The organism is Novosphingobium sp. CF614 (genome assembly GCF_900113255.1).
In the GTDB taxonomy this organism is placed as follows: domain Bacteria; phylum Pseudomonadota; class Alphaproteobacteria; order Sphingomonadales; family Sphingomonadaceae; genus Novosphingobium.
The window spans coordinates 334,443-392,113 of record NZ_FOOR01000001.1; the positions used below are offsets into that span (position 1 = coordinate 334,443).

49 protein-coding genes (2 of these 49 cut by a window edge) are annotated in these 57,671 nt (G+C 68.2%); 26 read left to right on the forward strand and 23 right to left on the reverse strand.

Features of this window, described 5'->3' with window-relative positions; translation table 11 throughout:
• The 16 genes from BM052_RS19305 to BM052_RS01705 form a co-directional block, all read left to right on the forward strand.
• Positions 1-453, forward strand: the 3' portion of a protein-coding gene (locus tag BM052_RS19305) for a hypothetical protein (protein ID WP_143084717.1). Its footprint begins 396 nt before the window's first position; the window shows 453 of its 849 coding nt (coding positions 397-849); its start codon lies off the left edge, out of view; it ends in the stop codon at positions 451-453.
• Entirely contained in the window at positions 450-1,754 is a 1,305-nt protein-coding gene (locus BM052_RS19310; RefSeq protein WP_143084718.1) for a Pvc16 family protein, read from the forward strand. Before BM052_RS19305 ends, BM052_RS19310 begins: the two co-directional genes overlap by 4 nt.
• A complete protein-coding gene (locus BM052_RS01640; RefSeq protein WP_091142433.1) occupies positions 1,751-3,688 on the forward strand; it encodes an AAA family ATPase in 1,938 nt (645 codons plus the stop codon). The genes BM052_RS19310 and BM052_RS01640 overlap by 4 nt, the downstream gene beginning before the upstream one ends.
• On the forward strand, positions 3,685-3,918 hold the full coding sequence (locus BM052_RS01645; protein WP_091142436.1) for a hypothetical protein: 234 nt from the start codon (positions 3,685-3,687) through the stop codon (positions 3,916-3,918). Before BM052_RS01640 ends, BM052_RS01645 begins: the two co-directional genes overlap by 4 nt.
• Positions 3,915-11,348 (forward strand): eCIS core domain-containing protein, encoded by a 7,434-nt coding sequence (locus tag BM052_RS01650; protein WP_091142438.1) that lies wholly within the window; start codon positions 3,915-3,917, stop codon positions 11,346-11,348. Before BM052_RS01645 ends, BM052_RS01650 begins: the two co-directional genes overlap by 4 nt.
• The gene (locus BM052_RS01655) at positions 11,345-12,781 is read left to right on the forward strand and encodes an eCIS core domain-containing protein (RefSeq protein WP_091142440.1); all 1,437 of its coding nucleotides are present in this window, start codon (positions 11,345-11,347) and stop codon (positions 12,779-12,781) included. Before BM052_RS01650 ends, BM052_RS01655 begins: the two co-directional genes overlap by 4 nt.
• A 107-nt stretch (positions 12,782-12,888) precedes the next feature.
• Positions 12,889-13,545 carry a hypothetical protein gene (locus BM052_RS01660; RefSeq protein ID WP_091142443.1) on the forward strand — a complete coding sequence of 219 codons (657 nt, stop codon included), beginning with the start codon at positions 12,889-12,891 and terminating at the stop codon, positions 13,543-13,545.
• Positions 13,542-13,910, forward strand: coding sequence for a hypothetical protein (locus BM052_RS01665; protein WP_218151498.1), 369 nt, complete (start codon positions 13,542-13,544; stop codon positions 13,908-13,910). Before BM052_RS01660 ends, BM052_RS01665 begins: the two co-directional genes overlap by 4 nt.
• Entirely contained in the window at positions 13,903-15,084 is a 1,182-nt protein-coding gene (locus tag BM052_RS01670) for a hypothetical protein (RefSeq protein WP_091142445.1), read from the forward strand. Before BM052_RS01665 ends, BM052_RS01670 begins: the two co-directional genes overlap by 8 nt.
• Positions 15,081-15,596, forward strand: a complete 516-nt coding sequence (locus BM052_RS01675) for a phage baseplate assembly protein V (RefSeq protein WP_177198267.1) — start codon at positions 15,081-15,083, stop codon at positions 15,594-15,596. Before BM052_RS01670 ends, BM052_RS01675 begins: the two co-directional genes overlap by 4 nt.
• On the forward strand, positions 15,596-15,940 hold the full coding sequence (locus tag BM052_RS01680) for a hypothetical protein (RefSeq protein ID WP_091142447.1): 345 nt from the start codon (positions 15,596-15,598) through the stop codon (positions 15,938-15,940). The genes BM052_RS01675 and BM052_RS01680 overlap by 1 nt, the downstream gene beginning before the upstream one ends.
• Positions 15,937-16,299: a GPW/gp25 family protein gene (locus BM052_RS01685; RefSeq protein ID WP_091142449.1), complete on the forward strand. Its 363-nt coding sequence runs from the start codon at positions 15,937-15,939 to the stop codon at positions 16,297-16,299. Before BM052_RS01680 ends, BM052_RS01685 begins: the two co-directional genes overlap by 4 nt.
• On the forward strand, positions 16,296-18,713 hold the full coding sequence (locus BM052_RS01690) for a putative baseplate assembly protein (RefSeq protein ID WP_091142451.1): 2,418 nt from the start codon (positions 16,296-16,298) through the stop codon (positions 18,711-18,713). Before BM052_RS01685 ends, BM052_RS01690 begins: the two co-directional genes overlap by 4 nt.
• Positions 18,710-21,445: a baseplate J/gp47 family protein gene (locus tag BM052_RS01695; RefSeq protein ID WP_091142453.1), complete on the forward strand. Its 2,736-nt coding sequence runs from the start codon at positions 18,710-18,712 to the stop codon at positions 21,443-21,445. Before BM052_RS01690 ends, BM052_RS01695 begins: the two co-directional genes overlap by 4 nt.
• 5 nt (positions 21,446-21,450) lie before the next feature.
• Positions 21,451-23,628 (forward strand): hypothetical protein, encoded by a 2,178-nt coding sequence (locus tag BM052_RS19780; protein ID WP_177198268.1) that lies wholly within the window; start codon positions 21,451-21,453, stop codon positions 23,626-23,628.
• 19 nt (positions 23,629-23,647) lie between these two features.
• Entirely contained in the window at positions 23,648-27,145 is a 3,498-nt protein-coding gene (locus BM052_RS01705; RefSeq protein ID WP_091142459.1) for a DUF6519 domain-containing protein, read from the forward strand.
• 198 nt (positions 27,146-27,343) lie between these two features.
• Here BM052_RS01705 and BM052_RS20180 read toward each other — a convergent pair whose 3' ends face one another.
• Positions 27,344-27,433, reverse strand: coding sequence for a PEP-CTERM sorting domain-containing protein (locus BM052_RS20180; protein WP_143084719.1), 90 nt, complete (start codon positions 27,431-27,433; stop codon positions 27,344-27,346).
• A 4-nt stretch (positions 27,434-27,437) separates the two neighbouring features.
• On the opposite strand from BM052_RS20180, the gene BM052_RS20185 reads away from it, so the two are divergent.
• A complete protein-coding gene (locus tag BM052_RS20185; RefSeq protein WP_255405883.1) occupies positions 27,438-27,998 on the forward strand; it encodes a hypothetical protein in 561 nt (186 codons plus the stop codon).
• Positions 27,999-28,052: 54 nt separating this feature from the next.
• Positions 28,053-28,190 carry a hypothetical protein gene (locus BM052_RS20190; RefSeq protein ID WP_255405884.1) on the forward strand — a complete coding sequence of 46 codons (138 nt, stop codon included), beginning with the start codon at positions 28,053-28,055 and terminating at the stop codon, positions 28,188-28,190.
• 309 nt (positions 28,191-28,499) lie between these two features.
• Here BM052_RS20190 and ruvB read toward each other — a convergent pair whose 3' ends face one another.
• Both ruvB and ruvA read right to left on the reverse strand, forming a co-directional pair.
• Positions 28,500-29,543: a Holliday junction branch migration DNA helicase RuvB gene (gene ruvB, locus BM052_RS01715; RefSeq protein WP_091142462.1), complete on the reverse strand. Its 1,044-nt coding sequence runs from the start codon at positions 29,541-29,543 to the stop codon at positions 28,500-28,502.
• A gap of 76 nt (positions 29,544-29,619) precedes the next feature.
• Positions 29,620-30,219 carry a Holliday junction branch migration protein RuvA gene (ruvA, locus tag BM052_RS01720; protein WP_091142463.1) on the reverse strand — a complete coding sequence of 200 codons (600 nt, stop codon included), beginning with the start codon at positions 30,217-30,219 and terminating at the stop codon, positions 29,620-29,622.
• Between the two features lie 104 nt (positions 30,220-30,323).
• Between ruvA and BM052_RS01725 the strand changes: the two genes are divergently transcribed.
• Positions 30,324-31,832, forward strand: coding sequence for a hypothetical protein (locus BM052_RS01725; RefSeq protein ID WP_091142466.1), 1,509 nt, complete (start codon positions 30,324-30,326; stop codon positions 31,830-31,832).
• Positions 31,833-31,859: 27 nt separating this feature from the next.
• Here BM052_RS01725 and ruvC read toward each other — a convergent pair whose 3' ends face one another.
• From ruvC to BM052_RS01750, 5 genes are all read right to left on the reverse strand, one after another.
• On the reverse strand, positions 31,860-32,336 hold the full coding sequence (ruvC, locus tag BM052_RS01730) for a crossover junction endodeoxyribonuclease RuvC (RefSeq protein WP_091142468.1): 477 nt from the start codon (positions 32,334-32,336) through the stop codon (positions 31,860-31,862).
• 148 nt (positions 32,337-32,484) lie between these two features.
• A complete protein-coding gene (locus BM052_RS01735) occupies positions 32,485-33,228 on the reverse strand; it encodes a YebC/PmpR family DNA-binding transcriptional regulator (protein ID WP_091142471.1) in 744 nt (247 codons plus the stop codon).
• Between the two features lie 60 nt (positions 33,229-33,288).
• Positions 33,289-33,756 (reverse strand): arsinothricin resistance N-acetyltransferase ArsN1 family B, encoded by a 468-nt coding sequence (locus BM052_RS01740; protein ID WP_255405885.1) that lies wholly within the window; start codon positions 33,754-33,756, stop codon positions 33,289-33,291.
• 69 nt (positions 33,757-33,825) lie between these two features.
• Positions 33,826-34,062 (reverse strand): DUF2312 domain-containing protein, encoded by a 237-nt coding sequence (locus tag BM052_RS01745; protein WP_091142477.1) that lies wholly within the window; start codon positions 34,060-34,062, stop codon positions 33,826-33,828.
• 187 nt (positions 34,063-34,249) lie between these two features.
• The gene (locus BM052_RS01750) at positions 34,250-34,477 is read right to left on the reverse strand and encodes a DUF2171 domain-containing protein (protein ID WP_091142479.1); all 228 of its coding nucleotides are present in this window, start codon (positions 34,475-34,477) and stop codon (positions 34,250-34,252) included.
• Positions 34,478-34,695: 218 nt separating this feature from the next.
• On the opposite strand from BM052_RS01750, the gene BM052_RS01755 reads away from it, so the two are divergent.
• Positions 34,696-35,079, forward strand: a complete 384-nt coding sequence (locus tag BM052_RS01755; protein ID WP_091142480.1) for a PepSY domain-containing protein — start codon at positions 34,696-34,698, stop codon at positions 35,077-35,079.
• A 286-nt stretch (positions 35,080-35,365) separates the two neighbouring features.
• Positions 35,366-36,427, forward strand: coding sequence for a ribonucleotide-diphosphate reductase subunit beta (locus BM052_RS01760; RefSeq protein WP_091142483.1), 1,062 nt, complete (start codon positions 35,366-35,368; stop codon positions 36,425-36,427).
• A gap of 117 nt (positions 36,428-36,544) precedes the next feature.
• Here the strand turns inward: BM052_RS01760 and BM052_RS01765 are convergent, their stop codons facing one another.
• The 4 genes from BM052_RS01765 to BM052_RS01780 all read right to left on the reverse strand — a co-directional run bounded on the left by BM052_RS01765 (position 36,545) and on the right by BM052_RS01780 (position 41,049).
• The gene (locus BM052_RS01765) at positions 36,545-37,696 is read right to left on the reverse strand and encodes an AAA family ATPase (protein ID WP_091142485.1); all 1,152 of its coding nucleotides are present in this window, start codon (positions 37,694-37,696) and stop codon (positions 36,545-36,547) included.
• A gap of 539 nt (positions 37,697-38,235) precedes the next feature.
• The gene (locus BM052_RS01770) at positions 38,236-38,508 is read right to left on the reverse strand and encodes a ribosomal protein L7/L12 (RefSeq protein WP_091142488.1); all 273 of its coding nucleotides are present in this window, start codon (positions 38,506-38,508) and stop codon (positions 38,236-38,238) included.
• Positions 38,509-39,251: 743 nt separating this feature from the next.
• Positions 39,252-39,629: a DUF4870 family protein gene (locus tag BM052_RS01775; protein ID WP_091142490.1), complete on the reverse strand. Its 378-nt coding sequence runs from the start codon at positions 39,627-39,629 to the stop codon at positions 39,252-39,254.
• Between the two features lie 94 nt (positions 39,630-39,723).
• Positions 39,724-41,049, reverse strand: a complete 1,326-nt coding sequence (locus BM052_RS01780) for a NupC/NupG family nucleoside CNT transporter (protein ID WP_091142492.1) — start codon at positions 41,047-41,049, stop codon at positions 39,724-39,726.
• A 102-nt stretch (positions 41,050-41,151) separates the two neighbouring features.
• Here BM052_RS01780 and BM052_RS01785 point away from each other — a divergent pair, with 102 nt between their 5' ends.
• Positions 41,152-41,832, forward strand: coding sequence for a queuosine precursor transporter (locus tag BM052_RS01785; RefSeq protein WP_091143029.1), 681 nt, complete (start codon positions 41,152-41,154; stop codon positions 41,830-41,832).
• Here BM052_RS01785 and BM052_RS01790 read toward each other — a convergent pair.
• Positions 41,829-42,716: a dienelactone hydrolase family protein gene (locus BM052_RS01790; RefSeq protein ID WP_091142494.1), complete on the reverse strand. Its 888-nt coding sequence runs from the start codon at positions 42,714-42,716 to the stop codon at positions 41,829-41,831. The genes BM052_RS01785 and BM052_RS01790 overlap by 4 nt on opposite strands.
• 95 nt (positions 42,717-42,811) lie before the next feature.
• On the opposite strand from BM052_RS01790, the gene BM052_RS01795 reads away from it, so the two are divergent.
• The gene (locus BM052_RS01795) at positions 42,812-43,267 is read left to right on the forward strand and encodes a protein tyrosine phosphatase family protein (protein WP_091142496.1); all 456 of its coding nucleotides are present in this window, start codon (positions 42,812-42,814) and stop codon (positions 43,265-43,267) included.
• Between the two features lie 25 nt (positions 43,268-43,292).
• Here the strand turns inward: BM052_RS01795 and BM052_RS01800 are convergent, their stop codons facing one another.
• From BM052_RS01800 to BM052_RS01815, 4 genes are all read right to left on the reverse strand, one after another.
• Positions 43,293-44,489 carry a GGDEF domain-containing protein gene (locus BM052_RS01800; protein ID WP_091142497.1) on the reverse strand — a complete coding sequence of 399 codons (1,197 nt, stop codon included), beginning with the start codon at positions 44,487-44,489 and terminating at the stop codon, positions 43,293-43,295.
• Between the two features lie 270 nt (positions 44,490-44,759).
• Positions 44,760-45,761, reverse strand: a complete 1,002-nt coding sequence (locus BM052_RS01805; protein ID WP_255405887.1) for a GGDEF domain-containing protein — start codon at positions 45,759-45,761, stop codon at positions 44,760-44,762.
• Between the two features lie 316 nt (positions 45,762-46,077).
• The gene (gene purU / locus BM052_RS01810) at positions 46,078-46,932 is read right to left on the reverse strand and encodes a formyltetrahydrofolate deformylase (RefSeq protein WP_091142500.1); all 855 of its coding nucleotides are present in this window, start codon (positions 46,930-46,932) and stop codon (positions 46,078-46,080) included.
• Positions 46,933-46,954: 22 nt separating this feature from the next.
• The gene (locus BM052_RS01815; RefSeq protein ID WP_091142503.1) at positions 46,955-47,980 is read right to left on the reverse strand and encodes an NAD(P)H-dependent flavin oxidoreductase; all 1,026 of its coding nucleotides are present in this window, start codon (positions 47,978-47,980) and stop codon (positions 46,955-46,957) included.
• Positions 47,981-48,254: 274 nt separating this feature from the next.
• On the opposite strand from BM052_RS01815, the gene katG reads away from it, so the two are divergent.
• The 3 genes from katG to BM052_RS01830 all read left to right on the forward strand — a co-directional run bounded on the left by katG (position 48,255) and on the right by BM052_RS01830 (position 53,374).
• A complete protein-coding gene (katG, locus tag BM052_RS01820) occupies positions 48,255-50,444 on the forward strand; it encodes a catalase/peroxidase HPI (protein ID WP_091142505.1) in 2,190 nt (729 codons plus the stop codon).
• A 149-nt stretch (positions 50,445-50,593) separates the two neighbouring features.
• Positions 50,594-51,892, forward strand: coding sequence for an acetyl-CoA hydrolase/transferase family protein (locus BM052_RS01825; RefSeq protein WP_091142507.1), 1,299 nt, complete (start codon positions 50,594-50,596; stop codon positions 51,890-51,892).
• A 156-nt stretch (positions 51,893-52,048) separates the two neighbouring features.
• Complete coding sequence (locus BM052_RS01830) at positions 52,049-53,374, forward strand: GGDEF domain-containing response regulator (RefSeq protein ID WP_091142510.1); 1,326 nt, start codon at positions 52,049-52,051, stop codon at positions 53,372-53,374.
• Between the two features lie 81 nt (positions 53,375-53,455).
• On the opposite strand, the gene BM052_RS01835 is transcribed toward BM052_RS01830, so the two are convergent.
• The 6 genes from BM052_RS01835 to BM052_RS01860 form a co-directional block, all read right to left on the reverse strand.
• Positions 53,456-54,352, reverse strand: a complete 897-nt coding sequence (locus BM052_RS01835; RefSeq protein ID WP_091142512.1) for an amidohydrolase family protein — start codon at positions 54,350-54,352, stop codon at positions 53,456-53,458.
• Positions 54,353-54,382: 30 nt separating this feature from the next.
• Complete coding sequence (locus BM052_RS01840; RefSeq protein WP_177198270.1) at positions 54,383-55,180, reverse strand: SDR family NAD(P)-dependent oxidoreductase; 798 nt, start codon at positions 55,178-55,180, stop codon at positions 54,383-54,385.
• A gap of 80 nt (positions 55,181-55,260) precedes the next feature.
• Positions 55,261-55,590, reverse strand: coding sequence for a Rieske 2Fe-2S domain-containing protein (locus BM052_RS01845; protein WP_091142516.1), 330 nt, complete (start codon positions 55,588-55,590; stop codon positions 55,261-55,263).
• 150 nt (positions 55,591-55,740) lie between these two features.
• A complete protein-coding gene (locus BM052_RS01850) occupies positions 55,741-56,340 on the reverse strand; it encodes a TetR family transcriptional regulator (RefSeq protein ID WP_091142519.1) in 600 nt (199 codons plus the stop codon).
• A 196-nt stretch (positions 56,341-56,536) separates the two neighbouring features.
• Positions 56,537-57,277 (reverse strand): SDR family NAD(P)-dependent oxidoreductase, encoded by a 741-nt coding sequence (locus BM052_RS01855; RefSeq protein ID WP_091142520.1) that lies wholly within the window; start codon positions 57,275-57,277, stop codon positions 56,537-56,539.
• A 21-nt stretch (positions 57,278-57,298) separates the two neighbouring features.
• On the reverse strand, positions 57,299-57,671 hold the final stretch of the coding sequence (locus BM052_RS01860; protein WP_143084720.1) for an SDR family NAD(P)-dependent oxidoreductase. It continues 470 nt past the right edge of the window; the window shows 373 of its 843 coding nt (coding positions 471-843); its start codon lies off the right edge, out of view; the stop codon is at positions 57,299-57,301.

Sequence of the window (57,671 nt, forward strand, 5' to 3'; positions counted from 1 at the left end):
GAACCATCCGCCCCCGCCGCGATACCCGCCGCGCCGCCAGTACCCGCCCCTTCGCGCGAAGCTTCCGCGAGGCCAGCCGCCATGCCGGAGCACCGGGAACCGGTCCGCTCCAGGGACCTGGAAACCCGCACCGTGATCCGCGAGGCCGCCACCGCCAGGGGCGAACAGGACGTATCGCCGCAACGGCCCCCCGCGGTGCCGCCGCCCTCCGCACCCATGGCGACAGCCCGGTCCACGCCGGCATCCCTGCCCCCGCCCGCCACTGCCGCCACGCCTCGCCGCCCCGCGCCGACGGCGCGCGGCGAACCGCCGGTCGTGGTGCGGATCGAGCGGATCGACATCCACGCCGCTCCGCCCGCGCCCTCCCCCGAGCGTCGCCGGCCCGCGCCCGCCGCACCCGCCGCGCCGGGCCCCTCGCTCGCCGAATTCCTCGCCGCCGGGGATCGCCGATGAGCACGCCTTATGCCCTTGCCGCCGTCACCATGGTGCTGCGCCAGCAGATCGTCGAGGGCCTCGCGCTCGACAAGGTAGGCGACGCGGTCGGCACCATCGGGGTCAGCGCCGGCCCGCCCGACCAGGTGGTCAAGCCGAACCAGGCCGAACCGACCCGGGTCAATATCTATCTCCACCAGGTCACCCCCAACGCGGCCTGGCGCAACGTGGGCCTGCCCACCCGCGACAGCCGGGGCGACGTGATCTCGGCACCGCCGCTGGCGCTGACGCTGCACTACCTCGTCACCACGTTCGCCGCCGACATGTATGTCGCCGAAGTGCTGCTGGGGCACACGCTGCGCATTCTCCACGAGAACGCCGTGCTCACCCGCGAGGCGGTGCGCCGCGCACTGGTGCCGCCCAGCGCCAGCGCGCTCAACTCGGCGATCGAGGCTTCGGGGCTGGCCGACCAGATCGAGCTTATCAAGCTCACGCCCACGGCCATCGCGCTGGAAGACATGTCGCGCATCTGGTCGGCGTTCCAGGCGCACTACCGCACCACCGTCGCCTACGAGGCGACCGTGGTGCTGATCGATCCGCGCGCCAAGGCCCGGCCCGCGCTGCCCGCCGCTGCCCGCGCCGTCTTCGGCGAGACTTTGGCGCTGCCCGAGATCGCGCGCACGGGCGCCCCGGACGATCCGCAAGCGCCAGTGACCACCGAGGACATGCTGGCGGTGACGGGCGCGCGGCTGCTGGCAAGCGCGAATACGGTGGTGCGCATCGGCGATACCGACCGCGCGCCGGCGCCGGATTCCCGGCCCGACGAACTGCGCGTGGACCTTGCCGCCGCGCCGCGCCCGCGCGCCGGTGTGCAGAGCGTCACGGTCATCCACCCGCGCCAGATGGGCGAACCGGCGACCGCGCACGAAGGCGTGTTCTCCAACGCCGCCGCCCTGATCCTGCGTCCGGCGGTGACCGGCGTGGTGATCGCCAACAGCGCCACGCGCACGGTGGACGGCGTCGACTATGCCGACGGCACGCTGACCATCGATGCCGCCCGTGCGATCGGCCGCGACCAGCGCGTCGAAGTCCTGCTCAACGAACGCGGCGCCCCGGCCTCGCGCCCGCCGCGCGGCTATGTGATCGCGGCGCCCGCGGCCAATGGATTCGCCGCCGGTGTCGACGAGGCCTTGCAAGTCGCGGTGCCCTATGCCGCCGTGGCGCGCGGCGACTACCTCGTGCGGCTGCGCGTCGATGGCGCCGACAGCCTGCTGACGGTGGGCGGCGACGGCCGCTATGCCGCGCCGCTGGTGACGATATGACCGCCGATACCCAGCCGCTCGCCCGCGAGATGGCGGTGATCGAGGCCCGGCTCGCGCTCGCGGCGGCGCTGAGCGGATCCGAGGACGACATCGCTCAGGCCGATGCCCTGCTGGAGGCGGCGCTGGCGGGGCTGGGCGCCGGCGGCCCCGCGCGCCGGCTGGCCGAGCGACTGGGCCTGGGCGCTTTCGAGCGGGACTGTCTGCTGCTTGCCGCCGGCCCCCATCTCAACCCCCGCGTGGCGCCCCTGTGCGCCCGTTTCTCCGGAGACCCGCAAGGCCGCGTGACCGCCGCCGTCGCCATGGCCGCGCTGCCCGGCGCGCAGTGGTCGGCGCTGCGCCCCGACGCGCCCCTGCGCGCGCTGCGCTGCCTGCGCCTGGCCGATCCCGACCGCCCAACCTTGTCCGAGCTGCTCATAGACGAGCGCATGCTGCTCGCGCTCCTGGGCGAGGACGCGATGGACGAGCGGCTCGCGCCGCTGGTGCAGCCCGTCGGCGCCTCCGGGACCTTGCCCGATACCGGCCGCCAGGCGGTGACCCGGCTGGTCGAGCGCTGGTGGGCGGTGCGCGCGGGCGAGCAGGCTCCGGTGCTCCAGATCCGCCATGGCGAGGGCGAAGGCGCCGACGCGCGGATGATCGCCGCCGCCATCGCCGAGCGGCTGGGACGCCGACTCCATGCGCTGAGCCCCGCCAACCTGCCGCCAACGTCCGCCGAGCGCCATGGCTTTGCCGCGCTGTGGCGGCGCGAACAGCTGCTGGGCGGGCTCGCCCTGCTGATCGAGCTGCCCGACGATCCCTCTCCCGACCAGCTCGCCATGACCGCCGACATGGCCGACCGGCTCGACGACCTCGTGGTGGTCACCGGCCAGGGCGCCCTGCCCTGCCGCCGCGCGCTGGTCGGCGAAACGCTGGCCCGGCCCGACGTGCAGGAGCGCCACGCGCTGTGGGCCCAGGGCCTGGGCCGCGAAGCCACCGCCAGGCTCAACGGCGCGACCGAGGCGCTGGCCCGGCAGTTCGAACTCGGCGCCACCGCGATCGGCCGCCTGAGCGCGCTGGCGCGGGGAATGGAGCCGGACATCGCCAAGGACCTCCTCAACCGCGAGGCCCGCGCGCATGCGCAGTCGCGCATCGCCGCGATCGCCGATGTGATCCATCCGGCGGCGAGCTGGGACGACCTGGTCCTCCCCCCGGATCTCAAGGCGGTGCTCAAGGGCATCGCCGCGCAAGTCCGCCACCGCGCGCAAGTGCATGACGACTGGGGCTTCGCCGCGCGCGGTTCGCGCGGGCTGGGCATCGCCGCGCTGTTCGCGGGACCGAGCGGCACCGGCAAGACCATGGCCGCCGAAGTGATCGCCGGAGATCTCCGCACCGATCTCGTCCGCGTCGACCTGGCCGGGGTGGTCAGCAAATACATCGGCGAGACCGAGAAGAACCTCTCGCGCGTGTTCGCCGCCGCCGAGGGCAGCGGCGCGGTGCTGCTGTTCGACGAGGCCGACGCGCTGTTCGGCAAGCGCAGCGAAGTCTCCAGCGCGCATGACCGCTACGCCAATATCGAGGTGAGCTATCTGCTTCAGCGGATGGAGAGCTACACCGGCCTTGCCATCCTCACCACCAACCAGCGCGAATCGCTCGACGGGGCGTTCTTCCGGCGGCTGCGCTTCGTGCTGGGTTTCCCGTTCCCCGATGCCCCGCTGCGCCGCGCGGTCTGGGAACGCGCCTTCCCCGCGCAGACCGAAACGCAGGGGCTCGACCTGGAGCAGCTGTCGCGGCTCAACGTCGCGCCCGGCAATATCCGCGGCATCGCCATCAATGCCGCCTTCCTGGCCGCCGCCCAGGCGCAGCCCGTCACCATGCGCCACGTGCATGAGGCCGCCGTGCTCGAATGCCGCAAGCTGGAACGCCCGGTGACCGCCGCCGAGCTGGGAGGCTGGCTGTGAGCCGGGTGCGCATCGAAGTGGGCGAACTGGTGTTCCACGGGCTGGACCGCGACGCGGCGCAGGCGGCCGGCGCGGCCTTTTCGGCCGAACTCGAACGGCTGGTGACGCAGCGCGGCATCGGCCGTCCCGCGCCCGCGCCGCGTCTCAGCGCCCGGCCGGGCCCCGCCGATCTCGGCCGGGCAGCGGCGGCCCGGGTCCATGCCAGGATCGCCCGGGGAGCCAGCGTGTGAGCGAGCGCGCGCCCGACATCGTGCCGGAGGCACGGCACGAAGCGGCCCGCACCGCCGTTTCCGGGCTTGCGCCCGCGCTCGGCCTGGCGCCCGAGCATGTCGACCTCAGGCTCGATCGCGAGGGCGACCGCCTGCTTGCCGATGCCGGCGCGCGCGGGGCGGCGCGCGGCAATGTCGTGTGGTTGCGCGACTTCGATCCGCGGGCGAGCGCCAGCCGGCTGACGCTGGCGCACGAGCTGGTCCATGTTGCCCAGGCGCGCCTTCCTTCCGATCGACCGCACTCACGGCGCGCGGCCGAACGCGAGGCGGAGCGGCTGGCCGAGGCGCTGGTGGCGGGCGGCATGGTCCCGCTGCCCCGCGCGGCGGTGGGCGATGCGCTCCACTTCGACGGCGAGGACCCGCCCCGACAACGCTCGCTCGACGATCTGGTACGCGAAAGCTACCGCGATGAATGCGACGACATGGACCGGCTACTGGAGGACGAGGAACCTTCCAGCGGCAATGTGACGCGCGTGCTGGAAATCCTCGCCCCGCTCCAGTTCGAGACCGCCGCCGCGCTGGCGGGATGCCTCGCGGCGCCGCGCCTCGCCGCACTCGCCAACGGGCTTGGCGAGGACCATGCGCTCGGCAACCGGCGCGAAGTCCTGGCCGCCGCCAGCAATTTCACCGCCGCGATGCTGGCCGCCAACCGCAACGGGCTGCGCATCTTCGAGCACATGCGGATCGATCTCGTCTCGTTCACGCCGGCCGAGCAGCATGCCGCCGTCACCACCCTGCGCGCCATGCCCGAGGAAGACCTGGCCCGGCTGGATGCCAGCGACAACGGCCCCGCTTTCCGCACCCTGCGCACGTCCCCCTTGCCCGAATACGACCGCGACGAGGCCCAGGCGCGCGCCGCCCGGATCGAGGCGCGGCGGCGCGGGGTGGGCATCGACCTCAGCCGGCTGGAAGACGACCTGCACCAGGCGCTGTCCGCCGCGCTGGCGCGGATCGATCGCGCCCATGCCCAGCGCGCGCTGGAAATGCTCGCCGAGAATCCGGCGCTGGCAGTGCCGGACCCGCGCTTCAGCGGCGCGCCCGCGCCGGGCCGCGACGATCCGCTGCCCGCCCTGCCCGAGGCGAGCCTGCAGAACGTCATCGCCCGGCTCGACAATGATGGGCTGGTCGCACGCTGGATCGGCGCGCTCGAACCCGAGGACCGCGCGGGCGATGCCGCCGTGGCACGCGGCTTCGCCGCGCTGGTGCGCGCGCGCCGGCCGGACCGCAATATCGCCCGCCTGCGCCAATTGTTCAGCACCGGGTTCTGGGACTGGGCGGTGCGCGACTGGGAAGCGCGGCTCGGCTGGGACATCCTGCGCAACATGCCGCCCGCCGAGCAGGTGCGCTTCCAGACGCTCGACGACGGCCGGCTCTACTTGCGCCTGATCGAGGAACTGCCCGACGACTTGCGCGGCGAGGCGGGCATGGCCGGGCTGATCCTGGTGCGCGGAGAGGATGGTTCGCTGACCGACCTCACCGGCAGCGCCGCCGCCCTGCTGCGCGAGCAGGAAGACCTGATCCGAGCCTTCCGCGCCTTCGACGGCAGCCACGAGCAGGCTTACGAGCTGTTCGTCCGTCTCGTCGCGCTGGGCGCGCCCGCGCCGGCTTCCACCACCGAGACGGCGCGGACGGGCACGGCGGGCGGCAGCGCTCCGGGCAGCACCGCGCGTCCGGCGCCATCGATCACGGTGCTCCAGGCGGTGGTCCACCGGCTGGACGTGCTGGGGCTGATCGGACGGTTGTTCGAAGGGCTGTCCGACGGGGTCAAGCAGGACCGGCGCTATTGGAACGACATCGCGCTGGTGCTGGGCGCGCGCGATCCGGTGTTCAGCCGCGCGGACTTGCGCCGCCTGCTGCACGTCAGCAGCTTCCTGTGGATCTTCACCATCGATTCGGTGAGCTTCGAGGAAGCGCTGTTCGCCTTCCACGTCCTGCGCGTGCTGCCCCCCGACCAGCGCCACGCCTTCGAGCTGGAGGACGGCGGCTCCTACGCCGGGCGGCTGGCGGGCTCGCTCTCGCAGTCGATGATGCAGGAAGCCGGGCTGAGCTTCGCCTTCACCCGGCCGGACGAGCGCGGCGAGACTCCGCTGCGCCGCCAGCTCGCCGATCCCGCCGCCTGGTCGGGCGAGAACCCGCAGGACCTTGCGCTGATGATCCAGATGGACATCGCGGCGGGCGATTTCGACTGGGTGTTCGAGCAATCCCGCCGCCAGCGCGCCTGGACGGTCGAAGCGCTGGGCACGCTGGTCGATCGCTTCGCGCTCTACGATCCGCGCGTCGGCCGCACGTTCCCGCGCCCGCATACCGTCAGTGCCGCCCGCGCCAGCATGAGCTATCTCGGCATGCTGTTCGGCACCGGGGCCTACGAGCTGGAAATGTATACGCGCCCCGTCCAGGGCGTCGATCCTTTCACCGGCGAGCCGACCACCTATGCCGAGACCACCGGCGTGCGCATGACGGTGGATCTCGAACAGCTCGAACGCAACGCCGGCGCCCCGCTCTCGGCCGGCATGGTGCTGGCGCGCACTCCGGGCGAGCGTACCTCGATCGGCATGGACAATCGTGAGACGGCGCTTGGCCAGCCCAATGTCATCGACATCGAGCTGAACGAGCCGGCCGGGTTCATGCGGGTGCGCGCAAGCCGTATCAACCTTGCCCGCTTCGCCTCGGTCTCGACCGGCTCCACCCTGCGCACCGGCCCGATCTCGGTCAGCGATCTCGACTTCGAGCTGACTTTCATGCCCGAGGACATGCGCAGCCCGCGCGGCGGGCGCTTCCACATGAACAGCGCCTCCATCGACGAGATCGTCTATACCGGCGCCGGCCAGGCGGACGTGACCGGCCTGCGCCACCTGGGCATCGACGGGGTGGACGCCAGCGCCACGTTCCAGACCGCGCCGCTGCCCGATTCCCCGGTGCTGGGGCATGTCTTCGGGCTGCTCTGGGACCTGGTGCTCAACCGCGACCAGCTGACCGACAGCGTGCGGCACCGTTCCTCGCTCGGCAATGCGACGATCAAGGTGGGGCGGATCGACGCGCAAGGCCTCAGGATGGGCGACATCCGCCTGGCCAGCCTTTCGGTGCAGGGCATCACCGTGGCCGCCGCCGGCAATCGCGCGGCGCACCTTCGCGCGCAGATCTTCGTGCTCGACAGCCGCATCGAGCGCGCCCGCCGCGATGCGCCGGACAGCGTGGCAGACCTGCTTGCCGAACAGCAGCAGCTGCGCACGCGGCTGCGCGAGCTGGAGCCGCTGGAGACCGAGCTGCTGCTGCTGATGGGCAAGGTCCAAACCGGACAGAGACTGACCGAGACGGAGCAGCGGCGGCTCGACCAGCTGCAAAGCGAAACCGGCGTCGGCGCGGCGGGCGGGCTGGCGGTGTACATCGCCTCGTTCTCGATCGACGAGCTGGACGGGCCAGTCCGGCTCGGCCATGCCTCGCTCACCAATATCCACGGCGGCGGCGAGAGCGCGGCGCTCGCCTTCCAGCAGCTCACCAGCGCCGAGGCGATCCGCCGCTTCGTCACCGCCGGCACCCCGGCCCGCTCGCGCTTCGGCGCCGGCATGGCCGACCAGGGGATGAGCTTCACCGCCGACGACTTCTCCCTGCGCGACCTGTCGCTGCCGGCGACGATCCCGACGCTGGCCGAGATCGAGGATCGGCTGCGCGCCGCGCCGCCGCCGCCGCTCGCCGAACGCAACCACCTCCAGACCCTGCTGCCGCTGGTGCGGCGTTACGAGAGCCTGCGGGCGCTCTCGCTCGACACTTCCATCCACGGCGCCGCCGCCCGCTCGCCGCAGGACCAGCGCGAGCTGCTGGAAGTTTCCCGCCAGCTTGGCGAGATCCTGGACATCCGCGTGCGCGAGGTCACCGTCACGCATCCGATCGTCTCGATCGGCGAGAACGAGGGCATGGTCAGCGCCGGGGCGATCGCCGGGCGGATCGAGGCACGCGGCATCCGCGCCGGGGGCTACACCATCGATTCGATCGACGCGCTGCATCCCAGCGGCGCGCTGGTGCTGACCGCCGACAGCGTGGGCGACGTCACCGGCAGCCAGGTGGGCGAGCAGTTCCATGCCCGCATCGCCGCCACCGAGCTGACCATCCGCGGCATCCACGGCCCCGGCATCGCCGACCGCGAGGGCCAGTCGCTGACGCTATCGGGCATCCACGCGTATCTGCGCATGGATACCGACGGGCTGCATATCGAGGGCCTGGCGGTGCGCCAGCTCGACATCCAGGCGCTGGAATACAACAACGGCACCCACCACTTGTGGTCCACCAACCCGAGCAGCGCGCTGGACATCACCGCCGACATCCTGATCCGCCGCCGGGAAGACGGCGCGGCCGGCTTCGGCGGGCTGGACTATCGCAACATCCATATCGAGACGTTCCGCATCGGCCGCGTCGAAGGCGCCGGGCTGGGCTACGAGCGGCTGGAAGGCGGCACCCGCAAGTTCGTGGTGGAGATCGAATCGGGCGCGCTCCTGGGCATCGCGCTCAGCAACTTCGACATCGACATGCGCAGCGCCGAAACGCAGATCAGCGGCGGCGTCAGCATCGACGGGTTCGACCAGACGCGGTTCCGCTTCGCCATGCGCGACATGCTGGAGGCCCACGGGCAGCTCGACCGCGCCGTCACCAGCACCCCGGGCGTGCGCGTCGGCATGGCGACCGACGGCACCCAGACCATCGACCTGGACGCGCTGGTCGCCACCGATACCGACGTAACCTATCACGGCGCCGGCGGCAGCGGCGGCGGCCTGCACATCACCCGGGGCGACCTGTCCGGCCAGATCGTGATGCAGGGCAACGACATCCGGCTGAACAGTCTGAGGCTCGAATCGATCGAGTTCAGCCGCATCAACTGGCGCACCGCAGGCGGCACCACGATCCGTGCCGACGGGCCCACCACCGCGACCGGCGTGCGCTTTTCGGGGCGCTATTCGACCCTTGACGACACCCGCAGCGAATTCGCCATCGACAGCCTCCACGTCGATCGCATCACCGCCGCCCACATCGTCGTCGACGCCGGATCGCTGCACCTGGAGCTGCCCGAGCCGCGCCCCGGCGGCGGCTATGCGCCGGGCGACGCGGCGACGCTGACCGGCATCGACATCTCCAACCTGCTGATCGGCATGGACGGCGGCGCCACCCGCATCGGCCCGACACCCGGCAATGCCCGCGCGCATGGATCGATCGCCACCACGTCCGCCAACTTCCTGGCCCAGTACACGACGCAGCTGCGCGCCTCGGGCATGCTGCAGGCCGGCCAGATCGACTTCTGGTTCGATCCCGGCAACGTCATCGAGGCGCGCGCCACCGGCCTTTCGGGCGCCGGGGTGGTCCGCTACGGCAGCGGCGCGCTGCCCGGCACCGGCGCGCGCGACACCAGCGTGGAGACCGGCTTCGGCTTCAGCGGGCTGGACAGCGGGCTGATCCGCTATGCCGGCAACGTCGTGTCGATCGGCGCGAACGGCGGCGCGCCGCTGCACATGGACCGGCTGACGCTGTCGCAGCTCGAACTCGCCGGCCCGTCGATGGAGATTTACGCCCCCGACACCAGCGACATCACCGCCACCAACATCGGCGCCCGGATGGAAGTCCACCTCCATCCCGACGCGGCGGCGGCGGCGGCCGCCGGCACGCCTTACGAACGCATCGTCATCAACGAACTGACCGTGGGCAACCTCGCCGCCTCCGGCATGCGCATCCACCTCAAGAACCTGGACTTGTGGCTGGACCTGCCGATGGACGAGGTGTTCAACGTCGGGCCGATCCTGGTCGGCGGGCCCGCCGATCCCGTCACCAACGAACCGCTGACGATCGAGCCCGGCGCCAGCGGCACCGCGATCACCGGCCGGGTACGCGCCGAGGCGCTGCGCGGCGACCGGCTGCAAGCGCAACTGGTGGGCACGCTCAACGCGCGGATGAACTTCGCCGCCGATGCGCTGGAGGCGAACTTCGCCGGCAACGGCCCGATGTCCGTCGACCTGCTGAACTGGTCGGCAACCCAGATCTCCGGCTATGTCATGGGCGATCCCGACCAGCGCATCCGCCTGCGCGCCGGCCCGGGCGGCACCCGCCACGACCTGGGCGGCGATACGGCCGGCATCGGCGCCGACCGGCTGAGCTACAACGAGGCCGACGGCGGGCACGTCTTCGTCAGCGGCCTCAACGCGCGCGGCATGCGCTATGACGACGATGCCGCCGGCATCCACCTCGACATCCGCCGCATCGACGCGCCCGACGTCGCCGTCGACCTGGGCGGGACCAACGGCGGGCGGCGCATCATCGAGATTCCCTCGGCCACGATCACCGACGCGTGGTTCCGGATGGATCGCATATCCTCGGGATCGGGCAGCTCCAGCGCCTCGCGCTTCGCGGTCGGCAATGCCGCCGCCGCATGGCTCGCCGCCAACCACGCGCTGTTCCAGAACGTCAACGGCAACTTCGCCATGCGCGGCGCCTACGGCGTCGACGGCGCGATCGGCATTCCCGGCTTCGACTATACCTTCAACTTCAACGTGCCGATCACCAACGGCGCGATCAACTATCGCGACCTTGAAGGCCAGATCCCCAACCTGGTGGACGCCGCGGTCGATTTCCACCTGGAAGGCTCCACGCTGTACATCGGCGCCGGCTTCCATATCTACCCGCCGGGCGATCCCGAAAGCATGGAACCGCCGCCCGATCCGATCCCGGTCTACAAGAACTTCTTCGAATGGAACCTGGATTCAGGGCACCTGGCGCAAGTCCAGGGCGGCCAGATCGACTTCGACACCTTGCTGCGCGCCGAAGCCAGCGGCGCGCCGTCCGCACCGGGCGGGACCGATTACATCGCGCCGCTGATGATCGACCAGCTCTCGCTCGGCCTGTCGATCGACAACGGCGCCGACCTGCCGGTCAGCCTGGGCTCGATGGGCACCGCCACGCTGGCACCGCATGCGCTTTCCGGCCTGTCCGTCACCGGCGCGCTGCAACCGCTGCCGGACATCTTCAACGCCTACCCCAGCCTGCGCGAACAGGGGATCACCAATCCCAACCGCCCCGGCGGGCTGCTGGTGAGCCTCGATCACTTCAACCTCAGTTCGCTCGACCTGCGCTTCCCGACGCGCGGGCGCGGATCGCGCGATGTCCGCACCGGCGAAGTCCATGTCGGCCGGATCGCCAATGCCGAGATCGGTTTTTCCGGCCTTTCCCCGCGCACCGCCGAAGGCACCCTCACCGAGGCGAGCGTCTCCAACCTGGTGGTGACGATCAGCCCGGACCGCATCTGCCCGATACCCGAAACCCCGACGCCGCGCCGCGCCGGCGCCCCCGCGCTCGACAGCCCCGGCACGTTCCGGCCGCTCGACGACAACGGACGACCAGTGGAGAGACGGCCATGACCGCGCCGGGCCCGCACCCCTCCGGCCCCCACACCGCGGCCCAGAACCAGGTGTCGAACCGGGCGTCGAGCCGGGCGCCCGCCCGCAACACCCCGGTGCTGGAGGCGCGCGCCCGCGACACCGCCGTGCGCGGCCTCGCCTCGCCCGGGCTGCTGGGGCCGCTCCCGGCCGCGCGGCGCACCGCGCCCGACGCCGCCGGCCTGCTGCCGCGTGGTTCCGGCCGGCCGCTGCCCGAGGCGACCCGGCGGCGCGCCGAGGCACGGCTCGGCCTCGACCTGGCCGGCGTGCGCCTGCACACCGGCGCCCAGGCGGCCGCGCGCGCCGAGGCACTGGGCGCCAATGCCTTCGCGCTGGGCGACGACGTGGTCATGGGCGATGGCCGCTTCGCGCCCGAGACGCGCGAGGGCGAGGCGCTGCTGATGCACGAGCTGTCCCACGTCGCCCAAGCCCGCACCGGTGCCGCGACCGGGGCCGAGCCGCTCCATGACGATCCGCCCCGCCCGCGCGGCATCGGCGCGGCGCCGCCGCGCGAAGCCTTCGATGTCGGCGAGGGCGTCATGCCGGAGACCAACCACGTCCTGTTCGAACGCGACAGCGCCGATCTCGATCCGGGCGACCTCGCCACCATCGAAGCGCTGTTCCGCGATCGCACCCGCCGCCTGTGGATCGATGTCTACGGCTATGCCTCGATGGAGGGCGACGCGGCCTACAACGCCAACCTCTCCGCCCATCGCGGCGTCGCCGTGCGCCATGCGATCGAGCCGCTGATGCCGCCCGGCTCGCTGCTCGACGTCCATGCCCAGGGCGAAACGGGGGACTTCGGTTCGATCGAGGAGAACCGGCGCGCGGGCATCCGCGTGCGCGAGGCCCCCGACCTGCTCTCGCTGCCGCCGCTGGGGCCGGGGCTGCTGGGCGACTGGCGGTTCCGCCTCGATCCCGGCTTGCTGACGCCGCCGTCGCTCGATCCGGCGGCACCGCGCGACGGGGACGTGACGGCCGAACCGGCCGCCCCGGTAACGGCGCCGCAGTTCAACCCGTTCGTGATACCGCCGCTGTTCCCCGGCCCGTTCCTGACGCGCCCCGACCCGCTTGCCGCGCCGCCGCCGATCTTTACCGGCGAGGGTGTCGACTGGACCGCCTTGGCCCGCTCGGCGACGCTGCGGGGCGGTTCCGTCGATCCGCGCGACGCCGAGGCCGCCGACCGGCTGTACCTGGGCCTGTTCCCGTTCTGGAGCTGGCTGCTCGGCCCCGACCTTGGCGACACGCTCAGCCGCGGCTCCGTCTCCCGCGCCTACGAATCCTACCAATACCGCCAGAATCCGACCCAGTGGGACCGCTGGATGCAGGAAGACGAGGCGCGCGGCACTTCGGTGCGCGGGCTCTCGATCGACCTGCTCGATCCGCCCTGGGCCCGCAAGAAGAAGAAACCCTAGGACGATGGATATTCACCTCATCCCCAACCCCTTCCCCGAAGGGCAGGGCCCGATCCGCCCGAAGCGGCGCGATCCGGTTTCAGGCAGTTAGCAAAGGCGCGAAGATCATGGCCAGTTCCCCTCTCACGCCCCGCTTGCTCAAGGCCGGCCTCGTGCGCGTCGACGGCGCCACCGGAGCGCTGATCGAGGTGGTGCCCTTGCAGTACAACCCCGATACGCTCAGCCGCACGCTGCAACCGCGCGGCGCCGGGGACGGCGCGCCGAGCGAGGAGGCGACCCGGCTGACCGGCCCGCCGACCGAGACTTTCACGGTCGAGGCCGAACTCGACGCCACCGACGCGCTCGAAGCCGCCGGGCCAACCGACGATGTCGCCACCGTGGGCCTGTGGCCGCAGCTCGCGATCCTCGAACGCATGCTCTACCCCGGGGTGGAGGCGATGCGCGCCGCCAACGCGCAGGCCGCGCGCGGATCGATCGAAGTGCTGCCCGCGCCCGAGCCGCTGACCGTGTTCGTCTGGGGCCGCTCGCGGGTCATGCCGGTGCGGCTGACCGACATGACCATCACCGAGGAAGCCTTCGACACCGCGCTCAACCCGATCCGCGCCAAAGTGAAAGTGTCGATGCGGGTGCTGAACGCCAACGACCTCGGCTTTTCGAGCTGGGCGGCCTCGCTCTACCTTGCCTACCAGACGCGCAAGGAAGGGCTGGCCGCGCAGTTCGGCGGGCGGGCGCTGACCGACCTCGGGCTGGAGGCGCTGCAATGAGCGTGCCCGAACTTCCCAGCCTGACCGGTCTGATGCCGGGCGGCGAGCCGGCCTTCGGGCAGACCAGCCGCTATTCCGGCCTGCCGATCGCCAGCGTCACCCTGCCCGACGGCAGCGACGCCGCCTATGTCACCCGCCGGCTGATCCCGCCGCCCACGGCCTTCTCCATCGCCGGCACCGCCCAGGTCGAAGTGGGGGACCGGCCCGACCTCGTCGCCGCACGGGCCTATGGCCGCCCCGAGTTCGACTGGCGGCTGGCCGATGCCGCCGGGGCGAGCGATCCCGAAACGCTGACGGCGGCGCCGGGCACGCGCCTGGCGGTGCCGCTGCCCGGCCCGACGCATCAGGCGGACGGCGATGCTTAGAGGCGCCCAGCTCTCGATCCGAACCGGGTTCATCACCCACGACCCGGTGCCGCAGGCGCTGATCGACGCGATCACCGAACTGCAGATCACCCGGCAATCGCCGCGCGGCGGCTTCCAGATGAAGCTGCGCCTCGCCAAGGGCGGCCCGGTGGAGACCGAAATGCTGCCGGGCGGCATGTTCACGCCGGGCAAGCGCTTCATCTTCTCGCTGATGATCGACGGGGTGAGGACGGTGCTGCTCGACGGCTTCGTCGCCCGCTACGACGTCGCCCAGGCCAACGATGCGGGCAAGGCCACGCTCAGCGTCACCGGGGGCGACGTGACCCAGCTGATGGACCAGTACGACATCACCGGCCTGCCGATGCCGGGCATGCCGCCGATGGGGCAGGTCGCCTTCATCCTCGCGCGCTGGACGCCGCTGGGGGTGATCCCGGCGATCCTGCCGCCGCCGAGCTGGACCATTCCCAACCCGGTCAACGGCTGGCACATCCAGCAGGGCACCGACTATGGCCACGTCAACCGCCTGGCGCGCGCCTGCGGCTATGTGTTCCTGGTGGAGCCGACCGAGCAGGAAGGCGTCACCACCGCCTATTGGGGGCCGGACCTGGGCGGGCTGACGCCGGGCGGCAACTTCAACAGCCAGGGCCTGTCGATGCTGCCGGCGCTGACCGTCAACATGGACCAGGCCTCCAACGTGGAAACGCTCAGCTTCAGCTTCGACGGCACGCAGAAGCTGCTGCCCTACCTGCTCAGCCAGGAAATCCGCGCGACCGGCCTGACCATCCCGATCCCGATCCCCGGCGAAATCCTGAGCCCGCCGATGGGGCCGGGCTGGATCCCCTATGCGCGCTTTTCCAAGCTGGCGGACCTCGGCCGCAATTCCGACCGCGAAACCCAGGCCCGGCTCGACATTCCCGAGCTGGTCATGCGCGGCCTGGGAGAGGCGGCGCAGGCCAGCCGCGTGATCGGCGCCTCGGGCACGCTCGACCTGGCCCGCTACGGCCGGGCGCTGGTGCCGGGGCGGCTGGTGCCGGTGCGCGGGGCGGGGCCGCACCACGACGGCGTCTACCTCGTCAAGTCGGTGACGACCTCGATCAAGCGCGGCTCGCTCAAGCAGAACTTCCAGCTCTCCAAGAACGCCCATGGATCATACACACAGGAGGTGGCGGCGTGACCGAGACCCGGCGCTACTACGGAAAATATCGCGGGACTGTAATCAACAACATCGATCCCATGCAGACCGGCCGGCTGATGGTGCAGATCCCCGACGGCCCCGGCCTGGCGCCCTCCACCTGGGCCGAGCCCTGCTTTCCCGCGACCGGCAAGCAGATGGGCATGCACTGGCTGCCGCAGATCGGCGCCGGGGTCTGGGTGGAATTCGAGCAAGGCGATCTCAACTACCCGATCTGGACCGGCTGCTATTACCACAGCACCGCCGAAGTGCCGCCGCTCGCCATGGCCGGCACCCCGGGCCTTTCCAACTTCGTGATCCAGACCACCGGGCAGAACACGCTGATGATAAGCGACACCCCCGGACCCACCGGGGGCTTCCTGCTCAAGACCCTCACCGGCGCGATGATTTCCATCAACGACATCGGCATCACCATCACCAACGGCAAGGGCGCGACGATCATGCTCACGGGACCGACCGTGACCGTGAACCAGGGCGCGCTGGTGGTGACCTGATGCCGGGCCCCGTCCTTCACGTCGGTGCGGTGGGCATGTGCCCGCACGCCGGCCAGATGGCGATCGCGCCGGGCAATCCGCGCGTGATGCTCGGCGGCATGCCGGCCGCGACCATGGCCGACGTGGCGACCATCGCCGGCTGCGTGTTCCAGGTGCCGATCCCGGGCGGCACCAAGCCGCAGCCCTGCGTCACCGTGCAATGGCTGGTCCCGGCCACCCGCGTCACCGCCGGCGGACAGCCGCTGATCCTCTCCACCTCGCCCGGCCTGTGCAAGAGCGCGGAGCAGATCCCGCAAGGCCCGCCCACCGTCACCACCGTCCAGATGAGGGTCATAGCGCAATGACTCATATAGCCTTCCCGCTGACCTTCGATTCCGGCGGCCGCAGCGCCGCGACGGGCACCGAGGCCTATGTCCGCATGCTGATCGGACAATTGCTGCTCACCTCCCCCGGCGAGCGGGTGATGCGGCCCGAGTTCGGCAGCGGGCTGCGGCAGATCCTGTTCGGCGGCAGCGATCCCTCGATCGCGATCGCCGTCGAACTGGGGCTGCAAGGCGCGCTCAACCAGTGGCTCGGCGATCTCGTCGAAGTCGGGCAAGTGCAGGTGACGAGCGACGAGGCCACCTTGCGCGTCAGCGTCGCCTATACCTTGCGCGGCACCGGCGAGGGCAAGATCGCAACCATCGAAAGGCCGGTGGCATGAGCGCGCGCTATCTCTGCCGCGAGGCCCGCCGCGTCGCCGCCGTGCGCGATACGTTCGACAACCCGCAGCCGGACCCGATCAACGGCTTCGACTACCTGGAGGTGGTCTCCTCCGACCAGACCGTGCTGGACGTGTTCTTCGTCCACCCGCTGCCCGGCGAGGCCGGCGGCATCCCCGCCGCCCCGGCACTGACCGCGGCGAACTTCGTCATCACGGGCGGCGACCGGATCACCGGCATCAGCATCGAGGAAGTGGTCGAGACCGACGGCAACCGGATCCGCCTGCGCGTAGACGCGGCGGGGGATTTCTCGACTTATGTCCTCCACCTGATCCGCGCGAGCGGAGAGAGCGAGCCGCCGCAGTTCTTCGATCCGCGGCTCGCCGGGATCGAGTTCCTGTTCAAGGCCGGCTGCCCCAGCGACTTCGACTGCGCGCCCGTCCACCGCTGTCCGCCAGCGGCACCCGAAGAGCCGCGCATCGACTACCTCGCCAAGGATTACGAAAGCTTCCGCCGGGTCATGCTCGACCGGCTGGCGGTGCTGATGCCCGGCTGGCAGGACCGCTCGGCGGCCGATCCCTACCTGGCCATGGTCGAGACGCTGGCCTACCATGCCGACCGCCTGAGCTACGCCCAGGACGCCGCCGGGACCGAGGCCTACCTGGGCACCGCGCGCAGCCGCATCTCGCTGCGCCGCCACGCCCGCCTCGTCGACTATGCCATCGACGAGGGCGCCAATGCCCGCACGCTTGTCCACTTCACGGTCGCGCCGGCTTCCGCCGCCGACGGCACGGTGCTGCCCGCCGGTCAGCTCGTCGCCGGCTTGCAGCCAGGCGCGGGGGCGGTGCTCGATGCCGCCGCGCGCGACGCCGCGCTGCGCTCCGAGGCCGCCAAGTTCGAGACCATGGCCGACGTTTCGCTCTCCTCCGCGCACAACGAGATCGCGCTGCACACCTGGTCGGACACCGCGTGCTGCCTGCCCCCCGGCGCGCTCGGCGTCACCCTGAAGGACAATCCCAAGCTCTCGCTGGCGCCCGGCGACCTGCTGCTGCTGGCCCAGAGCACCGATCCCGAGACCGGCGCGCGCGCCGATGCCGATCCGCGCCTGCGCCACGCGGTGCGGCTCACCGCCGTGCGCTACGGCACCGATCCGGTCGATGCGACGCCGGTCTGCGAGGTGGCCTGGGCGGAAGCCGACGCGCTGCCCTTCGCGCTGCCGGTCGACAGCATGAGCGTGGACGGCGAAGTGCTCCGCTGCGCCGTCGCCATGGCCAATCTCGCCCCCGCCGATGCCGGCTACTGGGCGCCCGACGCCGCGCTGCTGCCCGACACGGTGCTGGAGGACGACCGTCCCTATCGCCCGCTGCTGGGGCATCGCGGGGTGGTGTTCGCCGCCGGGTTCGATCCCGAGGGACCGGTCGCGGAGCTGCTCGCCCCGCCGGCCGGCGCACCCACCCAGGCGGCGATCCGGGTGGCCAGCCAGGGCGACGACTGGGACGCCTTGCCCGACCTCTTCGCCGCCGACCGTTTCGCCCGCGCCTTCGTCCCCGAAGTGGAGCATGACGGCACCGTGGTGCTGCGCTTCGGCGACGATACGCTCGGCGCCCGGCCGGCACCGGGCACCAGCTTCACCGCCGCCTACCGGGTGGGCGGTGGCGCGGCGGGCAATGTCGGGCTGGACGTGCTGCGCCATGTCGCAACGCCGCCCAGACCCGGCATTGTCGCCGTCACCAACCCGCTCCCCGCGCGCGGCGGCCGCGATGGGGAGAGCGCCACGCATATCCGCCGCTTCGCCCCGGCCCGGGTGGCCCAGCAGGACCGCGCCGTCACCGAGGCCGACTATGCCGCCGCCGTGGAGGAACTGCCCGGCGTGCAGCGCGCCCAGGCCCGCATCCGCTGGACCGGCAGCTGGTACACCGTGTTCCTCATCGTCGACCGCATCGGCGGCCAGTCCGCCACCGGCGATCCGGCCTTCGCGGCAACCCTGCTCGAACACCTCGAACGCAAGCGCATGGCCGGCTTTGATCTGGACATCGCCGATCCGGTTCACGTCGCGCTCGACCTGGAACTGCACGTCTGCGTCCAGCTCGACGCGATCCGGGCCAACGTGCGCCAGCGGCTGGAAGAACTGTTCAGCGCCCGCACCGGCTCCGACGGCACGCTGGGCTTCTTCCATCCCGATCGCCGCAGCTTCGGCGATCCGGTCTATGCCAGCGCAATCCTGGCCGCCGCCGTGGGCGTGGAGGGCGTGCGATCGGCCGCGCTGACACGCTTCGGCCGCGCCGGGGCGCCGCCGGTCGATCCCGTGCTCGATGGCGTCATCACCCCGTCGAACACCGAACTGCTGCGGCTCGACAACGATCCGGACCACCCGGACATGGGCCGCATCCGCTTTGACCTGGAGGGAGGACGATGAGCGCCGATCCCGAATGCGCCTGCTTCGGCGGCGCCCCGGCATCCCCCGACCCGCAGCCGGGCCTCACCCGCATTCCCTGGCGGCTGGCGACCCACGGCACCTTCAACGGCGCCATGCTGGACCAGTTGCACAAGGCCCCGGCGCTCGCGCGGCTGACCACGCGCGATCCCTCCGACCCGGCGATCGCGCTGCTCGACGGCTGGGCGGTGACGCTCGACATCCTGGCCTTCTACAACGAACGCATCGGCAACGAGGGCTTCCTGCGCCCCGCCACCGAGCGCCGCTCGGTGCTCGAACTGGCGCGGCTGATCGGGTATTCCCCCGCGCCGGGGGTCTCCGCCTCGACGTTCCTGGCGGTGAACTGCGACACCATTCCCGGCTCGCCGGAGCAGGTGACGCTGCCCGCCGGGGCCGGGGTGATGAGCGTGCCCGGCCCCGGCGAGAAGCCGCAGATCTTCGAGACCGACGCCGAGATCGTCGCTCGCCCGGCCTGGCAGGATCTGCACGCCCAGAGCGTCCACTACGTCGCCCCGGCGGCGGGCGATACCCGGCTGATGCTCTATCCGCCCACCCAGCTCAAGACCGGCGACATGGTGCTGGTGGTAGGGGGCGAACGCATCGCCGATGCACAGAGCCCGCGCTGGCAGGCGCGCCGCGTCGCGGGCGTGGAGGACATTCCCGCCGACCCGATTGACCAGGTGCCGCCACGCAGCGAAGTGCTGCTGGAATCCGCGCTGGGCGCCGCTGCCACCATCCCGCTGCAATCGCCGCGCGTCTATGCGATGCGCCAGCGCACCAATATCTTCGGCCACAACGCCCCGGCCTGGGAATCGCTGCCGATCGTGCTGCGCGTGGGCGAGTTCCTGCCGATCGCCGTGGCCGCCCAGACGGTGCCCGCGCTCCAGGCGCTGGAGGCTAGCAAACAGTCCAGCAACGCGATCGTATCGTTCGCGCCGGGCGGACCATCCGGGGCGATGTCGGAGATGGCGGCGGGCGGCGGCACCGCGTCGCTCGGCTATGGCGGCATCCTGGACGACATCACCAACATCATGGAGTTCGACGCCACCCGCAAGCTGGCGCCGGGCATCTACGCCGGCCGCCGGACGAGCTGGGCCGACGCCCCGTTCCCCGCCGGCCGGGACTACATCGACCTCGACCAGGTCTACGACCGCTTCGTGGCGGGAAGCTGGATCGTGCTGCGCGCGGGCACCACCATGCAGGCCTACCAGGTGACCGAGGCGACCGAGATCAGCGTCAGCGACTTCGGCATGTCGGCCAAGGTCACGCGCCTCAAGCTGCGCGGCCCCTCGCTCTCGTCGTTCTCGCCGCGCTCGACCTCGGTCCATGGCGTCAGCGAATTGATCCCCTGGGGAATGACACCGATCACCACCCCGGTTGCAGGGCGCGAAGTCACGCTCAGCAAGCCGGTCGAGGGCCTCGCGGCAGGCCAGCGGGTCGCGCTCACCGGCAGCGAGGCCGCGAGCGGGAATGCCGCCGCGCGGATCCTGACGATCGAGCAGGTTTCCACCGTCCCGGCGGGCGGCGACGCGGCCCAGCTCGCCCCGCCCGCGACCATGACCACGCGGCTGCGCTTCACATCCGACATCGCCCCGGGGCTGGCGCCGCGCTCGGTGCGCATCAACGCCAATGTCGTTTCCGCCAGCCACGGCGAAACGCGCGAGGACGCGATCGGCAACGGCAACGCGGCGATCGCCTTCCAGACGGTGCCACTGCCCAGCAAGCCGCTCACCTGGGTCTCCTCGTCGAACCCGCCGGGCCGCGCGACCACGCTGCGGGTGCGGATCGGCGCGAGCTGGTGGAACGAGGTGCACAGCTTCGTCGGCGCCGGCCCGCGCGACCGTGTCTTCACCACCCGCACCGCAGACGACGGCACCGTCACCGTCCAGTTCGGCGACGGCGTGACCGGTGCCCGTCTGCCGAGCGGCAAGGGCAACATCATGGCCCGCTATCGCACCGGCACGGGCCTGGCGGGCATGCTCAAGGCCGGCCAGCTCAGCCAGCCGCTGCAACGCCCGGCGGGCTTTGCCGGCGTGGTCAACCCACTGCCGACCGGTGGCGCCGAGGACCCCGAAAGCCTCGATGCCGCCCGCGCCAACGCGCCGGTCACGGTGCGCGCGATGGAGCGCATCGTCAGCCTGGCCGACGTCGCCGACTATGCCCGCGCCTTCGCCGGGATCGGCAAGGCCGACGCGGCGCTGGTGCGCGACGGCACCTGGCGCAGCATCGTCCTGACGATCGCCGACACCGGCGGCGGCATGCCCGCGGCGGGCGACACGCTGTTCGACAATCTGGAGGAATCGATCGCAGCGGTGCGCAGCGGCGGCGACTATGCCGGCCAGCGCCATGGCTTGCCGATCACCCTTGCCGGATACCGGGCGCGGGGCTTCGCGCTCCGTTCCGAGCTGATCCTGGCGAGCGACGCGGTTGCCGCCACCGTGCTCGCAGCGGCGCGCGCGGCGCTGCTCCAGGCCTTCGGCTTCGCGGCACGGCAATTCGCCCAGCCCGCCAGCCTGGCCGAGGCATCGGCGGTGCTGCACGGCGTCGGCGGCGTGCGCGCCGCGCGCTTCACCCGCTTCCACCGGCTCGACCAGCCGGCCGGCGTCGCGCCCGTGCTGCCCTCGGCCATGGCCGGACGGCTGGGCAACGGCTGGCAGGGGGCGGAACTGCTCACCCTCGATCCGGATCAACTCGTGCTGACGCAGGTGCAATGATGCGCATGGATGGAGACCGCCTCTACACCGCCCTGCCCGCCTACTTGCACGAGGCCGACCTTGAAGCGGGCGGGGCCGTCGAAGCGCTGTTCGGCATCATGGGCGGCGAGGCCGACCGGCTCGGACGCGCCATCGACGCGATGGCCGAAAGCTGGTTCATCGAAACCTGCCCCGAATGGGCGGTGCCCTATATCGCCGACCTGCTGGCGGTGCGCGCGCTCACCCAGACCGACGGCTTTTCCGAACGCGCCTGGGTGGCGCAGACGGTGGCCCTGCGGCGGCGCAAGGGAACGCTCGGGATCATCGGCACGCTGACCCGCGCGACCACCGGCTGGCCGGCGCTGCCGGTGGAGATGTTCCAGCGGCTCGCCACCACCCAGTCGCTGAGCCACTTGCGGCCCGGCGCGCCGGCCAGCGCCCTGGTGCGCGAGCCGGAGCGGATGCGGCGGCACGATACCGCGTTCGACGCCCTGCCGCACACGCTGGACATCCGCTCCATCGCGCGCGGCCAGGGGCGCTACAACGTGCCCAACATCGGCATCTTCGGCTGGCGCCAGCAGGTCTATCCGCTGGAGGCGGTGGAAGCCGCGCCGGCCGGCGCCGGGCGTTTCCTGTGCGATCCGGCCGGGCGCGCGCTGCCCTTGTGGAACCCGCCCGGCCCGCTGGCCTCCGCCGCCCCGCGCGAGGCGGACCTGCCGGCCCTGCTCGACCGCCGCACGCTCTATCTCGAACTGGAGGCCCTGCGCGCCGACAGCGCCGCCGGGCGCACCCCCGCCCCCGCCTGGTTCGATGACGAACCGCCGCTCCGCCTCTGGGTGCAGGACGCGGACGGCGATCCCTGGACCGAGATCCCGCGCGAGGAACTGGCGAGCGCGGACCTGCACGACGTGGCCGACGCGCGCGGCTGGCGCCGTCCGCCGGCCTCGCTCGATTACCCCGACGCCGGCGGCAACCCCGTCGCCCGCGCCATCCGTGCCGCCTTCGATCCGGTACGCGGCCGCATCGCCTTTCCCGATGGGATCGCCCCCCACGCCGTGCATTGCAGCCACGCGCTCGCCGCGCCGGGCGACCTCGGCGCCGGCCCCTATGACCGCACCGCGACCGTCGCGGGCCTGCTCGCGGGCCGGTCGATCACCTGGCAGGTCGGCGTCAGCCGCCGCCGCGCGGCGGTGCCGGGGGTGATCTTCGCCACCGTGGCCGAAGCGGTGGCCGAATGGAACACGCTGCCCCCCGGCACCGTCGGCGCTATCGCCCTGCTCGACAACGACCGTTTCGACGAGGACTTGTCCGGCCCGCGGACGATCGTCGTGCCGCAGGGCAGCCTGCTGCTGCTGGTCAGCGCCGACTGGCCCGAGACCCCGCGCGAGGGCGGCGGCAGCGACCTGCTGCCCGGATCGCTCACCCCGCGCGATCGCCGCGCCGCGATCACCGGCAACGTGGCGGTCGCCGGCAGCGCCCCGGCCGAGGCGCTCGATCCCGGCGCGCTGGTGCTCGACGGGCTGCTGGTGGGCGGCGCGGTGCTGGCATCCCCGGATGACGGCGCCAACCTGGGCGAGCTGGTGGTCTCCAACTGCACCGTGCTCGGCGGCCAGGGCGTGACGATCGAGGGCGACCACGAACGGCTCACGCTTACCCTGCGGCGCAGCGTCTGCACCCTGGTCTCGGCCCCTGCCACGGTGCCGGGGCTGGAAGGGCGCGAAACGGTGGTGCTCGGCCCGCTGGCGATGCCGGGGGCGCGGGCCTCGCTCGCCGGGATGACCGTGACCGGGCTGGCGCAGCTGCAATCGGTCTCCGCCACCGACACCATTTTCGCCCGGACGCTGATCGCGACCCGCCGCCAGGTGGGATGCCTGCGCTTCTCTTACGTTCCCCCCGGCTCGTCCGGCCCGCGCCAGTTCCGCTGCCAGCCCGACCTGGCCATCAAGGAGGCGGGAGCCGGCGCCGACGCGGCCGCGATCGCCGCGCGGCTGGGCCTCGCCTTCGATACGCTGGAGCCCGGCGCGGCCGGCTTCGCCCGCCTGTCCTGGCGCTGCGATCCGGCCATCACCGCAGGCGCGGAAAGCGGCGGGGCCATGGGCGTCTGGCGTTTCCTCGAGGAAACCCAGCGCCGCGCCAATCTCGATATCGCACTCGACGAATACCTGGGCCTGGGCCTGGAAGCCGGACTGATACCGGCCAGCTGAACTTGCAGGAGAAAATAGGATGAAAGGCGATTTTTCCCGGCTGCGGTTCGATCCGACCCGGCAATACGACGCGGTCCTGCTGCAGCAGGGCCGGGTGGCGCTGGACGCCGACGCGAACGAGGCCGCCGTGATCGCGCTCGATCGCGACCGGCGTACCAGCGCCGACGTGATCGGCAAAGTCGGCGCCCCGCAGGACACCCCCGGCTTCGGCATCTCGGTCGAGCCCGCCGGCAAGCTCGGCGTCGGCGCCGGCACGCTCTATGTCGACGGCATCCGCTGCATTAACCCGGCCAAGTACCTGCACGACGCGCAGCCCTACCTGCCAGCCGGCGCCCCCGTCTTCGTCGCGCCGGACGGCACGCTTTCCGCCGCGCCCGCCGACGGCCGCTACATCGGCTTCGTCGACGTCTGGCACCGCCACGTCACCGCGCTGGAAGACGACGCGCTGATGGAGGAGGCGCTGGGCGTCGATACCGCCACGCGCCTGCAAGTGATCGAGCAGGTCCGCTTCCTGCGGGCGGGCAACGCCGGGGACGCGGCGATCACCTGCGACGCGGCGGTGCCGGCGTGGAACACCCTCGTCACCCCGCCCGACGGCACCATGGCCGCGCGCGGCAAGCCGGCCGATGCCGAGGCCAACCCTTGCGCGTTCCCCGAAACCGCCGGCTACCAGCGCCTTGAGAACCACTTGTACCGGGTGGAAATCCACAAGAGCGGCACCGTCGCCAGCGGCGCCACGTTCAAGTGGTCGCGCGACAATGCCGCCTTCGCCACGCGCTGGCTGGAAAGCAATGGCGATACCCTGACGCTCGCCGACACCGGCCGCGACGCCCAGAGCGGCCTCAAGCCGGGCCAGTGGATCGAACTGACCGACGACGACAAGGAACTGTCCGGCCGGCCCGGCACGCTGGTGCGCATCCTCAGCCTGATCGGCACCCGCGTGCGGCTCGACACGCCGACCGCCGACGGCCCGATCGCGATCGCCCAGTTCGGCCGCAACCCCAAGGTTCGCGCCTGGGATTCCCCGGGCGCCGTCGCCATCACCGTCCCCGCCGGCAACGACGGTTTCCTGCCGCTCGAAAGCGGGCTGGAAGTCCTGTTCGCGGCGGGCAGGAAGTACCGTTCCGGGGACTGGTGGGTGGTCCCGGCGCGCAGCGGCAGCGGCATCGACTGGCCTGAGGCCGGCGGCGTGCCCCAGGCCAAGCCGCCTTGCGGGGTCGAGCACTCCTACGCCAGGCTCGCGGTGCTGGACCGCGTGGCCGGCGTCTGGACGCTGATCGGCGATTGCCGGCCGCTGTTCCCGCCGCTCACCGCGATGAAGCAGCTCGCCATGCTCGGCGGCGACGGGCAGGAAGCGCTGCCCGACCCCACCCAGCCGGCACTGCTCTGCCCGCTCGCCGACCCGCTGCGGGTCGGCGTGTTCCGGGGCACCACCCCGGTGGCCGGCGCGCGGGTGCGCTTCCGCATCCTTACCGGGGGCGGCAAGCTCGATCCGGTGCTGCCCTCGGGCGGGGCCACCAGCGTCATCCGCGTGACCGACCCCCAGGGCGAGGCGACCGCGCCCTGGGCGCTGGACGCGACGACCCCCACGCAGCAGGTCCGCGCCGAGCTGCTCGATTCCACCAATACCCCGATCGGCCTCGCCGTGACCTTCGGCGCCAGCCTTTCCACTGCCGCGCATGTCTCGTTCGATCCCGCGCCCGCGCCCAGCCTGGCCGGAATCGTCACCGTCCAGCGCGCGATCGAGGAACTGGCCAAGCGCGTGGGCGGCGGCTGCGTGGAAGTGACGCTTTCGCCCGGCACCGACTGGGGCAAGATCCTGCGCGACCTGCCCAAGGGCGAGGATGCGACCATCTGCTTCCGCCAGGGTGACTTCACCACCGACGAGCCGGTGGTGATCGAAGGGCTGGGCCATGTCGTGATCCACGGCGGCGGCGCGGCCACCCGCGTCACCGGCACCAAGAACGAGCGCGTGCTGGAATTCCTGGACTGCGCCAGCCTGACGATGCGCGACCTGACGATCGCCGCCGTGCAGGATTTCCACGAGCACCTCGAGCACCGCGGCGGCGCGCTCACCGTCACCGGATGCCCGGTCGTCTCGCTGGAGAACCTCGTCGTCACTTGCGGGGCCTCGCTGGGGAACGAGCGCACGTGCGTGACGGTGCGCGGCGGCGACAACGACGGGCAGACCGTCCCGGTCGAGCACGTCGAGGTTTCCGGTTGCCGCTTCGTCGCGGGTTTCGGGCAAGGCGGGCTGCTCGTCACCGACGCGATCGATTCGGTGATCCGCGACAACAGCCTCGCGGTGGCGCCGCTGCCTTCGACGATCAGCTTCGAGGAACTGGCGACCGACCCCGAACGCATGGGCCTGCTGGCCCGCCAGCTCGCCCGCGACTTCGCGCCGGCGGACGCCGTCAGCACGGCGCCGGCCGGATCGGTGATCGTCGGCAACTATGCGATAAGCATGGCCTCGATGGTCGATACCAAGGACTGGCAGACGCTGATCGCCGCCAATCCGCCCGCCGAGGCGGAGGCCAGGAGCGTCGACGGTGTTCAATCCTACATGAAGCGCATCACCGACAAGGCCTTGTCGGAAACCTCGGACACCTCGGGCACGGCTCGGGCATTCACGTCCTCCGCCTCGCAGATGCGCAAGGTCATGGGCCGCCAGACCGGCTTCGAGATGTCCTCCGAACTGCTCGGCGACCTGATCCGGGGCGGCGACATGCAAGTGGTGGAAGTGCCGGGCGGCGCCAACGCGGCGGGCGGGCGGATCGTCATCCCGGTGGGCCAGTGGCGCGTGAGCTTCGAATCGGAAATCGGCCAGGAAGCCTGGACCCAGATCGCCCGCACGCATGTGGAGGAACTGACCGCCCAGAGCGAACAGGAGGCCGAGGAGGCGATCGACCGCCTCGTCAAGCGCTTCGTCACCGATGCCGAACTGCGCAAGACCTCCCCGGCGGTCAGCGCCTGGTTCAACGACCTGAAGAAGAACCTGGGCGTGGTCGGCGCCCAGGCGATCGTGGTCGCCGGCAGTCTCGGCCGCATGACCCGGATCGAGCGCAACGAGGCCGATCACTTCCTCGAAGGCGTCCACGTCGCGCTGGCCCGCCGGGGGGACGGCGCGGGCGACCACGTCGATTTCGGCAGCATCGCGGTGATCGCCAACCGCCTGCGCCTGCGCCTGCCGGTCGAGTACTTGTGGGGCGGCCACGGCATCTACGTGGGCAACGCGGCGCGCGTGCGCGTGAACGACAACGAGATCGACATGGCCACCGGCGATCCGCAGGCGCTGCGCTTTCACGAAGGCATCCGCATCTGGGGCTACCTCGGCAACTTCGTCCACGTCCTGGCCAACGCGATCACCCTTGCCCGCGTCGGCATCCGCGTCGTCGCCGAGCGCGAGCCGCAGGACTACAAGTCGCTGCAATGGCTCGCCGCCGACAACCTCGCGGTGGACGCCAGCACCACGGTGGATGCGCCGGAATGGATGCGCCTGCGCGACAACGCGCCGTGAAGGATTGATGCCACACCGCCTTCGCCGGCTCGCGGGCGACGAAAGCAAGGAGGACAAGAGTTCCGATCAATGAGATTGGGCATGACGCCAGGCCGCGCATGAAAAAGGGCGGCGCAGATCGCGCCGCCCTCCCGTCCGGGCCCGCCCCCCAGCGGTTCCCGTCCCCCCATGTGATTGGAGCTATGTTTCGATTGCCCGTCAGTCTTCCCTGGCGCGCGCGATCCGGCGGCGGCCCACGATCGTCGCGGCGGCGGCGCCGAACAGGATCAGCATCGGCGGCGCCGGCACGTCCGTGCCGCCCGAGCTGCTGGTGGTCGATCCGCCCGAGGACGAGGAGCTGGACGAAGAAGAGGACGAGGAAGAGCTGCTCGAAGTCGAACCGGAGCCCCCCGAACTGCTGGAGCTCGAGGAGCCCGAGCTCGACGAACCGCCGCTCGACGATCCGCTGGAAGTCGCTCCGCCCGAGGAACTCGACGACGAACTCGACGAAGACGAACTGCTCGAGGACGACGAGGAACTGGAGCTGCTGGTCACGCCGCCGGTGCTGGTCGAGACGTTGCCCGAAGTGCTGGTGACATTTCCCGAACTGGTCGAAGTCGTCGACGTCACGCCCCCGGTCGAGGTCGAAGTGGAACCGCCGGTGGTGGTGGAAGTCAGTCCGCCCGAGGAGGACGAGGTCGATCCGCCGCTGGTGGTGGAACTGATTACAACGTTGCCGCCGCTCGAACCGCCGCCGCCGAAGAACCCGCCGAAGAACCCGCCGCCGAAGCCGCCCATGCCGCCGCCGCCGATCACCACCGGAACGCCGCCGCTGCCGCCCTGGAAGGCCTGCGGGGGGGCCGGCGGGATGTAGGGCGGGGGAAGCGGGATCATCGCCATCTGCTGCTGTTCGCAGCAGGTGCGCTTGATGATCTTGCGCACGCGCTTGGTCATGCGCGGCTTTTCCTTCCGGACGATCCGCTTGACCGGCATGACCGGCTGCGCCGTCTTGGCCATCTTCACCTTGCGGTATTCGGTGGTCTTCGACTGCGTCTCCGCCACGTGAACGGCGCCGCCACCGACGATCGCGCAGCCCGCCGCGCAGGCAGACAGTTTCGCAAGGGCCATCCGAACCGACATAAGCGATGCTCTCTATTGTTTCCTTTTGGAAGTTCCGATCCCGCGAAGGGAGCTCGGGCATTCCATCTGCCAGAAACAACGCAGAGTCCGGTTAACGGGACAACGGTGTTAACCGTGAATCGAGCGTCCCGATGTGAGAAATCGGGTTAATTGATACAGCTTACCGATCGGGTGTGCCAAAACGGGACTTGCCGGTCTGTGGTTTGTAAACTGTACCGACACATTTCCAGTAATTTCAAGACTCTTCGTCAGGTCCGCTCGAATCGAACAGGCCGCCTTGCGGGGCCACCGGCGGGGTCATCCCCAGGTGCTTCCAGCCCCGGTCGTTAAGGCATCGCCCACGCGCGGTGCGCGCCACCAGGCCGAGCTGGATCAGGAAAGGTTCGATCACTTCCTCGATCGTGTCGCGCGGTTCGGACAGGCCGGCCGCCAGCGTCTCCACCCCGACCGGACCGCCCTTGTAGATATCCGCGATCATCCGCAGATAGCGGCGATCCTGCGCGTCGAGGCCCAGGCTGTCCACTTCCAGCCGGTTGAGGGAATCGTCGGCGATGGCGCGGGTGATCGTCTCGCTGCCGGCGACATGGGCGAAATCGCGCACGCGGCGCAGCAGCCGCCCGGCGACGCGCGGTGTCCCGCGCGAACGCCGCGCGATCTCGGTCGCGCCGCCCTTGTCGATGCCGAAGCCCAGCAGGCCCGCGCCGCGCGTCACCACGTGCTCCAGCTCGGGCACGGTGTAGAACTGAAGCCGCACCGGGATGCCGAAACGGTCGCGCAGGGGGGTTTGCAGCAGGCCCTGCCGCGTGGTCGCGCCGATCAGCGTGAAGGGCGGCAGGTCGATCCGCACCGACCGCGCCGAAGGCCCCTCGCCGATGATGAGATCCAGCGCACGGTCCTCCATCGCCGGGTACAGCACTTCCTCGACCACCGGATTGAGCCGGTGGATCTCGTCGATGAACAGTACGTCGCCCTGCTCGAGATTGGTGAGCAGCGCGGCGAGATCGCCTGCCTTGGCGATCACCGGCCCGGACGTGGCGCGAAAGCCCACGCCCAGCTCGCGCGCGACGATCTGCGCCAGGGTCGTCTTGCCGAGGCCCGGCGGCCCGAAGAACAGCACATGATCCATCGCCTCGCGCCGCGAGCGGGCGGATTCGATGAACACGCCAAGGTTGTCCTTGGCCCCCGCCTGCCCGACGAATTCGGCAAGCGTCTTGGGCCTGAGCGCGGCGTCGGCGTCCTCGGGCTGGCGGGAGGAGGTGAGGATGGGGTTGTCGGTCATGGGATCAGCGCGTGCGGCACGATGGGCCCTGAAACGAGTTCAGGGCGACGAAGCGAGGCGGGGAGAACAAGGCGTGTCACCCCGCCGCCCGCTTCAGCGCCACGCGCACGAGGTCGTTCAGCCCCGCCCCATCGCCCAGTTCGCCGATCGCCTGCGCGACGGCGGCGCTGGCCACGACCGGCTTGAAGCCCAGGTTCTGGAGCGCCGAGACGGCATCGGCGCTGGCCGAGCCGGCCGGCGCGGCAGCCACCGCGATGCCCGCCGCGTTTGGCAAGGCGCCGGCTTTGTCCTTCAGTTCATTGACGATGCGGCTCGCCAGCTTGGGCCCCACGCCGTTGGCCCGCGCGACCATCGCGGCGTCGCCGCCGGCGCAGGCGCGCTGGAGTTCATCGGTGGTCAGCGCCGAAAGGATCGCCAGCGCCACTTTCGAGCCGACGCCCTGGATCGCGGTAAGCAGCCGGAACCAGTCACGCTCGGCGGCGGAACCGAAGCCGATCAAGCGCTGGTCGGTCTCGGACACTTGCATCTCGGTATGGACCACCACCCGGTCCCCGCGAATGCCGAACCGGTCCAGCGTGCGCGCCGAGCAGTGGACGAGGTAACCCACCCCGTTGACGTCGATGATCGCCCAATCGGGGCCGGTATCGTCGAGCAGGCCTGTAAGCTTGGCGATCATGGTTTGTTCTATGGCACAGAGGGGAGTCGCAGAAAAGGGGGCAAACACCCGCCTGGCATAGCCCGGACCATGACAAGGCGATTCGCCTCGGCTAATGCAAAGCAATGGGGACAAGGCTCGAACGCGGCGTGGGGGACAGGCCGCCAGCATGGGTGATGCCCGCCGCGATGGCAGTGGCCGCGATGGGCATCGCCTTGCGGATCGCCGCCTTCTCCCCCCTGGACATCATGCATGCCGACGAGCTCATGCAATATCTTGAGCAGGCCAACCGCCTGGCTACCGGGTACGGAATCGTTCCCTGGGAGGCCCGGTTCGGCCTGCGGAATGCATTGATCGAGCAGTTCCTGGCGCCATTCCTGTGGCTGGGCGGCACGCTGGCGCCGGGCACGCTGCTGGGCGTTTATCTCGCGCGCGGTGCCTTCGCGGCGATGACCCTGCTGGTGCTGCCCGCGGCATGGCGGCTCGGTGCGCTCGCCTCATGGCGCCATGCCATGGTGGCGCTGCTGGTCGCCGCGGCATGGTGGGAAAGCGTGCTGTTCAGCGAGTTGCTCCTGTCGGAAAGCCTGGCAAGTGCCCTGCTGCTGCTCGCCGCCGCACCGCTGCTGGAGGAGCCTCGGAGCCGTACCGTAGATCAGCCTGCCTTGCGACTAAGCGGCTTCCTGCTCGGGCTCGGGGTGCTGGTGCGATTGCAATACGCGCCCTTCGCGGTGATGCTGGCGCTCGGCACGCTGCGGTTCGACCGGGCGCGCTGGCGGCCGGTCTTCATTGGCGGCATGCTGGCCCTGCTGCTTGGCGCGGCGAGCGACCTGGCGATGGGGCGGATGCCATTTGCGTGGATGCTGGTCAACGTGACCATAAACATCGGCCAGGGCGCGGCAAACCGGTTCGGCATCTCGGGACCCTTCGCCCACCTGGCAGGGCTTTATGTTCACCTGGCACCGGTCGGCGTCGCGGTGCTGATGGGGGCACTGTTCGCGCGGCGGCGCTACCGGCCGTTGCTGGCCGCCGCTCTGGTCAACCTGCTTGTCCACAGCCTCATCGCGCACAAGGAATACCGCTTTGTCTGGCTGACCACGCTCACCCTGCTACTGCTCGCCGCCGTGACCAGCGTCGATTTGGTAGACCGCATCGCGTCGCGGCGCGCCCGGCAGCCTGGCGGCGGCAGTCCAGCGGTCCTGGTGCTGCTGTGCCTGGTCTGGCTGGCCGCCTCGGCCATTTCCCAACATGTCAGCGGAGGATTCCGGGCATTTCGCGGCGGCGGCGGGGTGCCGAAGCTTGCGATAGAGGCCGTGGAAGACCCCGGGATCTGCGGCATCGGGCTCGACTTCGAACTCAGGGCCCACCTCGTACCCAGCCTGCTGACGCGCCGGGTGCCGATTGCGCTTGTGCCGCTAGGCCCGGCGCTGCACGGCGATTCGCTGCCACGCGACCTCGCGCCTGCGGTCAATGCCCTGATCCTGACCAGCCCGCCCAACGCCGCGGAGGGCTATCATGTCGCTTCGTGCCGCCCGCTGGGCGCAAGCCAGGTGTGCCTCTACCGCCGCGCGGGGACATGCCGGCCGAGCCAAGCCTGGGACTATCAGCAGGTGCTCGACAGAACCGACAAGTTATAGACAGTTATAAATGCAAATCCCGTGACTTTACCTGTGGCTGCCCAGCATGTTGGCATGGGTGATCGCCACCGCCAGCGCGTCCGAGGCGTCCTCGCCGGCCAGTTTGACGCCGGGCAGAAGCACCTTGAGCATGGCCTGGACCTGCTGCTTTTCCGCGCCGCCGGTGCCGACCAGCGCCTTCTTGATGACCTTGGTCGAATATTCCGCCACCGGCATTCCGGCGCGCGCCAGCGCCAGCATGGCGACACCCCGCGCCTGCCCGAGCTTGAGCGTCGACTGCGGGTTCACATTGACGAAGACTTCCTCCACCGCGCCGGCATCGGGGCGGTGGCGCAGGATCACGTCGGTCAGTTCGGCATCGAGTTCGACCAGGCGCTGCGCCATGCCCGCCTTGGTATCGGTGCGGATCTGCCCGTTGGCGACATGGCTGAGCCGGCTGCCGGCCTTGGCGACCACGCCCCAGCCGGTGCAGGTAAGGCCGGGGTCGAGGCCGATGATAATCATCGATCCTCCCCGTCCCGGGAAGGGGAGCCATGCCAGGCATGGGGGAGGGGGTCATTCTCCTCCAGGCGCGGCCCTTCCAGGCGCGGCATCGAGGCGAGAGCCCCCTCCACCGCCGTTCCGGCGGCCTCGCTCCCCGTGCCGGGAAGGATCAGGAGAGTTTCTCCATGACTTCGTCGGAGATTTCGTAATTGCCCCAGACGGCCTGCACATCGTCGTCGTCGTCGAGGGTGTCGACCAGCTTGAGCAAGGTCCTGGCGGTGTCCTCGTCGACATCGACCTTGAGACCGGGCCTCCAGGCAAGCTTCACGCCCTCAGCCTCGCCGAGCACCTTTTCCAGCTCGCGGGCCACGCCGTGGAGGTTCTCCACCGAAGTCCAGACCGAGTGGCTGTCCTCGTCGCTCTCGACATCGTCGGCGCCTGCCTCGATGGCGGCTTCCAGGACTTTGTCCTCGTCGCCCGCGGAACCGGGGTATTCGATCAGGCCGAGGCGATCGAAGCCATGCGAGACCGCGCCGCTGGCACCCAGGTTGCCGCCGTTCTTGGCGAAGGCGGTGCGCACGTTGGTGGCGGTGCGGTTGCGGTTGTCGGTCAGCGCCTCGACGATCAGCGCGACGCCGCCGGGGCCGTAGCCCTCGTAGCGCACTTCCTCGTAGTTCTCGCCGTCGCCCTTCGAAGCCTTGTCGATGGCGCGCTGGATGTTGTCCTTGGGCATCGACTGCGCCTTGGCGGCATTGACCGCGGCGCGCAGGCGCGGGTTCATGTCCGGATCGGGCATGCCCATCTTGGCCGCGACGGTGATCTCGCGCGAGAGCTTGGAAAACATCGCCGAGCGCTTCTTATCCTGCGCGCCCTTGCGATGCATGATGTTCTTGAATTTGGAATGGCCTGCCATGGGTCCGTTCGTCTTGCTGGTCTGGTGTGAAGTTCGGCGCCCTTACAACAGGCGCGGGCGCTAGAGCAACCGCTGCCACCAACCCACGTCACGCCAGGCGCCAAGCTTCCAGCCGACCTCGCGATAGATGCCCACCGGCGTGAAGCCCATCGCCTCGTGCAAACCCACGCTGCCGGCGTTGGGCAGCGCGATCCCGGCAAAGGCGGCATGGAAGCCACTGTCCTTCAGGCGCGGCAGCAGCGCGGCATAGAGCGCCCGCCCGATGCCCTGGCGGCCATGTGCCGGATCGACATAGACCGCGACGTCGCACGATGAAGCATAAGCGGCGCGGGTCCGGTGCGGGGAAGCGTAGGCATAGCCGATGACATGCCCCCCGGCCTCAGCCACGAGCCATGCGTGCGAGGCGCCGTATTCCGCGATGCGCCGCGCCATTTCGGCGGCATCGGGCGCCTCGGTCTCGAAGCTGACGAAACTGTCGCCGACAAAGGGCGCATAGATCGCCGCGCAACCGGACGCGTCGGCGCTCACCGCGGGGCGAATGACCGGAGACATAGGCCATGATAGCAAAATTCGTCTCCGGAACCAGCCCGATCGGGGTCACTCCAGCCCGAGCGCCGCCTTGTAGGTATCCAGCACCATTTCCATTTCGCGCCGGTCATCGGGCTTCATTTTCCGCAGGCGCACGATCTGGCGCATGATCTTGACGTCGTAACCCACTGCCTTGCCTTCGTTATAGACGTCGCGGATATCGTCCGAGATGCCCTTCTTTTCCTCTTCGAGGCGCTCGACGCGCTCGATCAGCAGGCGCAGGCGGTCGTCGGTGGTTTCGGCCATGGGGTTCGTGCTCCGGTCATGTCGTGGTGAATCGGTTGGCGGGGCTGATAGCCGCAGAGCCGGATTCGGGCAAAGCGCACGGCTGTGGAAAATCTCCGGCGCAAGGCGCGGGCACGAAAACCCCGGCCTTCCGCAGGAGAAGGCCGGGGTTTTATCCGAAGCGGGCGGATCGGCCGCCCGCGCCGCGTCAATCGGCGCCGACGCCCATCGGGATCGGCGTGCCCTGCTTCAGATAGACGCGATTGTCGTGGATCTTCTCGACGTCGGCCAGCGCGATGTAGTGGTGCGCGCCGTCCGAACTGTCGGACCGGGTCAGCTTGATCTGGTCGTCCTTGACTTCATCGACCGTGCCGACATGCTGGCCGGCACTGGTGGCGACTTCCATGTGCTCGTGGATGCGGAACTTCTCGAACATCGGGGTTCTCCATTGCTGTTCGGGGACGTGTAGCGAGTCAACGGGCCGGCCCGGCAAGTGTTCCGGGGCTGGTCTCAGCCCGGGCACGGTTCGTGGAAGTTGATCGACATCATACCATTTGCGACAAATTCCGGCTTGAGCGGGCGCCGTGGATGCGCTTGCGTTGCGTGCACGTGTCACGCCCGCCCGCCGGGCTTTCGGGAAACGGATTTCGACAAATGCGCAAATGGCACCGCTGGCTTTCGATCTTCTTCGGTATCTTCATGCTCTGGATCGCCGTCACCGGCGTGCTGAGCCAGGTCGCGGCGCTGTGGCCCGCCGGCGAGGCCGGGCAGGCCGTCGCCGCCGCCCCGCCGCCGGGCTTCGCCTGCCCCGAAGGCTGGCGCTGCATGCCCCCGCGCGCGGAGGGCGGGATGCGATCGCTGGTGGGGCTGTTCCACCATCTCCATTCGGGCGAGAGCTTTGGTCCCATCGGCACGGTGATCTCGGTGCTTTCGGGTCTGGCGCTGATCTTCTTCTCGATCTCCGGGCTCTGGCTCTACGTTCAGATGTGGCGCTTCCGCAAGGATCGCAGCCTGGCGCCGCGCTGGTTCTGGAAATGACCTGAACGGCGGCTGGAACCGCCCTCGCCTCCCCTCCGTACCCCTGTTGTCCCCCCTCTGGCCCCCTCGGCCGGGGCATGCTCGCGGCCGCGCGCCGCCGCGATAACCGCAATTGCTCCCCACCCCTTGCGTCCCCATATCCACCGGGCCGCAAGATATGCCCTCACACGCCTGTGGATGGTTGCACGGGGGTCACTGCTCTTGCGCCCGAATTTGGTTATCGTGAGGTTTCGCATCCAGAATCCTCGCGGTCGCGGATGCATCGCAATTCCTGCCGGAGCCGCCCATGCCTCTTCTCGAAGCCCGCAAGACCTACAAGCCCTTCGAATATCCCTGGGCCTACGACTTCTGGAAACGCCAGCAGCAAGTCCACTGGCTGCCGGAGGAAGTGCCGCTGGGCGAGGATTGTCGCGACTGGGCGCAGAAGATCAGCGAGCACGAACGCAACCTGCTCACCCAGATCTTCCGCTTCTTCACCCAGGCCGACGTGGAAGTGCAGGACTGCTACCACGACAAGTACGCCCGCGTGTTCAAGCCGACCGAGATCAAGATGATGCTGACCGCCTTCTCCAACATGGAGACGGTGCACATCGCCGCCTACAGCCACCTCCTCGACACCATCGGCATGCCCGAAAGCGAATATGGCATGTTCCTGGAATACGAGGAGCTGAAGGCCAAGCATGACTACATGCATACCTTCGGCGTCGATACGGACGAGGACATCGCCCGCACCCTGGCGATGTTCGGCGGCTTCACCGAAGGGCTGCAACTGTTCGCCAGCTTCGCCATGCTGATGAACTTCCCGCGCTTCAACAAGATGAAAGGCATGGGCCAGATCGTCAGCTGGTCGGTCCGCGACGAATCGCTGCACTGCGAAGGCATCACCAAGCTGTTCCACACTTTCGTGAAGGAGCGCGGCTGCCTGACCAAGGCGGTGAAGGAAGACATCATCGACTGCTGCCAGAAGACGGTGCGCCTGGAAGACGCGTTCATCGACCTCGCGTTCGAGATGGGTCCGGTGCCCGGCATGAGCGCCAAGGACATCAAGAAGTACATCCGTTACATCGCCGACTGGCGCCTGGGCCAGCTCGGCCTGCCCGCGATCTTCATGATCGAGGAACATCCCCTGCCCTGGCTGACCCCGCTCCTGAACGGCGTGGAGCACGCGAACTTCTTCGAAACCCGCGCGACGGAATACTCCAAGGGCGCCACCCGCGGCGACTGGAACACGGTGTGGACGAACTTCGACCAGCGCCGCAAGGCCAAGGCCAACGACGTCGACGAGGTGGACGACGGAAGCGAGCCGGACATGTTCGGCGGTGCCGGCGGGGCGCAGGCGGCGGAGTGACCCAGGCTTGCCCCGCGAAGCCGTGATACTCCCGATGCCGGGCCGGATACCGCGGGCGTGGAGAAGTGATGTATCCGGACCCCAGGAACGGAACGAAGTTTCAAACAAGCAATAGGGTCAACGCGCGGGCCAGGTCCATCGGAAGTGACAATCGTCATCGCTATGAACGCGTGTCTCGCCGCAGTCTTTTTCCAAACGGAAAGTTCGGGTGGCCCTGTTGTCGGCAAGGGCGGCGACCAGCCGTTCGCTATGGGACACCACCACGATCCGGCAGCTTTCCGACGCCTTGGTCAGAAGCCTGGCAAGGGGATCGAGCAGGGAGGGATGCAGGCTTGACTCCGGCTCGTTCAGGATAAGTATCTCGGGCTTGCTCGGCGCCAGCAATGCCGCGCACAGCATGATGTAGCGCAAGGTTCCATCGGACAACTCGCTGGCACGAAGCGGACGAAGCAGCCCGCGTTGCTGCATGGTGACACTACCATCTTCACCGCTGCCGACCCACGATCCTGGAAAAGCATCCCCGATCGCCTCTTCGAAAGCCTGGGCATCACCCATGATCCGGATGGTTGTTATCGCCGCCATCAGATCGGAACCGTCGTTGGCCAACGCCGGCGTATATGTAAGAATGTGAGGGCGCCGTGCAGGCGCATCCATGTCGGTTCGCAGGCTGTCGTAGAACCTCCAGTTGCGCATGCGTTCACGCATGAGGAGCATTTCCAGCCCATCTTCGCGATCGGATGAATGAGTGACCATGCTGTCGAAGGGGCGCAGGTCCTCCAGGCCGGTCCGCCATTCGCCGGTCGATATTCGGCGAAGGCGCACCATCTTGCCGCGACGCTCCGCAAACAGGTTCGATCGGCCCAGAAGGCCTCCGTTCCACATGGCTTCCACCTTGATCTCGGGATCGAGCCCGAAGGCAGAGCCGGGAGACGGCAATCCCAGATCGATCGCATAGCCCAGATCATCACCGGCGAAACCGAGGCGGAGGCTGACGCGACTGGACCTGACGGTGCCCTGGATGGGCGTTCTGCCGGTCCGCATGTCATGGCTGATGCGTTCGGGGCCGGCCCACAGCGTCGAATGCAGGCCGCCTTCCTTGGCCAACGAGTTGACCAGACGCCCCTGCGCGACATCGGCCAGGAGATGCAGGGCGCGATAGATGCTGGATTTTCCAGTGCCATTGGCACCCGTGATTATCGTCAGCGCGCCAAGCGGCAGCCTGATATCCCGCAGCGAGCGATATCCGGATATGGCCAGTTGCGAAATCAAGGACGAACTCCTCCGTTCAGATTCATGGATGTGTGCTTGCCTTTTCCTCGTACCAAGTCTCTTGAAGGGAGACTCGTTTTTCCCTTTCGTCGCCGCGAGGCGGCAAAGGAAAAGGAAACGACGTTTCGATCGATGAGGTCTGGTATCGGCTTCGCGCCTGAACGGGCAGGTGTCCGCTTGTTCCAGGGCAGCGCGCGCATAGTTCGCGTTTTCATCGCCCCCGGCGAAAAACGGTACAGGCGCCGATATCGTGGATCATGCTGCCGGCAATCATGATGATGATGGTGTGGGCGGTGCGCTGAAATCACGCCGCCAGGCGGACGAATCCCACGACAATGTCGCGCCCGGATGGCCCGTGGCGCCACGCCTCATCGGTGGCATCTTGTCGCCGCCCATATGCTTCAACTCCGGTCCGGATACCTGGCCAGCATGCCGTACAAACCGGCCCGGGAACACCCGCGATCATGGATCATGACGGCTGCGGGCCGGCCCAGCGTTTATATTGGCCCCGTTTATATTGGTCCCGTGGAGCGGCACGGTCAGCGACGCTCCATCGATTCCACGGCTTCCTTGGACTCCTGCAAGCCCATGCCGGTCGCCTCGCGCAGAAGTTTGATGGCGTCGATCTTGTGGCCGGAAGCGATCGCCGTTTCGATCTCCGCCCGTATGGAGGGGCCGAGCTGGTCGAAGGCGCGCGTCGGCCCGGCGAGGGGGCGCGGGCCGGACAAGTCGCGTCCGCCATAGCTGCGGCCGGCCACCCAGCCCAGCGCGAAGACCATCAGGGCGCCCAGCACGATCACCGCCCAGCTCATCGGCGCAGTTCCCGCGCCCTGACGCCCCGCATCTGCGCGAAGCCACCCTTGGGCAGGTCAAGCGCGAGCTGGAAGCGGAAAGGCCGCGCGCTGGATTCAGAAGACATTCCGATTCTCCCCAGGTTCGCACATGCAGCATAGCATGGAACGGAGAAAAGCCCCCATGAACCTATGTTCACGCCCGCGTCTTTTCATTTCGCACCCCCCTGAACGGATACTGCGAACGGACTTGCCGCGCACGGTGCGCCCCGAACCGCCGTCCCCTGGGGGGGGAGAGGGGACGGCGGCCGGCGCAGCATTGCGGCTGCGCCTGGGGGCGGGGCGATGGTCGGGGCGGGCGGGAAAATTGCCGGCGGCGCCATTCGCAAATTCATGTCGCGTTCGGAAAGTTCGATCAGCCGCCCGCCATCGGCGAGCATTCCGTCCACCATTCGCAAATCCTCCGGACAGTCAATCAAACTACCGGCATTTTGAACTTGGACAAGTTAAAATAGGTTAGCCCGTTTCCAGGCGAAATCGATTGACTCGATACTTCTGTGGATAAAGCACAAGTGCATGAATGACTACATAATTCTGGGCTCACCACAACTTCGCGAGGATGATTAGTCATGTTAGCTACAATACCAGATAACACCGATCGCGTTATGTGGTTCCAGCACCCGGGCATGATCGAACAGATCCGCCCCCAATGGCGCGGATCAGACGTGGTTCATGCAAGATCGGCCGAATTAAGATCCGCGGTATCAGATCGTCCAGGACCCCGGATTGGGCATCGGCAAGTGCTTTTGGGCATTGAGCAGGCTCAGCACGCTGCGCACGATCACCAGGATCGCCACGGCGGCGATCAGCAGGAACCCGATCAGCACGATCATCAGCAGCATTCCCGCGACGGTGCCGGCAATGGCGATCCAGAAGCTGTTGATGTGATACTGGTAATGCGAGACTTCCCAGTCCGCCCTGGGATCGCCGCGCCAGACGAAGGCGAGCACGACGCCGATGATGCCGGTCAGCCCGCCCGTTACATAGGAGGCGAGGTAGAGCAGACTGATAATCGTCGGATTGTTGAATTCAAACCCCGCTATCGGGGCCGGGCTCGTGGGCTTGCGGTCGGGATCGTCCATGACATGCCTCCCTGCCGGCGATGATTCCGGCCGGGGCGATGTTGCCTCCATTGCGCCGTCGGCGCAACCGGTTCCTCCTGCCCCCGGGCTCGGCTCAGCCCAGCCCCAGGAACAGCCCCGCCAGCGCCGCGCTCATCAGGTTGGACAGGCTGCCCGCCGCCAGCGCGCGAATGCCCAGCCGCGCGATCACCGGGCGCTGGTTGGGGGCCAGGCCGCCGGTGACAGCCATCTGGATCGCGATCGAGGAGAAATTGGCGAACCCGCAGAGCGCGAAAGTCACGACCGCCACGGTGCGGGGCGACAGCGCCGTATCCTTGCCCAGTTCGATGAACGAAACGAATTCGTTGAGCACGATCTTGGTGCCGAACAGGCCGCCCGCATGCATCGCCTCGGTCCAGTCGGGCGTGGCCAGGAGATAGAAGATCGGCGCGAAGAGATAGCCGAGCAGCGACTGGAAAGTCACGTCGTGGAAGCCGAACAACCCCGCGGCCCAGCCGACGACGCCGTTGGCCAGCGCGATCAGCGCGACGAAGGCGAGCACCATCGCGCCCACCGCCACCGCCAGCTTGACGCCGGTCTGCGCCCCCTGCGAGGCGGCCATGATGATGTTGGCGGGCTTCTCCTCATCGTGCTCGACGGCTTCGGGCTCGTCGACGTGGACGCCGGGCAGGTGGGTCACGTCGTCGCGGTTGAGCGCGGCGGCGGCCATGCCGGCGGGCGGAACCGTGCCTTCATGCACGCCGGTTTCGTCCGGATGCGGCCCGCGCGGATCGGGCATAATCATCTTGGCCATGAATATTCCCCCCGGCGCCGACATGAAGGCGGCGGCGACGAGATAGTCGATGCGAATACCCATGCTGGCATAGGCGGCCAGGATCGTGCCGGCGACCCCGGCCAGGCCCACCGTCATCACGCAGAACAGCTGCGACGGGTTCAGGCTCGCCAGGTAGGGGCGGATCACCAGCGGGCTTTCGCTCTGCCCGACGAAGATGTTCGAGGCCGCGCACAGGCTTTCCACCTTGCTGATCCCGGTCACCTTCTCCAGCGCACCGCCCAGCCAGCGGATCACCAGCGGCATGATCTTCAGATAGTAGAGGATCGAGATCAGCGAGGCGAAGAAAATGATGACCGGCAGCGCGGCGATCGCGAAGCTGTTGCCGCCGATCGCCGGCGTCGCGATCGGGCCGAACAGGAAATCGATGCCGGCATGGGCATAGCCGAGCAGGTTCTCCACCCCGGAGGCGGCGCCCCGCAGCACGTGATTGCCGAACGGCACGTACAGCACGAAGGCGGCAAGGCTCATTTGCAACGCGAAGGCCGCGCCCACCACGCGCGGACGGATCGCCTTGCGATCGGTTGAAAGCAGGAAGGCTGCCGCCATGATGAGAACGATGCCGATCAGGCTATAGGCGACATGCATCTAGGCGCGCTGCTCCGTGAACTGGGTCGAGAATCCGCGAAACCTAATGAGCCGCGCGCGAGACGGCTAGTGCAATCGTTCCGTGCCGGTTAGAGCATGGCCATGGAACAGCCCGCCTCCACCTTCGCACCCAAGTCGTCCGGCACCATTTCGCGCTCGCTCTTCGTCTTCGCGCTGCTGTACGGCGGGCTGGTGGTGCTGGCGGGAGTGCTGGGGACCAAGCTCGCATCGCTGGGGCGCTGGCCGCTGCTGGGTGATCTCGCGGTGGAATCGGGTATCTTCGCCTTCCTGCTGCTGGTCGTGCTGTCGAGCACGATCGCCGAACTGCACGGGAAGGACACCGCCAACCGGCTGGTGCGCTTCGGCTTCATTCCGCTCATCGTCTCGATGCTGCTGCTCACTTTCGTCATCCGCGCGGTGCCGCCCGCGCCGTTCTGGACCGATCAGGAGGCCTTCGCCCGCCTGCTGGGCCAGGGCGCCCGCATGCAGTTCGCGGGGCTGGTTTCCTACGGCGTGTCGCAGACGCTGAACGTCTACCTGTTTTCCAGGCTGTCCGCCGGAAAAGGCCGCCTGCTGCTGGTGCGCGCCTGGATCGCCAGCCTGCTTTCCCAGATCGTCGACACCGTGCTGTTCATCACGATTTCGTTCGCCGGACAGGACCTGCCGATCCTTTCGATCATGGAAGGCCAGATCATTTCCAAGCTGGTGCTCTCGACGATCATGGTGCCGCCGTTCATCTGGTTCTTCGTGAAACTCGGCCGGCGGCTGGACGCCCCTTCCTAAAGCCCCGCGAACAGCGCCCGCATGCGCTGCCAGGCCTTGTCCGCCGCGCCGGGATCGTAGGCGGGGGAATCGGGCACGCACCAGCCGTGGTCGGCGGGATAGACCTCGATCTCGGCAGGGCGCCGGGCGGCGTCGGCGGCCTTGCGCAGTTCGGTCTTCTGCTCGGGCTGGCGGGCATCGTCGTTGCGGGCGATGGCGAAGAGGAAACTCGCCCGGGTCTTGCCGAGCAGGCGGTGCGGGCTGTCGGGCGCGTCGGTGACCATGCCGGCGCCGTGCAGCGAGACGGCCGCGCCCACCCGCGCGGGGACCGCCGCCGCGGTGCGCACCGTGAACGGCCCGCCCATGCAGTATCCGCTGCTGCCGATCCGGCGCCCCTTGTCCACCTCATCCCGCTCGTCCAGGAACGTGACGAAAGCCTTGGCATCGCGGGTGATCGCATCGGGCGTGAGCATCTCGCGCATCGGCGCGATCTTCGCCTGTCCCTCTGGCGTGCGATATTCCGAGAAGCTCTCCATGATCGGCGCCGGGGCCGATCGATAGTACTGGTTGACCACCAGGACCGCATGGCCTTCGGCGGCGAGCGAGCGGGCGATGACCTTGAACGCCTCGCGCAAGCCGGCGATGTCCGGCCATACGATCAGGCCGGGATGCGCGCCCTTGGCGGGGTGGACGAAGAAAGCGTCGCACACGCCGTCCGCCATCGTGATCGAGACCATCCGCTCGCTCACCGCGCTGCCGCCGTCCGCCTTGACCACGCCGGAACAGCCGACCAGCGCGGCACCCGCGCCCAGCACGGCGAACCGGCGGCGGTCGAAAGTCGCCGAGGAAAGACCGGCCCGCGCGGGAACGGCCCCTTCCGCATCGGCGGTGAATTCGTCACACATATGCCCGTCTCCGAATCTCGACACGCCCTGGCCAAACCACCATAGGGAAGCGAGCCTATGGTTCACAGCCCATGTCCGCAAGATGAGCCGTACCGATGAACGATCCCGACGATATCGCCTGCTGGCAGCGCCTCGGCCCGCAGCTTACCACCTCGGGCCGGCTGGAACCGGCGGACCCGGCGCGGCTGGCAAAGCTCGGCGTGAGCCGGGTCATCAACCTCGCGCTCACGGATTCGCCGGGAGCGCTGGCGAACGAGCCGGAACTGATGGCGGCGGCCGGGCTTGCCTATGTCCACATCCCGGTGCCTTTCGACGCACCGGACCAAAGCCACTTCGCCGCCTTTACGCGGGCCATGGATGACGCCGGAAACGAGACGGTCCACGTTCACTGCATCATGAACTGGCGGGTCTCGGCCTTCCTCTGCCGCTGGCACCGCTCACGCGGCATGACCGATGTAGAGGCGCGCGCGCTGATGCGGCGCCAGTGGGACCCAGCAGCCAGCACGCACAAGGACGCGGCGGCCTGGGTGCGCTTTCTCGACGCCGGCTGACGCCGGCAGGCCTCCGCGCGGGAAATCAGGCGGGAATGAGGGCCGCGTGCGGCGGAGCAAACTCCACGCGATTGCGGCCCAGCCGCTTGGCGCAATAGAGCGCGCTGTCGGCATCCTGCACCAGCCCTTCCCAGTTGCCGTCCCGGCCCTCGAACAGGCTCATGCCGATGCTCACCGTGCAGTTCAGGTGGCCGCCGCCCGGCAGCGGAAATTTCAGGCTTTCAACGGCGCGCCGCAAGCGCTCCGCCAGGTTCACCGCGTCTTCCACGGCAATGCCGGGCAGCAACACCATGAACTCCTCCCCCCCGACCCGCGCCACCACCTCGTCCTCGCGCAGGCGCGATGCAAGCTCCGACGCGATGCCCACCAGCACTTTGTCGCCCATCGCATGGCCGAAGCCGTCGTTCACGGCCTTGAAGTGATCGACGTCGATCATCAGCAGGCAGACCGACCGGCCATCGCGCGATGCGTCCGCCAGCGCGCGCGGCGCCTGCTCCCAGATGGCGCGCCGATTGGCGACACCGGTCAACGCATCTTCGTGGGCCTGCCTCACCAGTTCGTAGTCGAGCCGCCGCGTGAGCATCCACAGATAGCTCGGCGTTACCACGAAGGTCAGCAGGATGCGGGCCGTCAGCGCCATCGGCGTGGTCGGATCCCAATCGATCTCCGCGTATCCGGCGAACTGCCACCAGGCCACGCGCACGAACAGCATCAGTACCCACAGGAAGTGGAATATCGCCGAAAGCGTCGACGCGGGGCGGAGTTGCGGTCCAGCGTTGTGCAGCAGCTGCCAGCCAGCCCCGAAGGTCACGATCGCCCGCCCGGTCGCGCCCAGCAGCACGATGTCGCTCATGTTGACGCCTTCGTGCATGAACAGGATGACCTCGACCGCCATCAACGCGACGCTGGGGACGATCAGCCAAAGCGCGTGCAGCGGCCGCTCGAGGAACCGGACCACCGCGACATAAGCAAGGATCGCGCCCACGTCGATCAACAGGTTCGCGCCAAGCACGTCGAAATAGTGCGACAAACCAATGGGATATGACAGCAGCATCGCGAAACCGGCGGCAAAGCACAAGTTGCTCCTCGCCCACCAGCGTATCCCGGCGGCCCGCCAGTTTTCCGAACGGACGACGTACATGACCAGTGCCGACACCCCGCACAGCAGGGCATTGACCGCGATCAAGGTGTTGCCATTGAGGACATTCGCAATTGAAAGCACTGTACGATCACCCGACGGCGCTGCCACGACGACCCGATACGATGTATTTCTAACCCAAAGATGTTAAGAGACTCATCCAGTCTTCCCGTGCCCGCCGCGTAACGCGGCATCAGCGCGAAATAAGCGACAAGTGCTTCGCGCCAAACTGCGTGATGGGAACTCTTGTTCCCCTTTCCTTCGTCAATTGCCGCGCCGCCTTCACCGCCTCGCAACGATCAAGGGGGGAGATGAGTCTCGCGCCAAGGGACTTGGCATCAAGCCGAACCGTTGTCAGTCCGCCGCGACAATGCGGTTGCGGCCCTGCTCCTTGGCCGCGTAGAGCGCGATATCGGCGGCCTTGAGCGCATCGCGCGTGGAAGGATATGCAAAGACGTCCGCGACGCCGCCGGAAAAGGTGATGGTCCCGATCGGCTCGTCGGTTCGCCGGTTTACGAAATTGCGCCCGGCAAAGCTTTCACGCACCGCATCCAGCCGATGCACCGCCTCTTCCTTGCGCAGCCCCCGAAACAGCATGACGAATTCCTCGCCGCCGTGGCGGGCGACATGGCAATTGTCGTCGCTGATCCGGGACAGCGCGCCCGCGATCGCCTGAATCACCCGGTCGCCGGTGTCGTGCCCATGGGCATCGTTGATGCGCTTGAAATTGTCGATATCGCAAAAGGCCAGGCTGAGTACGTCCAGATCCCGCTGCGCCTCCCGGTAATGGCGTTCGAGCAGCCCTTCGAAGGCGCGCCGATTGGGCAGGCCGGTAAGGTGATCGTGATCGGCGTCCCGCCGCGCCTTGGCCAGGCTGCCGCGCAGCGCCGCAGCCTCGCTCTCGCTGCGGCGCATTTCCTGCTCGAGGTACTGCGTGCGTTCCAGCATCGCCATGGCCAGCACGGTCAGGTTGCGGATTTCCTCCCGCTCCGGGTGTTCGCCGGCCTGCTCGACCTGAGCCTGCATCTCACTGTTGTACTGGGCAGCAGTGGCACGCGCGTCGCGGCTGGTGGCCGCGAAGCTCTCCAGCGAACGCTCCAGTTTGTCGGCGATACGCTCTACAGAGTCCTCGTTGCCGCGGCATTGCTCGTCAAGCCAGACCTGCGTCATCGGCAGGCCCGACGCGCGGCGGTCTACGACTTTCCTGGCAAGCGCGACATTGGTGCCGGTACATATGCCCAGCGCCATCGTCAGGTTGGCCTCGGAAATATCGAGCCCGTGAACGATGATGAAGGTCCCGATGTCGTCGATCAACTGCCGGCGTGCAAGGTCGCGCGCGGAAGACGCCTCGACCATGTCGGACGAATTGCCATTTCTCCGGTCGTCCGCCGCGGAATGACCGGACTTCCCGCCGGTAAAAAATCGAATCAAGCTCAACGAACTGCCCCCCGACCTTTCGTTCAAAGCTGATACGTTCGGCAATCGCCAAGTTCAACCATTCACCTGATGACTTCGCATAAAAGCGGCATCCAATTATTTCCAGTAAAGAGCGGCAACCTTTGGCGCATGAGCGCATACTTCACTTGATGCGGCATATTCGCACCCACATGCGGATTTCGGACGAGGAAATCGATCCGGCGCGGTTTCACCACACGTCACTGCGGCGCGAGCATCAGCTGCGGAATACCACCGTGCGCGAGCCGTTGAGCAGCACCCGGTCCTCCAGGTGGAGGCGCACCGCCTCGGCCAGTACGCGGCGCTCGATGTCGCGGCCCTTGCGCACCAGATCGTCGGGACTGTCGGCGTGGGTGATCGCCTCGACGTCCTGATGGATGATCGGCCCTTCGTCGAGGTCGGCGGTGACGTAGTGTGCGGTCGCACCGATCATCTTCACGCCGCGCGCATGGGCCTGGTGATAGGGCCTGGCGCCCTTGAAGCCGGGCAGGAACGAGTGGTGGATGTTGATGCAGCGCCCCGAGAGATACGACGCCATCTCGTCGGAAAGGATCTGCATGTAGCGCGCCAGCACCACCAGTTCGGCGCGCGTTTCCTCCACGATCGCCCGGATTCGCGCTTCCTGGCCAGCCCTGGTGTCCTTCGTTATCGGCAGGTGGTGGAAGGGGATATCGCCGATCATCGAGAGATTGAGCGCCTCGCGCGGGTGGTTGCAGACGATGCCGACCACGTCCATCGCGATCTCGCCGATACGCTGACGATAGAGCAGATCGACCAGGCAATGGTCGAACTTGCTGACCATCAGCAGCACGCGGCGCGGCCGGTCCCGGCGCAGCATCGACCAGGCCATGCCATATTCGTGGGCGATCGGGCCGAAGCCTTCACGAATCTCCTCGCGGTCGGCAGCCCCGGGATCGAAGGCGACACGCATGAAGAACTTGTCTTCGGCCAGGTCGTTGAACTGCTGCGCTTCGATGATGTTGCCGCCCATCAGCGCGAGATAGCCGGTCACGCGGGCGACGACCCCCGGGCGATCGGCGCAGGACAGTGCAAGAATCAGCGGTTCGGCCATGGTCCGTCCCCTGGCCGGCCCCTCAGGCCGCCACCGCGCCGCGCGTGGTGAGCGCCGCCTCGCTTTCGGCCATGAGCGCGGCGATGATCTCGCCGACCGGCTCTTCCTTCGTGACCATGCCGACCGATTGGCCGGCCATGACCGAGCCGCTCTCCACGTCGCCATCGATCACCGCGCGGCGCAGCGCGCCGGCCCAGAAATGCTCGATCTCGAGCTGCGCCTGGCCCATGTCGACAACGCCTTCGTCCAGCAGGCGGGCGACTTCGAGCTGCTTGGCGGTGAATTCCTCGGTGCCCTTGTTCCGCAGCGCGCGCACCGGAATCACCGGCAGGCGCGGGTCGACCTGGACCGAGGCCACGGCATCGCGGGCGGAAGCGCGGAAGAAGGCTTTCTTGAAATCGGGGTGGGCGATCGATTCGCTCGCGCAGGCGAAGCGCGTGCCCAGCTGCACGCCCGCCGCGCCCATCTCCAGGTAGCCCGCGATCAGTTCGCCCCGGCCGATCCCGCCGGCGACGAAGACCAGGTTGTCGGCGGCCAGGCTAGGCAGGATTTCCTGCGCGAGGACCGAAGTCGAAACCGGGCCGATATGGCCGCCGGCCTCCATGCCCTCGATCACCAGGGCGTCGGCGCCCGAGCGCAGCAGTTTCCGGCCCAGCGCCAGCGTGGGCGCGAAGCAGATGACCTTGGCGCCGCTCGCCTTGATCGCCTCGACACTGCCCTTGGGCGGAATGCCGCCGGCAAGGACGACGTGGCTGACGCCGTGCCTGGCGCAGACCTCGATCAGATCGAAGAGCAGCGGGTGCATGGTGATGAGGTTGACGCCGAAGGGCTTCGACGTAAGCGCCCTGGTGCCTGCGATTTCCGCGTCGAGCAGTTCGGGCGTCATCGCCCCGCAGGCGATCACGCCGAAACCACCGGCATTGCTGATCGCCGACACGAGATTGCGTTCGGATACCCACGACATCGCGCCGCACAGAATCGCGTATTCACTGCCGAAAAATTCGCATCCCCGCGCCATCAGCGCCGAAGTCTTGGTATAGGCGGCCATCGATGCTCCTCAGCCCGCTTGGGAAACAGGGCATGGGCCATAAGCGGACGTGCCCCGCCATACAAGCGGCGGGAACGCGTGGTGGACGCTGATTTCACGCATTCGAGCGCCGCGCCGCGCCGGCGACGGCAAACGTCGCAAGTGTGATCGTCCATGCCGATCATGTTAACAAGTTTATCCACTTTTACCGATTACGTCCGATCGACTACTTTCGCCTCATCGATCGGCGCGAGGCCGGAAGAATCGAATTGAAACTTGCGCGAGGAGAGCAATCATGAATGCCGAAACCAAGTGCCCGATGGGTCACGGAGCCAGCCGGGGCGCGATCACGCGCAGCCTGGCGAACCAGATGTGGTGGCCCAACCGGCTCGATCTCTCGGTTCTCAAGCTCAATTCGCCGACCGTCGATCCGACCGGCGGGCGCTTCGACTATGCCGAGGCCTTCAAGGCGCTCGATCTCGATGCGGTGAAGGCGGACATCTTCGCCTTGATGACCGATTCACAGGACTGGTGGCCGGCGGACTTCGGCCATTACGGCCCGCTGTTCATCCGCATGGCCTGGCACAGCGCCGGCACTTATCGCATCAGCGACGGGCGCGGCGGCGCGGGTGACGGCGCGCAGCGCTTCGCTCCGCTCAACTCCTGGCCGGACAATGGCAATCTGGACAAGGCCCGGCTGCTGCTGTGGCCGGTCAAGCAGAAGTACGGCCGCGCGATCTCCTGGGCCGACCTGATGATCCTGGCGGGCAATTGCGCGCTCGAATCGATGGGCCTGAAGACCGCCGGCTTCGGCGGCGGCCGCGTCGACGTTTGGGAACCGCAGGACGATATCTACTGGGGGCCGGAAGGCACCTGGCTGGCCGACGAGCGCTACAGCGGGGACCGTGATCTGGAGGATCCGTTGGCGGCGGTGCAGATGGGCCTGATCTACGTCAATCCGGAAGGCCCCAATGGCAATCCCGATCCGGTGGCGGCGGCGCGCGACATCCGCGAGACTTTTGCGCGCATGGCGATGAACGACTACGAGACGGTCGCGCTGATCGCCGGGGGGCACACGTTCGGCAAGACGCACGGCGCCGGCGATGTCGCGCTGGTGGGCCCCGAACCCGAAGCCGCGCCGATCGAGGCGCAAGGCCAGGGCTGGCTCAGCAGCCACGCTTCGGGCAAGGGCGCCGACGCCATCACCAGCGGCCTCGAAGTGACCTGGACCACGACGCCGACCCGGTGGAGCAACGACTTCTTCGAGAACCTGTTCGGCTTCGAATGGGAACTGACCAAGAGCCCGGCGGGCGCCCACCAGTGGGTCGCCAGGGATGCGGCGGAGATCATCCCCGACGCCTACGATCCGGCGCGCAAGCACCGCCCGACGATGCTGACGACCGACCTCTCGCTGCGCTTCGACCCGGCCTACGAGAAGATCTCGCGCCATTTCCTGGAGAACCCGGACGAGTTCGCCGCCGCCTTCGCCGAGGCCTGGTTCAAGCTGACTCACCGCGACATGGGCCCGCACATCCGCTACCTTGGCAAGGAAGTGCCGGAAAGCCTGCGCATCTGGCAGGACCCGGTGCCGGCGGTCGATCACCCGCTGATCGACGTGGCGGACGTGGCGGCGCTCAAGGCCGAGATCCTGGCCTCCGGCCTGTCGGTCCCGCGCCTCGTCGCCACCGCCTGGGCCTCGGCCTCGACCTTTCGCGGCTCGGACATGCGCGGCGGCGCCAATGGCGCGCGCATCCGCCTTGCGCCGCAGAAGGACTGGGCCGTCAATGAACCCCAGGAGCTGGCCAAGGCGCTCTCGGTGCTGGAAGACATCCAAAGCACGTTCAACGCAGCGCAGCGCGGCGGGAAGAAAGTCAGCCTTGCCGACCTTATCGTATTGGGCGGCACGGCGGCGGTCGAGAAGGCCGCGAAGGACGGCGGGCACGCGGTGACCGTGCCCTTCGCTCCCGGCCGCACCGACGCGACCGACGAACAGACCGACGCGGCTTCCTTTGCCGTGCTGGAACCCAAGGTCGATGCCTTCCGCAACTATGCGCGCGGGCCGCAAGGACGCTCTCCCGAGGATCTGATGATCGACCGGGCGCAGCTGCTGGGCCTGACCGCCCCCGAACTGACCGTGCTGGTCGGCGGCCTGCGCGTGCTCGGCGCCAATCACGGCGGCTCCGACCTGGGCGTCTTCACCGATCGCGTCGGCGTGCTTTCCAACGACTTCTTCGTCAACCTGCTCAACGCGAGCACGACGATGAAGTGGGAGCAAGGCGAAGGCGACGTCTACCTGGCGAAGGACCGGACAACCGGCGAGACGAAACTGCGCGGCACCCGCGTGGACCTGATCTTCGGTTCGAACTCGCAGCTGCGCGCGCTGGCAGAAGCCTATGCCACCGACGATGCCGCAGGCGCCTTCGTCGAAGCCTTCGTCGCGGCCTGGACCAAGGTCATGGACGCCGACCGCTTCGACCTGGCCTGAAAGACCCGGTTCCCCGCCGCGCGCCCTCCCTCACGGCGCGGCGGGCCCTGCCCCCGCCTCCGGCAACTGACCCGGAGGCGGGGGGTTTCGTTTCACTTGGGAACAACACGCATTGATCTCGCGGCGCGGCGGTGCGAGCCTTGGCCGCGATGGACGTAACGCAGCTCTATGCATCGAAGCTGATGACCGCCGATGCGGCGGCACGGCTGGTTTCCTCCGGCAGCGATATCGCGATGGGCATGGCGGTGGCCGAGCCGCCCGCCCTGCTCGCCGCGCTCGGGCGCAGGGTAGAGGCGGGGGAACTGGCGAATTTGCGCCTGTGGTACTTCCATTCGATGGACCACGCGGCAAAGGCCCTGCTGCGCCGCGATCTGCTGGACCGGGTGCGGCCGCGCTGCATGTTCCTGAGCGGTGTGGAGCGGGCGCTGATGAAGGCGGACCCGGCGGCCTGCGACAAGCTCATCGATTTCGTGCCCACCGCCTTCAGCGCCTCGCCCCGATTGCTGCGCGAAGACGTGGCGCTGGATGCTTGCGTGACCATGGTCTCGCCCATGGGCAAGCACGGCTATTTCACTTTCGGCACCGCCAACGATTATACCTCCGTCGCCGCGCGTGCCGCCGGGAAGTTGATCGTGGAGGTCAACCCGCTGATGCCGCGCGTCTTCGGCGAATCTCCGCTGCACATCTCCGAAATCGACGCGATCGTGGAGAACACTTCGCCGCTGATCGCGGTCGGCGAGCACGAATGCGCGCCCGAGGACGAACGGATCGCCGAAACCATCGCCGCCATGATCGACGACGGGGCATGCCTGCAGATGGGCATCGGCAACCTGCCCGCCGAAGTCTGCCGCCGCCTGGCCGATCGCAAGGACCTGGGCATCCATACCGAGCTGCTCACGCCCGCCATGGCCGCACTGATGCAGTGCGGCGCCGTGACCAACCGGCGCAAGGCGACCTTCCCGGGCCGCAGCGTGTTCACCTTCGCGATGGGCGACGCACCGTTCTACGCATGGCTGGACGATAACCTGGCGGTCTATTCGCTCCCGGTCGACGAAGTGAACGACCCGCGCCACATCGCCAAGAACGACAATGTCGTCTCGGTCAACGCGACGCTGCAGATCGACCTGTCGGGCGCGTGCAATTCGGAGCACATGCTGGGACACCAGTATTCGGGTTCCGGCGGCCAGCTCGATTTCGTGCGCGGCGCCAATGCCTCGAAAGGCGGGATATCGATCATCGCCTGCCGCTCGACCGCGAAACACGGCACGGTCAGCCGCATCGTTCCCTGTCTCGAGGGCCCGGTGACGACGCCGCGCAACGACGTGCACTGGATCGTCACCGAATTCGGCGCCGCCAACTTGCGCGGCAAGACACTGAAGGAACGCGCCGAGGCGATGATCGGCCTGGCCCACCCCCGATTCCGGGACGAACTGGCGCGGCAACTGTAGGGAAGCGCGCATCGCGCCGGCGAAAGCGCAAAGGTTCGTTTCCGGCACTAGCGGAAATTCCATAAAGTCCATCTTCACGGAAACCTAAGCACGGGGTGCTAGGGCCTTCCAGCGACTGTTTCCGCTTCTTTCGGGAAGCCTAAAAAAAGGGCCGACATGTCCCGATTTCGTCAGCTTTTCCGTAACGCGTCTCCTGGCGAAACTGGATCGGCTTCATGCAGCATCATGCTCATCGAGGATTCGGCCGCGATGGCGCTGATGCTCAAGTCCCGGATCGAAGCCGAGACGCGTGTTCGCGTGGACTGGTACAAGACTTATGCCGAGGCGAAGCAGGCCCTGGACACGACGCTGCCTACGCTCGCGCTGACCGGCATGAACCTGCCCGATGCACCCGACGGCGAGATCGTCGACCTGTTGCAGGAAGCGGACGTACCGACCATCCTCTTCACCGCGATGCTGAATCGCAAGGTCCGCGAACGCGCCGGCGCGACGAACGTGATCGACTACTTCATCAAGGACGCGACCGACACGGTCGACCAGATCATCCGCACGATCCAGCGCGTGACGGACGGCGATGTCTCGTCGATCCTGATCGTCGACGACACCGCCAGCGCCCGCAAGTCCCTCGCCGAGATTCTCGACCGGCAGAACTACCGGATCCACGAAGCATCCAGCGGCCGCGAAGCGCTCCAGATCCTGGAAACGGCCGGGGATATCCGCCTCGTCATCACCGATTACCACATGGCGGACATGAACGGGCAGCAGCTGACTCAGGAAATCCGTGCGAAATACCCGCCCGAGCAAATTCGCATCATCGGCATTTCGGCCAGTTCCGACCCCTTCCTGTCCGCCGCCCTGCTCAAGGCGGGAGCATCCGATTTCGTCTACAGTCCGTTCGTCGCGGAAGAAGTGCGGTGCCGCATCGGCGGCAACATCGAAACGCTGAACCAGATCAAGCGCCTCCAGTACCTGGCGGAACGCGATTTCCTGACCGGCCTCTACAATCGCCGCGCCTTCTTCGAACGGGCCCATGCCCAGATCGCCGCGTTGCGCGCCAAGGGACGCACCGCGTCGCTCGCCATTCTCGATATCGACCACTTCAAGAAAGTGAACGACACATATGGCCATGACGCCGGGGACGCGGTGATCCGGGCGGTGGCGAAAGTCACGCAGAACGAACTGCCGGAAACGGAATGCCTGGCCGGCCGCCTGGGCGGGGAAGAATTCGTCATGCTGCTGGGCGGGATGACCAACGATGAAGCCATCGACGTGTGCGAGGACGTGCGCGAAGCGATCGCTGATGCCGCCGTGATGCACGACAAGACGCTGCTGAAAGTGACGGCCTCCGTCGGGGTCGCGGTCATGCAGTTCGACGAATCGCTGGACAACAATCTCAATGCGGCCGACCAGATGCTCTACATGGCGAAGGACCAGGGCCGGAACCGCGTCTGCGCCGACGCGGTGTTCTATCGCACCACCTGATCCGAAGCCGATCGATACCCCATAATATCGACTGTCCGTTGGAATGCCGCCGCGTCTGGGGGGCGGATCCCGCTCTATCTGTTATTTGTTTTTCGCATTTTGCGGCGATACTTCCGGCCAGCGAAACAGGCGCCGCGCGGTGCGGCCGAGAATCCACGCCTTCTCATCCGGGGAAAATTCCGGATCGAACAGCAGATAGTTGAGCAATTCCGCCCAAGTGTACCGGCGCATCACGGTCTTGTCGCTGGCCCACATCAACCGGTCGGCGCCGAAAGCATCGATTGCGCGGCGCAGGTGCGGCCGCACTGCCTCGAACGGAAAGGCCCCGGCCCGCAGCAGCATCGGCGCATGGCTGATCTTTACCGCCAGGTTCGGAAATTCGGCGAGCCGCAGCACTTCATCGAAATAGGTGACGTCCATCGAGCGGGCCTGCTCGGCCTCCGCCCGTCCCGGCGGGTGATTGGGCATGCCCATCCCGATATGATCGAGCACGAACTGCAGGCGGGGAAACTTGCGCAGGTATTGCGGAAGATGTTCGACGTGGCCAGGAACGAACAGGCAGATCGGCAGCCCAATATCCTGCGCGATGCCGAAAACCTCGTCATAGCCGCCGCTGGCCAGCACCTGCGCTTCTTCCATCGACCAGGTCGCCAGCATCCGGAATCCCCGCGCGCCGGGCTCGGCCGCGATCAGGCGCATGACGCCTTCCAGGTCGGGATCGCGCCGATCGATCCGCACGACGTAGCCGAAGCGATCAGGGTACAGGATGCTGGCGCGCAGGGCGACGGGATAGACCGCGCGCCACGCGCCGTTGGGCAGCGAAAAGCCGGGCTTGATTCCGCCCTGCGGCCCCCTGCCCGGTTCGTCGATCCAGAATTCCTCGATCAGGACCGAGCGGATGCCCAGCGAATCCATCGCCTCCAGCGTCGGCTCGACGGGCCCGGGGCCGAGGTGGAGTTGAACATCGACGATATCCATGTTCGCCCAACTCCCCTTCGGCAGGCGCGATCAGTGCGACGTGGAGATGACCCCGCCGTCGACCGGCAGGTGCACGCCGGTAATGTAGCGCCCGTCGGGCCCGGCAAGGAACAATGCCGCGCGGGCGATATCCCAGGCGTCACCCTCGATACCCAGGCACGTCTTCTTGCCCAGGTTGAGCGACTCCTTGGTATGGCCGCCTTTGGCGATGGTGGCATCGCGCATGGGGGTATCGATTATGCCAGGGGCGACGCAGTTGATGCGGATACCCTGGCGGCCGAAGGAATCGGCGATGTCGATCATCAAGCCGTTCATCCCCGCCTTGGCGCTCGCATAGGCCGGGCACCCCTTGCCGCCCTGGCCGCGCAGCGAGGCGATCGAGGTGATGTTGATGATCGATCCGCCGCCGCGCTCGATCATGCTGGGGATTGCCGCCTTGCACAGCAGGAAGGGCGCCGTGAGGTTGACGGCGATGCATTTCTCAAGCTGCTCGGTCGTCGTTTCGAGCAGGCCATAGGGGCTGGTCAGCGCCGCGTTGTTGACCAGGATATCCACCCCGCCAAATGCGGCGACGCAATCGGCCATGACTTTCTCGATCGACGGGATATCGGAAAGATCGGCCTGGACGATGGCGGCTTCGCCGCCTTCGCTCTCGATCATCTCCAGCGTGTCGCGTGCGCGATCCTCGAACAGGTCGACCAGCACCACCTTCGCGCCTTCGCGCGCGAAAGTGATCGCCATGGCCTTGCCCGTGCCCACGCCCGGACCGCTCGATCCGGCACCGGTGACGACGGCGATCTTGCCTGCGAGTTTGCCTGCCTTGCTCATATTCTCTCCCATGCGATGCGGGCACCACCCCTGGGGCTGCTTTCCGCGTTTTCCTGCCGCCCGTTCTGGATGGAAACGGCCTAGTTGTTGAGCTCCTGATCGAAGTCGACGTGGATCTCGTCACCTTCGATCTTGATCGGATATGCGGGGATCCGGCAGGTCGGCGGACTGATACCCTTGCCGGTCGAAGCATCGATGATCCACCCATGCGCCGCGCAAGTGATGGTCGCGCCGTCGAACTGCCCTTCGACCAGCGGGTAATCCTCGTGCGGACAGACCCCATCGAATGCGCGCAGCTCCCCGAGCCGATCACGCAGCACCAGAACCTCGACACCGACATCCATCAGATAGAATGCATTGAAGCCACGCGGCCCCAACTCGTCGACACCGCATACCTTCACGAATGCCATTAATATACCTCATCCCCGGGTCGACGACTGCCAAACCACCGCTGGCGGCAAACTGCCACCGAACTGACAGTTTCGTCAATCTCCGCGCACAGGCAAAGTTCAGGAGATTTTGACAGGTTGCATTGCCAACCTCTGTCGGCCGCAAGGCGGTTATCCGGCTGCGTGGCCGGCCACGATCTTGCCGTAGATTGCCTCGAGAAGCGCGAATTTCTCCCGTATGAGGTCCGCGATCGGGGAATTCCTGGTGCCGTCGCGAAGCTCCTCGACCGCCTGCCGGTAGAGCATCAGGCCCACCAATGCCATGAGCGTGCATTCATCGTCGGGCTCGGCTAGTCCTTGCCGGGCGGCCAGCGCTTCGGCAACGCGGCGGGCGTTCTCGGCATGATGCATGTCGGACAGGCCGCGCAGGGTCACGGATGACTTGACGATCCGCTCGTAGCGGACAAGCGCGTCGCGACTGACGCCGGTCGCCAGCTTGACAAGCGTCTCGCACATCGCGTCCATCGGCGTAAGATCGGCCTGCTGCCGCTTGACCAGGTCGGAAACGGTTTCCGACCAGGACCGCTGACCACGGAACAGGACCTCGTCCTTGGAATCGAAATAGCGAAAGAACGTGCGGGTCGAGACGCCGGCTTTCGCCGCGATCTGATCCGTGGTCGTCATGTCGTAGCCGTTTGCCAGGAACAGCTCGAAGGCGGCGTTGCGCAGTATCTTTGTCGTCCTGAGCTTGTGTGCGCTCCGTCTCGACAAACTCTCTCCCAAGGATTTAGTAGCCGCCAAACTTGCCCCCGGGGTCTGGACCAGGTGAAATGCATGCAAGGAGGGCTGCAGGTCCTGCCACCCATTCTTCCCCACATTGGTTTCCTTCAACCTTGGCCCAGACAAGTCAACCGGCAATCCCGACGTCGACACTGCTCGTCACGCCGAATCCTCCCGGGGCAGCCCGTCAGGCGAGCATGCAACTCCACCCGCCATCGAGCGGAATCAGCACGCCATTGATGTAGGCGGCCCGGTCGGACACCAGGAAAGCCGCCAGTTCGCCGGCCTCCTCAGGCAGTCCCGCCCGGCCGAGCGGGTTGCCCGTGGCACGTTCCGGGTGGGCCTTGGCCGCGGCGATGCCCATGCCTTCGGTCAGAATCACGCCGGGACAGATCGCGTTCGAACGGATCTTGTACTTGCCCGCCTCGACCGCGAATTGCCGCGTCATCATCACCACCCCGGCCTTGGAAATGGCATAGGCGCCGCTGTTGGGGCTGGGGATCAGACCGGCCAGCGAGGACCAGTTGACGATCGCCCCACCGCCGGTTTCCTTCATCGCGCGAACCGCGTGCTTGGCACCGAAGAACATGCCCTTCAGGTTGACGTCGAGCATGCGCTGGAGGTCGCCGGCCTCCAGGGTTTCAATCGGGCCGCCCGCGCCGATCCCCGCAACGTTGAGCATGGCGTCGAGCCGGCCGAACTTCTCGACCGCAAGGTCGATCACCGCGCTGACTTGCGCTTCGTCAGAGATGTCGCAGCCCGCCGCGACGGCCTGCCCACCCAGTTCGGCGACGGTCTGTTCCTGCGCGCCGCTGATGTCGCAGGCCACGACCAGCGCGCCTTCGCGCGCCAGCACCGTTGCCGTGGCCTTGCCCATGCCCGAACCGGCGCCTGTAACGACCGCCACCTTGCCTTCCAGAAATCCCATGCGATCTTCTCCGTCAGGCCGTCACGCCGCTGTTTCGGCGACAGGCTGGGGCCGCGTATAGCGACCGATCATCTGCAACGCGCCGCCATCGACAGGCACTTCGAGGCCGGTGATGAAGTTGGATTCGTTCGACGAAAGGAACAGGACCGCGTTGGCCACGTCCTCGGCGCTGCCCATCCGATGCATTGGCACGTTGTTGCTGCCCGTGCGCTCGAGTTCCTCCCGGCTCGGCACCCAGCCGTGGCGGGTCAGGCCTTCAATCGAGTGCGGCGTCAGCACCCAGGCCGGCAGGACCGTGTTGCAGCGGATGTTGTCCCCGGCGAAAGTTCCCGCGAAGAAATGGGTGAGCGCGTTCACCCCGGCCTTCGAGATCGCATAAGCGAACATGCGGCCG

Coding starts and splice junctions, on each gene's coding strand:
- BM052_RS19310 (WP_143084718.1), top strand. CDS start 450: ATGAGCACGCCTTATGCCCTTGCCGCCGTCACCATGGTGCTGCGCCAG.
- BM052_RS01640 (WP_091142433.1), top strand. CDS start 1,751: ATGACCGCCGATACCCAGCCGCTCGCCCGCGAGATGGCGGTGATCGAG.
- BM052_RS01655 (WP_091142440.1), top strand. CDS start 11,345: ATGACCGCGCCGGGCCCGCACCCCTCCGGCCCCCACACCGCGGCCCAG.
- BM052_RS01660 (WP_091142443.1), top strand. CDS start 12,889: ATGGCCAGTTCCCCTCTCACGCCCCGCTTGCTCAAGGCCGGCCTCGTG.
- BM052_RS01665 (WP_218151498.1), top strand. CDS start 13,542: ATGAGCGTGCCCGAACTTCCCAGCCTGACCGGTCTGATGCCGGGCGGC.
- BM052_RS01670 (WP_091142445.1), top strand. CDS start 13,903: ATGCTTAGAGGCGCCCAGCTCTCGATCCGAACCGGGTTCATCACCCAC.
- BM052_RS01680 (WP_091142447.1), top strand. CDS start 15,596: ATGCCGGGCCCCGTCCTTCACGTCGGTGCGGTGGGCATGTGCCCGCAC.
- BM052_RS01685 (WP_091142449.1), top strand. CDS start 15,937: ATGACTCATATAGCCTTCCCGCTGACCTTCGATTCCGGCGGCCGCAGC.
- BM052_RS01690 (WP_091142451.1), top strand. CDS start 16,296: ATGAGCGCGCGCTATCTCTGCCGCGAGGCCCGCCGCGTCGCCGCCGTG.
- BM052_RS01695 (WP_091142453.1), top strand. CDS start 18,710: ATGAGCGCCGATCCCGAATGCGCCTGCTTCGGCGGCGCCCCGGCATCC.
- BM052_RS19780 (WP_177198268.1), top strand. CDS start 21,451: ATGGATGGAGACCGCCTCTACACCGCCCTGCCCGCCTACTTGCACGAG.
- BM052_RS01705 (WP_091142459.1), top strand. CDS start 23,648: ATGAAAGGCGATTTTTCCCGGCTGCGGTTCGATCCGACCCGGCAATAC.
- BM052_RS20190 (WP_255405884.1), top strand. CDS start 28,053: ATGATCTTGCGCACGCGCTTGGTCATGCGCGGCTTTTCCTTCCGGACG.
- ruvB (WP_091142462.1), bottom strand. CDS start 29,543: ATGACCGACAACCCCATCCTCACCTCCTCCCGCCAGCCCGAGGACGCC.
- ruvA (WP_091142463.1), bottom strand. CDS start 30,219: ATGATCGCCAAGCTTACAGGCCTGCTCGACGATACCGGCCCCGATTGG.
- BM052_RS01725 (WP_091142466.1), top strand. CDS start 30,324: ATGGGGACAAGGCTCGAACGCGGCGTGGGGGACAGGCCGCCAGCATGG.
- ruvC (WP_091142468.1), bottom strand. CDS start 32,336: ATGATTATCATCGGCCTCGACCCCGGCCTTACCTGCACCGGCTGGGGC.
- BM052_RS01735 (WP_091142471.1), bottom strand. CDS start 33,228: ATGGCAGGCCATTCCAAATTCAAGAACATCATGCATCGCAAGGGCGCG.
- BM052_RS01745 (WP_091142477.1), bottom strand. CDS start 34,062: ATGGCCGAAACCACCGACGACCGCCTGCGCCTGCTGATCGAGCGCGTC.
- BM052_RS01750 (WP_091142479.1), bottom strand. CDS start 34,477: ATGTTCGAGAAGTTCCGCATCCACGAGCACATGGAAGTCGCCACCAGT.
- BM052_RS01755 (WP_091142480.1), top strand. CDS start 34,696: ATGCGCAAATGGCACCGCTGGCTTTCGATCTTCTTCGGTATCTTCATG.
- BM052_RS01760 (WP_091142483.1), top strand. CDS start 35,366: ATGCCTCTTCTCGAAGCCCGCAAGACCTACAAGCCCTTCGAATATCCC.
- BM052_RS01770 (WP_091142488.1), bottom strand. CDS start 38,508: ATGAGCTGGGCGGTGATCGTGCTGGGCGCCCTGATGGTCTTCGCGCTG.
- BM052_RS01775 (WP_091142490.1), bottom strand. CDS start 39,629: ATGGACGATCCCGACCGCAAGCCCACGAGCCCGGCCCCGATAGCGGGG.
- BM052_RS01780 (WP_091142492.1), bottom strand. CDS start 41,049: ATGCATGTCGCCTATAGCCTGATCGGCATCGTTCTCATCATGGCGGCA.
- BM052_RS01785 (WP_091143029.1), top strand. CDS start 41,152: ATGGAACAGCCCGCCTCCACCTTCGCACCCAAGTCGTCCGGCACCATT.
- BM052_RS01790 (WP_091142494.1), bottom strand. CDS start 42,716: ATGTGTGACGAATTCACCGCCGATGCGGAAGGGGCCGTTCCCGCGCGG.
- BM052_RS01795 (WP_091142496.1), top strand. CDS start 42,812: ATGAACGATCCCGACGATATCGCCTGCTGGCAGCGCCTCGGCCCGCAG.
- BM052_RS01805 (WP_255405887.1), bottom strand. CDS start 45,761: ATGGTCGAGGCGTCTTCCGCGCGCGACCTTGCACGCCGGCAGTTGATC.
- purU (WP_091142500.1), bottom strand. CDS start 46,932: ATGGCCGAACCGCTGATTCTTGCACTGTCCTGCGCCGATCGCCCGGGG.
- BM052_RS01815 (WP_091142503.1), bottom strand. CDS start 47,980: ATGGCCGCCTATACCAAGACTTCGGCGCTGATGGCGCGGGGATGCGAA.
- katG (WP_091142505.1), top strand. CDS start 48,255: ATGAATGCCGAAACCAAGTGCCCGATGGGTCACGGAGCCAGCCGGGGC.
- BM052_RS01825 (WP_091142507.1), top strand. CDS start 50,594: ATGGACGTAACGCAGCTCTATGCATCGAAGCTGATGACCGCCGATGCG.
- BM052_RS01830 (WP_091142510.1), top strand. CDS start 52,049: ATGTCCCGATTTCGTCAGCTTTTCCGTAACGCGTCTCCTGGCGAAACT.
- BM052_RS01835 (WP_091142512.1), bottom strand. CDS start 54,352: ATGGATATCGTCGATGTTCAACTCCACCTCGGCCCCGGGCCCGTCGAG.
- BM052_RS01840 (WP_177198270.1), bottom strand. CDS start 55,180: ATGAGCAAGGCAGGCAAACTCGCAGGCAAGATCGCCGTCGTCACCGGT.
- BM052_RS01845 (WP_091142516.1), bottom strand. CDS start 55,590: ATGGCATTCGTGAAGGTATGCGGTGTCGACGAGTTGGGGCCGCGTGGC.
- BM052_RS01855 (WP_091142520.1), bottom strand. CDS start 57,277: ATGGGATTTCTGGAAGGCAAGGTGGCGGTCGTTACAGGCGCCGGTTCG.